Source organism: Algoriphagus marincola DSM 16067, from assembly GCF_000429405.1.
Taxonomy (GTDB): domain Bacteria; phylum Bacteroidota; class Bacteroidia; order Cytophagales; family Cyclobacteriaceae; genus Algoriphagus; species Algoriphagus marincola.
Genome location: NZ_AUBU01000001.1, coordinates 541,348 through 599,018, shown reverse-complemented (window position 1 = coordinate 599,018; position 57,671 = coordinate 541,348). Strand labels below are relative to the sequence as shown.

General features: G+C 42.2%; 47 protein-coding genes (2 of these 47 only partly in view). 34 read left to right on the top strand and 13 right to left on the bottom strand.

Features of this window, described 5'->3' with window-relative positions:
• A protein-coding gene (locus tag G457_RS0102710) for a 3-keto-disaccharide hydrolase (RefSeq protein WP_035482978.1) crosses the window boundary here: on the bottom strand, positions 1-216 show its 5' end (the start). The gene continues 552 nt to the left of window position 1, outside the view; 216 of the gene's 768 nt are visible here — the first part of the coding sequence; its start codon is at positions 214-216; the stop codon falls past the left edge of the window.
• A gap of 131 nt (positions 217-347) precedes the next feature.
• On the opposite strand from G457_RS0102710, the gene G457_RS0102705 reads away from it, so the two are divergent.
• A complete protein-coding gene (locus G457_RS0102705; RefSeq protein WP_026945103.1) occupies positions 348-2,888 on the top strand; it encodes a M14 metallopeptidase family protein in 2,541 nt (846 codons plus the stop codon).
• A gap of 201 nt (positions 2,889-3,089) precedes the next feature.
• Here G457_RS0102705 and sixA read toward each other — a convergent pair whose 3' ends face one another.
• On the bottom strand, positions 3,090-3,557 hold the full coding sequence (gene sixA / locus G457_RS0102700) for a phosphohistidine phosphatase SixA (protein WP_081701369.1): 468 nt from the start codon (positions 3,555-3,557) through the stop codon (positions 3,090-3,092).
• 155 nt (positions 3,558-3,712) lie between these two features.
• Here sixA and topA point away from each other — a divergent pair, with 155 nt between their 5' ends.
• From topA to G457_RS0102655, 9 genes are read left to right on the top strand one after another with little or no spacing between them, the layout of a single operon-like run.
• Positions 3,713-6,034: a type I DNA topoisomerase gene (gene topA / locus G457_RS0102695; protein ID WP_026945101.1), complete on the top strand. Its 2,322-nt coding sequence runs from the start codon at positions 3,713-3,715 to the stop codon at positions 6,032-6,034.
• A 44-nt stretch (positions 6,035-6,078) separates the two neighbouring features.
• Positions 6,079-7,275 carry a carboxypeptidase-like regulatory domain-containing protein gene (locus G457_RS0102690; RefSeq protein WP_026945100.1) on the top strand — a complete coding sequence of 399 codons (1,197 nt, stop codon included), beginning with the start codon at positions 6,079-6,081 and terminating at the stop codon, positions 7,273-7,275.
• A gap of 33 nt (positions 7,276-7,308) precedes the next feature.
• Positions 7,309-8,001, top strand: a complete 693-nt coding sequence (locus G457_RS0102685) for an SIR2 family NAD-dependent protein deacylase (RefSeq protein WP_026945099.1) — start codon at positions 7,309-7,311, stop codon at positions 7,999-8,001.
• 57 nt (positions 8,002-8,058) lie between these two features.
• Positions 8,059-9,003, top strand: a complete 945-nt coding sequence (locus tag G457_RS0102680; protein WP_026945098.1) for a DUF5996 family protein — start codon at positions 8,059-8,061, stop codon at positions 9,001-9,003.
• Positions 9,000-10,346 carry a flavin-containing monooxygenase gene (locus G457_RS0102675; RefSeq protein ID WP_026945097.1) on the top strand — a complete coding sequence of 449 codons (1,347 nt, stop codon included), beginning with the start codon at positions 9,000-9,002 and terminating at the stop codon, positions 10,344-10,346. The genes G457_RS0102680 and G457_RS0102675 overlap by 4 nt, the downstream gene beginning before the upstream one ends.
• Positions 10,346-11,464, top strand: coding sequence for a serine hydrolase domain-containing protein (locus G457_RS0102670; protein WP_026945096.1), 1,119 nt, complete (start codon positions 10,346-10,348; stop codon positions 11,462-11,464). The genes G457_RS0102675 and G457_RS0102670 overlap by 1 nt, the downstream gene beginning before the upstream one ends.
• Positions 11,461-12,798 (top strand): YfcC family protein, encoded by a 1,338-nt coding sequence (locus G457_RS0102665; protein WP_026945095.1) that lies wholly within the window; start codon positions 11,461-11,463, stop codon positions 12,796-12,798. The genes G457_RS0102670 and G457_RS0102665 overlap by 4 nt, the downstream gene beginning before the upstream one ends.
• Before the next feature lie 18 nt (positions 12,799-12,816).
• Positions 12,817-13,839 carry an L-glyceraldehyde 3-phosphate reductase gene (gene mgrA / locus G457_RS0102660; protein ID WP_026945094.1) on the top strand — a complete coding sequence of 341 codons (1,023 nt, stop codon included), beginning with the start codon at positions 12,817-12,819 and terminating at the stop codon, positions 13,837-13,839.
• Positions 13,836-15,032, top strand: a complete 1,197-nt coding sequence (locus tag G457_RS0102655) for an MFS transporter (RefSeq protein WP_026945093.1) — start codon at positions 13,836-13,838, stop codon at positions 15,030-15,032. Before mgrA ends, G457_RS0102655 begins: the two co-directional genes overlap by 4 nt.
• 18 nt (positions 15,033-15,050) lie before the next feature.
• On the opposite strand, the gene G457_RS0102650 is transcribed toward G457_RS0102655, so the two are convergent.
• Entirely contained in the window at positions 15,051-15,842 is a 792-nt protein-coding gene (locus G457_RS0102650; RefSeq protein ID WP_026945092.1) for a hypothetical protein, read from the bottom strand.
• A 197-nt stretch (positions 15,843-16,039) separates the two neighbouring features.
• On the opposite strand from G457_RS0102650, the gene G457_RS0102645 reads away from it, so the two are divergent.
• Both G457_RS0102645 and G457_RS0102640 read left to right on the top strand, forming a co-directional pair.
• Positions 16,040-17,161, top strand: a complete 1,122-nt coding sequence (locus G457_RS0102645; RefSeq protein ID WP_026945091.1) for a pyridoxal phosphate-dependent aminotransferase — start codon at positions 16,040-16,042, stop codon at positions 17,159-17,161.
• Complete coding sequence (locus G457_RS0102640; protein ID WP_026945090.1) at positions 17,158-17,706, top strand: GNAT family N-acetyltransferase; 549 nt, start codon at positions 17,158-17,160, stop codon at positions 17,704-17,706. The genes G457_RS0102645 and G457_RS0102640 overlap by 4 nt, the downstream gene beginning before the upstream one ends.
• A gap of 47 nt (positions 17,707-17,753) precedes the next feature.
• Here G457_RS0102640 and G457_RS0102635 read toward each other — a convergent pair whose 3' ends face one another.
• The 4 genes from G457_RS0102635 to G457_RS0102620 form a co-directional block, all read right to left on the bottom strand.
• Positions 17,754-19,076 carry an ABC1 kinase family protein gene (locus G457_RS0102635; RefSeq protein WP_026945089.1) on the bottom strand — a complete coding sequence of 441 codons (1,323 nt, stop codon included), beginning with the start codon at positions 19,074-19,076 and terminating at the stop codon, positions 17,754-17,756.
• A 2-nt stretch (positions 19,077-19,078) separates the two neighbouring features.
• The gene (locus tag G457_RS0102630; protein ID WP_026945088.1) at positions 19,079-19,744 is read right to left on the bottom strand and encodes a TetR family transcriptional regulator C-terminal domain-containing protein; all 666 of its coding nucleotides are present in this window, start codon (positions 19,742-19,744) and stop codon (positions 19,079-19,081) included.
• Positions 19,745-19,846: 102 nt separating this feature from the next.
• Positions 19,847-20,389 carry an ATP-dependent protease subunit HslV gene (hslV, locus tag G457_RS0102625; protein ID WP_026945087.1) on the bottom strand — a complete coding sequence of 181 codons (543 nt, stop codon included), beginning with the start codon at positions 20,387-20,389 and terminating at the stop codon, positions 19,847-19,849.
• Between the two features lie 118 nt (positions 20,390-20,507).
• A complete protein-coding gene (locus tag G457_RS0102620) occupies positions 20,508-22,145 on the bottom strand; it encodes a pyruvate dehydrogenase complex dihydrolipoamide acetyltransferase (RefSeq protein WP_026945086.1) in 1,638 nt (545 codons plus the stop codon).
• Between the two features lie 118 nt (positions 22,146-22,263).
• Here G457_RS0102620 and G457_RS0102615 point away from each other — a divergent pair, with 118 nt between their 5' ends.
• From G457_RS0102615 to G457_RS0102565, 10 genes are all read left to right on the top strand, one after another.
• Positions 22,264-23,223, top strand: coding sequence for a YheT family hydrolase (locus tag G457_RS0102615; protein ID WP_026945085.1), 960 nt, complete (start codon positions 22,264-22,266; stop codon positions 23,221-23,223).
• A gap of 24 nt (positions 23,224-23,247) precedes the next feature.
• Positions 23,248-23,946, top strand: a complete 699-nt coding sequence (locus G457_RS0102610) for an SOS response-associated peptidase (RefSeq protein WP_026945084.1) — start codon at positions 23,248-23,250, stop codon at positions 23,944-23,946.
• Between the two features lie 88 nt (positions 23,947-24,034).
• Positions 24,035-25,033 carry a 3-oxoacyl-ACP synthase III family protein gene (locus tag G457_RS0102605; protein ID WP_026945083.1) on the top strand — a complete coding sequence of 333 codons (999 nt, stop codon included), beginning with the start codon at positions 24,035-24,037 and terminating at the stop codon, positions 25,031-25,033.
• Positions 24,966-25,580 carry a hypothetical protein gene (locus G457_RS0102600; protein ID WP_155847068.1) on the top strand — a complete coding sequence of 205 codons (615 nt, stop codon included), beginning with the start codon at positions 24,966-24,968 and terminating at the stop codon, positions 25,578-25,580. Before G457_RS0102605 ends, G457_RS0102600 begins: the two co-directional genes overlap by 68 nt.
• A 96-nt stretch (positions 25,581-25,676) precedes the next feature.
• Positions 25,677-27,245 carry a toxin-antitoxin system YwqK family antitoxin gene (locus G457_RS0102595; protein ID WP_026945081.1) on the top strand — a complete coding sequence of 523 codons (1,569 nt, stop codon included), beginning with the start codon at positions 25,677-25,679 and terminating at the stop codon, positions 27,243-27,245.
• Positions 27,246-27,286: 41 nt separating this feature from the next.
• The gene (locus tag G457_RS22720; protein ID WP_035482974.1) at positions 27,287-27,451 is read left to right on the top strand and encodes a Lacal_2735 family protein; all 165 of its coding nucleotides are present in this window, start codon (positions 27,287-27,289) and stop codon (positions 27,449-27,451) included.
• Between the two features lie 370 nt (positions 27,452-27,821).
• Complete coding sequence (locus G457_RS0102580) at positions 27,822-29,069, top strand: ROK family transcriptional regulator (protein WP_026945080.1); 1,248 nt, start codon at positions 27,822-27,824, stop codon at positions 29,067-29,069.
• A gap of 10 nt (positions 29,070-29,079) precedes the next feature.
• Complete coding sequence (locus tag G457_RS0102575; protein ID WP_026945079.1) at positions 29,080-32,373, top strand: VCBS repeat-containing protein; 3,294 nt, start codon at positions 29,080-29,082, stop codon at positions 32,371-32,373.
• The gene (locus G457_RS0102570; protein WP_248602812.1) at positions 32,366-33,706 is read left to right on the top strand and encodes a vanadium-dependent haloperoxidase; all 1,341 of its coding nucleotides are present in this window, start codon (positions 32,366-32,368) and stop codon (positions 33,704-33,706) included. The genes G457_RS0102575 and G457_RS0102570 overlap by 8 nt, the downstream gene beginning before the upstream one ends.
• Before the next feature lie 2 nt (positions 33,707-33,708).
• On the top strand, positions 33,709-35,133 hold the full coding sequence (locus G457_RS0102565; protein ID WP_026945077.1) for a sulfatase family protein: 1,425 nt from the start codon (positions 33,709-33,711) through the stop codon (positions 35,131-35,133).
• A gap of 174 nt (positions 35,134-35,307) precedes the next feature.
• On the opposite strand, the gene G457_RS0102560 is transcribed toward G457_RS0102565, so the two are convergent.
• Positions 35,308-36,141 (bottom strand): 1,4-dihydroxy-2-naphthoyl-CoA synthase, encoded by an 834-nt coding sequence (locus tag G457_RS0102560; RefSeq protein ID WP_026945076.1) that lies wholly within the window; start codon positions 36,139-36,141, stop codon positions 35,308-35,310.
• A gap of 101 nt (positions 36,142-36,242) precedes the next feature.
• Between G457_RS0102560 and G457_RS0102555 the strand changes: the two genes are divergently transcribed.
• The 4 genes from G457_RS0102555 (at position 36,243) to G457_RS22150 (ending at position 39,643) form a co-directional block, all read left to right on the top strand.
• Positions 36,243-37,322 carry an AMP-binding protein gene (locus tag G457_RS0102555; protein ID WP_026945075.1) on the top strand — a complete coding sequence of 360 codons (1,080 nt, stop codon included), beginning with the start codon at positions 36,243-36,245 and terminating at the stop codon, positions 37,320-37,322.
• Positions 37,303-37,731 (top strand): DUF2141 domain-containing protein, encoded by a 429-nt coding sequence (locus G457_RS0102550; RefSeq protein ID WP_026945074.1) that lies wholly within the window; start codon positions 37,303-37,305, stop codon positions 37,729-37,731. Before G457_RS0102555 ends, G457_RS0102550 begins: the two co-directional genes overlap by 20 nt.
• Positions 37,732-37,799: 68 nt before the next feature.
• Positions 37,800-38,561, top strand: a complete 762-nt coding sequence (locus G457_RS0102545; RefSeq protein WP_026945073.1) for a hypothetical protein — start codon at positions 37,800-37,802, stop codon at positions 38,559-38,561.
• 68 nt (positions 38,562-38,629) lie between these two features.
• Complete coding sequence (locus G457_RS22150; protein WP_051260673.1) at positions 38,630-39,643, top strand: toll/interleukin-1 receptor domain-containing protein; 1,014 nt, start codon at positions 38,630-38,632, stop codon at positions 39,641-39,643.
• Here the strand turns inward: G457_RS22150 and G457_RS0102535 are convergent.
• Positions 39,640-40,413 (bottom strand): XRE family transcriptional regulator, encoded by a 774-nt coding sequence (locus tag G457_RS0102535; protein WP_026945072.1) that lies wholly within the window; start codon positions 40,411-40,413, stop codon positions 39,640-39,642. The two genes, G457_RS22150 and G457_RS0102535, sit on opposite strands and share 4 nt — an antisense overlap.
• A complete protein-coding gene (locus tag G457_RS0102530; protein WP_026945071.1) occupies positions 40,410-40,667 on the bottom strand; it encodes a hypothetical protein in 258 nt (85 codons plus the stop codon). The genes G457_RS0102535 and G457_RS0102530 overlap by 4 nt, the downstream gene beginning before the upstream one ends.
• Before the next feature lie 212 nt (positions 40,668-40,879).
• Here G457_RS0102530 and G457_RS0102525 point away from each other — a divergent pair, with 212 nt between their 5' ends.
• Positions 40,880-43,666, top strand: coding sequence for an outer membrane beta-barrel protein (locus G457_RS0102525; RefSeq protein ID WP_026945070.1), 2,787 nt, complete (start codon positions 40,880-40,882; stop codon positions 43,664-43,666).
• 102 nt (positions 43,667-43,768) lie between these two features.
• Here the strand turns inward: G457_RS0102525 and G457_RS0102520 are convergent, their stop codons facing one another.
• A complete protein-coding gene (locus tag G457_RS0102520; RefSeq protein ID WP_035482969.1) occupies positions 43,769-46,012 on the bottom strand; it encodes a Tex family protein in 2,244 nt (747 codons plus the stop codon).
• A 180-nt stretch (positions 46,013-46,192) separates the two neighbouring features.
• On the opposite strand from G457_RS0102520, the gene G457_RS0102515 reads away from it, so the two are divergent.
• From G457_RS0102515 to G457_RS0102490, 6 genes are all read left to right on the top strand, one after another.
• Positions 46,193-46,774, top strand: a complete 582-nt coding sequence (locus G457_RS0102515) for a TlpA family protein disulfide reductase (protein ID WP_026945068.1) — start codon at positions 46,193-46,195, stop codon at positions 46,772-46,774.
• 241 nt (positions 46,775-47,015) lie between these two features.
• Entirely contained in the window at positions 47,016-48,377 is a 1,362-nt protein-coding gene (locus G457_RS0102510) for a flavin monoamine oxidase family protein (RefSeq protein ID WP_026945067.1), read from the top strand.
• Positions 48,378-48,381: 4 nt separating this feature from the next.
• On the top strand, positions 48,382-49,512 hold the full coding sequence (locus tag G457_RS0102505; RefSeq protein ID WP_026945066.1) for a nitrilase-related carbon-nitrogen hydrolase: 1,131 nt from the start codon (positions 48,382-48,384) through the stop codon (positions 49,510-49,512).
• A gap of 4 nt (positions 49,513-49,516) precedes the next feature.
• Complete coding sequence (locus tag G457_RS0102500; protein WP_026945065.1) at positions 49,517-50,758, top strand: peptidase C69 family protein; 1,242 nt, start codon at positions 49,517-49,519, stop codon at positions 50,756-50,758.
• Positions 50,759-50,851: 93 nt separating this feature from the next.
• Positions 50,852-52,414 (top strand): purple acid phosphatase family protein, encoded by a 1,563-nt coding sequence (locus G457_RS0102495; RefSeq protein ID WP_051260672.1) that lies wholly within the window; start codon positions 50,852-50,854, stop codon positions 52,412-52,414.
• A 35-nt stretch (positions 52,415-52,449) separates the two neighbouring features.
• A complete protein-coding gene (locus tag G457_RS0102490; RefSeq protein WP_026945063.1) occupies positions 52,450-53,475 on the top strand; it encodes a LacI family DNA-binding transcriptional regulator in 1,026 nt (341 codons plus the stop codon).
• A gap of 2 nt (positions 53,476-53,477) precedes the next feature.
• Here the strand turns inward: G457_RS0102490 and G457_RS20920 are convergent, their stop codons facing one another.
• Together G457_RS20920 and G457_RS0102480 are read right to left on the bottom strand one after the other, a co-directional pair.
• Positions 53,478-55,385, bottom strand: a complete 1,908-nt coding sequence (locus G457_RS20920; RefSeq protein WP_162142685.1) for an alpha-amylase family glycosyl hydrolase — start codon at positions 55,383-55,385, stop codon at positions 53,478-53,480.
• A 38-nt stretch (positions 55,386-55,423) separates the two neighbouring features.
• The gene (locus G457_RS0102480) at positions 55,424-56,905 is read right to left on the bottom strand and encodes an MFS transporter (RefSeq protein ID WP_026945062.1); all 1,482 of its coding nucleotides are present in this window, start codon (positions 56,903-56,905) and stop codon (positions 55,424-55,426) included.
• Between the two features lie 257 nt (positions 56,906-57,162).
• Between G457_RS0102480 and rlmD the strand changes: the two genes are divergently transcribed.
• Positions 57,163-57,671, top strand: partial view of a 23S rRNA (uracil(1939)-C(5))-methyltransferase RlmD gene (gene rlmD, locus G457_RS0102475; RefSeq protein ID WP_026945061.1) — the 5' end (the start) only. It continues 898 nt past the right edge of the window; 509 of the gene's 1,407 nt are visible here — the first part of the coding sequence; it begins with the start codon at positions 57,163-57,165; its stop codon lies beyond the right edge, outside the window.

The following is a 57,671-nucleotide window of genomic DNA, read 5'->3' as shown; positions in this document are numbered from 1 at the left end:
AACAAAACTATTCAAGCTACTTCCATCGAAAAGTACGATGGCATCTGAGGGAGGAAGGTTGTTTTCAGCTCCAGGAGTAATTTTTGGAGGGACAGGTGTATAGAACTCAGTAGCTTGAGGAGGCATTGGCGGTGGAGTTTTCTCTTGACCATACAAGGACAAACTCAAACCTGCCGAAAGGAAAAGGAATAAAAGTGATTTAAATCGAATGTTCATACCGTAGATTATTTTAAGGTTTATAATTTCACAGGATAAATTAAGTCCAAATGCGCTCAATCAAAAAACCATTGATGGATTTTTGATTGCAAGCGCCATAAGCTTTCCTAATTTTCTGAAAATTTCACCTTATGAAGAAGATCTACCTCTCTATTTTAAGTCTGTTTTTCACAGCTCAATTCGCTTTTAGTCAAACTGAGTATTATTTCCCAGGGGAAAAGTTTGATCCGGAAATTCCATCACCTGAGGAATTCTTGGGCTACCCTGTCGGAGACTGGCATACTCGCTATGACCTCATCGTCAAATACTACGAAAAATTGGATGAGCTCAGTGATCTGGTCAAACTGGAAACGATCGGCTATACACACGAACACAGGCCGAAAGTTATCCTGACCATTGCCAACGAAAGCAACATGGCCAACCTGGAAGCGATCAGACAAACTCAGGTACAATTGGCAGACCCAACTCAACCCAAGCCAAATGTCAGCCAAATGCCATCTATCGTTCATTTGGGGTATGGGGTGCATGGAAATGAACCTTCTTCAGCAGAAGCAGCACTCTTGACCGCTTATTGGATTGTAGCAGGTCAATCTGAACTCGCTCAGAGAGTCAGAGAAGAATCTGTAGTACTCATCGATCCAACCCTCAACCCAGATGGAAGAGACAGACACAGTCTTTGGGCTAATTCTAACAAAGGCTTTCCACCGGTCGCAGATCCTTTGGACAGAGAGCACAATGAAGCTTGGCCTGGAGGCCGAACCAACCATTATTGGTATGATCTTAACAGAGACTGGCTTCCACTTGCCCATCCTGAATCACAGACCAAAGTCCAATGGTATCATCAGTGGTATCCTAATGTGATCACTGACTTTCACGAAATGGGAACGAATAGCACCTATTTCTTCGAACCAACCAAACCCTACGGATCCGAAAACCCTGTAGTTCCAAGAAAAAACTACGATGAAATCAACCCGATTTTTGCCGACTACTTTGCGAAATACATGGATGAAATCGGTAGTCTTTATTGGACAAAAGAGGTTTTTGACAATAGCTATCCTGGCTATGGTTCTACCTATCCAGATATCCATGGAGGTCTAGGTTTGGTATTTGAAACAGCCAGTAGCCGTGGCCATCTTCAAGCTAGTCAGCGAGGCGACATCTCTTTTGCATTCACCATTCGAAATCATGTGGTCAACTCCCTAGCCACCCTAGAAGCTGCTATTGACAATCGAGAATATATGCATGATTATCTGCGGGAATTCTTTGAAACGGCCGTTGCTGAAGGAAGAAAAGACCCGGCTAAAAACTATGTGTTTGGAGATGAGTATGACGAAAGCAGAAATAGACTCTTTGTTCAATTTCTACTTGATCATCAGATTGATGTATATGAAAATAATGCTGATTTGAGGGTTGGAAATAACACCTTCAAAAAAGGAAAATCATGGGTGGTCCCTACCGCACAACCTCAATACCGCATGGTTCGCACCATGTTTGAATACGTAAAAGAATTTGCTGATTCGGTTTTTTACGACGCATCAGCCTGGACCATGGCAGCAGCTTATGGGATGCCTTTCGCCGCTGCACCATCTGCTCAATCAGGTGTTGAAGTCAAAGAGGTAGCGAAACCTGTCTTTGAATTCCCTGAAGGAAAAGCCTATGCCTATCTCATTGACTGGTCAGATTACTTTGCGCCGAAGGCACTTTATGAGCTACAAAAAGCTGGAATTCATGTAGAGGTAGTCAACCGACCATTCCAATCGCAAACTCAAGAAGGTGCGGTAGATTTTGCAGCAGGGACGCTAATGATTCCGATGGGTTTCCAAAAAATCAAGGATACAGAATTGATCGATCAGCTGAAAAACATCGCCAATAAAAATCAGCAGAAAGTATATAAGGTAGAAACGGGGCTAAACCTTTCAGGAATTGATTTAGGATCTAACTCAGTAGGTGCCGTTCAACAACCAAAAGTCATTATGCTGGTAGGACCGGGTGTTTCTAGCTATGAGGCCGGTGAAATTTGGCATTTGCTAGATTCAAAAGTGGGAATGCCTATTACAAAAGTAAATACAGATGATTTTGGAAGGGTAAACCTATTTGATTACAATACGCTGATACTGGCATCCGGTAATTACAACAGCCTTTCTAATTCGGCTGTTGAGCACCTCAAAGATTGGATTCAGCGAGGAGGAACCATTGTTTCACTCAAAAGTGCAAGCCTTTGGCTGAATCGGCAGGGAATCACCAATGAATCTGCAGTAGAACTTGAGGAAAAAGCCGAACCTGAATCTCTTCCCTTTGCGAGTAGCCGCGATTTCGAAGGGGCGAAAGCTGTTGGAGGCAGTATTTATATGGCAGAGCTGGACTTGACTCATCCCATTGCTTATGGATACCAAATGAAAAATATTCCTGTCTACAGAAACAGCAATATTTTCATCCAACCTAGCAAAAACAAATACCTCACACCTATCCGATACACCGAGAATCCACACCTAGGAGGCTATATTTCCGACCAAAACCTTGAGAAACTCAAGCAAAGCGCCAGTGTCCTTATTTCTCCATCGGGACGTGGAAGGGTCGTTCATTTCTTCGACAACCCTAATTTCAGAGGGGCTTGGTTTGGAACCAATAAGCTCTTCTTAAATGCGATTTTCTTTGGAAATCAAATGGATTGAAACTTTTGAAAAATTAAAATACGAATAAATAGAATTCTAGCGGTAGCATAAAATCTTAGCTCATGGGGCTGTAAGTAGAAAGAAAGAAGATCGAAACCCCAATTTTAATCCTCCAAGCTGATTCAAGTATGAATTCTTTTATTCTATTGGAAGTTCGCATCTGAGTGAAAAAATGAGGCTGGATTTCCCAGCCTTATTTTTTTAACTCATCAACTCCAACAATATCCCACTTCCAAAAGTCACAGATTTCCAGGAATCTAGAGGAAATTCGATAGCAATCAGGTCCCCAGGTTGCATATTTCGATATATCCCATCACAGAGACTGGAGGCGAGCATACTGATTACTGGATTATGCCCCACAATTAGAAGTCGGTCAAACTCATCCGAACAATTTTCCACCAAATCCATCAAGTCCCTCATATCCCCATCATAGATAATTCGGGTAAATTCTTGCTTCTTGATCAGTACCGTCTGGGAAAAAATCTTCGCTGTTTCTTGTGTCCTACTGGCACTAGAGCAATACATAATGTCTATTTCAGGGGTGTTTTCATTGAAGCTTTTTGCAATTCGCACTATTTTTTCCCGACCTCTTGAAGTAAGAGTTCTTTCAAAATCTGAATCTGCTGAAAAACTGGCCTCCCCATGCCTCATTAAAAATAAATGCTTCATTTTGGATAAAATTTTTGATTAGCTCCCTACATATATATAAGTGCACAATCACCCTGCCATTCAATCAACTGAATTATTAATAGTTGCAGGTGAAAACAATGCCCTCTATTTTTAGCTTTTCAAAACAAGCCCTCGAGCCTAATTCTAAAATTTTTATGTCCAAAAACGTAGTCATCGTCGAGTCACCTGCTAAAGCCAAAACCATTGAAGGCTATTTGGGGAAGGATTTTAAAGTTGCGTCCAGTTACGGACATATAAGAGATCTGCCCAAAGGAGACAAGGCCATCGATATTAAAAATCGTTTCAAGCCAACCTATGAGGTTTCTCCAGATAAAAAGGAGGTCATCAAAAACCTCAAAAACCTTATCAAGGATGCAGAGACTATCTATCTTGCGAGTGATGACGACCGCGAAGGAGAAGCCATTTCTTGGCATCTCAAAGAAGTACTCAAGCTGAAAGACGAAAACACTAAGCGAATTGTCTTCCGGGAAATTACCAAAAATGCCATACAGCGAGCTATTGAGAGCCCAAGAGGAATCGACTATGATTTGGTCAATGCACAGCAGGCTCGAAGAATTTTGGACCGATTGGTAGGTTTTGAACTTTCACCGGTTTTATGGAAAAAGATCAAAACTGGACTCTCGGCAGGGCGTGTACAGTCTGTAGCTGTGCGACTGATCGTCGAGCGAGAGCGTGAAATCGAAGCGCACAAAGCGAAATCTACTTTCCGAATTACAGCTCAATTTGAAGTGGATGGAAAGTCCTTTCAAGCTGAATTACCCAGAAAATTTGAAACCAAGCAGGAAGCGGAAGACTTCCTAAAAGCCTGTCTGGAGGCAGGTTTTTCCGTAGGAAATCTTGAGAAAAAACCAGCAAAAAAATCTCCTGCTCCACCCTTTACCACTTCTACCCTACAGCAAGAAGCGTCGCGTAAATTGTATTTCTCTGTAGCCCAAACCATGTCGGTGGCACAAAAGCTATATGAAGCAGGTAAAATCACCTACATGCGTACAGATAGTGTTAACCTATCAGATGAGGCGATGAACTCTGCAGAATCTGCTATCAAAGGAGAGTACGGAAACGATTACCACAAGGCACGGAAATTTACTACTAAATCCGAAGGAGCTCAGGAAGCTCACGAGGCTATTAGACCGACAGACTTTTCTAGAGCACAAGTAGACGGGGACAGAAACGAGCAACGACTTTACGAACTTATCTGGAAGCGTGCGATTGCTTCTCAAATGGCTGATGCTCAACTGGAAAAAACCAATGTGTCCATCAATATTTCCAACTCAGATTTAACCCTTTCAGCTCATGGAGAAGTAATTAAGTTTGATGGATTCCTGAAAGTATATTTGGAATCTACGGATGATGATGAGGAAGAAGATACTCAAAACAAATCCCTCCTTCCACCTATGCAAATTGGACAGGCTCTGGACTTGAAAGAAATGAAAGGGAGAGAGTCGTTTACCCGTGCTGCACCGAGATATACGGAAGCAAGTCTAGTGAAGAAGCTGGAAGAATTGGGAATTGGACGTCCATCTACTTATGCGCCTACGATCTCGACTATTCAGAAGAGAGAATATGTCATCAAAGAGAGTCGGGATGGTAATCCACGGGAATATCAGGAGATGATTATTTCAGATGGAAAGTTTCAGGAAAGCACCAAGACAGAAATTACAGGCGCTGAAAAACAGAAATTATTTCCAACCAATATTGCCATGGTCGTGAATGATTTCTTAGTCGAGCACTTTCCAAATGTCATTGACTTCAATTTCACCGCAAAAGTGGAGAAGGAGTTCGACGACATTGCCGCAGGAGGACAAGATTGGCAGGATATGATTGATGCATTCTATGGCAACTTCCACCATAGTGTCGAAGAAACTGAGCAAGTATCTCGTCAAGATGTCAATTCCAGTCGATTCCTTGGCAATCATCCTGAAAATGGAAAGCCGATTACGGCAAGACTAGGGAAATTCGGTCCGCTAGTACAAATCGGTGAAAGTGAAGACGAGGATAAAAAATATGCAAGCCTCAAAAAAGGGCAGTTTATTGAGAATATCAGTCTAGAGGATGCACTGGAACTATTCAAACTGCCTCGTGATGTAGGAATGTTTGAGGACAAAAAAATGGTGGCTGCCATTGGAAGATTCGGACCATACATCCGACATGATGGCAACTTTGTTTCCTTGAAAAAAGAACAAGACCCATTAAGCATCACCGAAGAAGAAGCTATCCAATTGATCAAGGATAAGCGGGAAGCTGATGCCAAAAAACACATCAAATCCTTTGATGAAAATCCCGATATCCAAATCCTCAACGGACGATGGGGGCCTTATATCAAGTTTGGAAAGAATAACTTCAAAATCCCAAAGGATAAGGAAGCAGAGAAGCTAAGCTATGCTGAGACGATAGAAATCATTGAAAATCAGCCAGAGCCCAAAAAACGGGGAGGAAGATTTTCAAAGAAAAAATAAATTCAAAGAGCCGGTAAAATCCGGCTTTTTTTATAGATTTTCCTATGAAATGGATCTATGTACTATTATTCACTCATATCATTTCTTTTGCAGCTAGTTCACAGCAGATCCTGAAAGGCAGAATACTTGAGCCCGTTACAGAAAGCCCTATTCCCTATGCAACTGTTTACTTGGCTAATACCACTTTAGGTACAACGGCAGATGAAAATGGAGCCTTCTCCATGGAGATTCCTTCTGGGAGTTTTGAGGTAATCGTACGAATGCTGGGATATGAAAGTGCTACCTTCTCGATCCAATCAAATAGATTACCAAAACCCGGTTATATCATATTTTTGAAACCAAGCGATACTGAGCTGAATGAAATTGAAGTCGAAGATGAGCGTGATCCTTCTTGGTATAAAAATCTTCAAACTTTTAAACTCTACTTTCTCGGAAATAGTAAAAATGCTTCCAAAGCGAAAATTGAAAATGAGAAAGTCCTTCGAATGGATGATCAGTCCCAAAAAGGAATACTTCGGGTAACTGCAGCCAAAAATTTAAAAATTCACAACCCAAACCTGGGCTATTACTTGGATTTTCAGCTTGAAGAGTTTCAATTCAGATCAAGAGGATCGACCTATCAGTATGCTGGATATCCGCTTTTCAGGGAAGAAGGAGATTTATCTAAGTCGAGATTACGAAAAATCCAAAAGAATCGACTAGAAGCCTATCAAGGTAGTCTCCAACATCTGATTAGAAGTTTGCATCAAGGAATCGCAAGCGAGGAAGGATTTGAGATTCGTAGGTTATACCGTATTCCCAATCCCGATAAACCTGCTGATAGTCTAATCCTTCAGGCCAAAAAGCAATACGATTCAACTTCTTCAGAAACCATAAAGTCCATTCTCAAAAGAGACTTTTTAGATAAAGAAAGCTTACCAGACAGTATTGATCAATTGGAAAAGAGTCCAATTGATCCTAAAATTTTACTATCCAGAGACTCGGAAAACAACACATTTTTAGAAGTTGATTTTGCTTTACATGTCACTTTCAAACTAGAGTCGGAACCAAGAGAATACCTTGGTCAAAATAACCCCAAAAAACCTGGACCTCAGATTTCCACCTTGTATTTTCAAAATAAAAAATTACAGATTTTTGAGAATGGCAGCTATCCAGATCCATTTGCGATATTGATAGATGGATACATGGGTTGGGAAAAAGTAGCAGACCTTATGCCTCTGGATTATCTACCTCCGAACTAATTAAGAAACTTCCTATGTCAACGCTAAGAAATCATGCATAAGAAAAAACTTGTTGTATTGACCGGTGCCGGAATCTCTGCTGAGAGCGGGATAAAAACTTTTAGGGACTCAGGTGGACTATGGGAAGGTCATAATGTCATGGAAGTGGCTTCTCCAGAAGGCTGGCGCAGAAATCAGGATTTAGTCCAAGAGTTTTATAACCGCCGAAGAAAGCAAATGTACGAGTGCCAGCCTAATCTGGCACACCGGATATTAGCGGAATTGGAAGAACATTATGAAGTTCAAATCATCACCCAAAATGTCGATGATCTCCACGAAAGAGCCGGATCATCTCAAGTATTGCACCTCCATGGTGAATTAAGAAAAGCGCAGAGTTCACTCGATCCAAAATTGGTCTATGACTTGGATCATTGGGAAATAAAAAAAGGAGACAAATGTGCGAAAGGGAGTCAGCTTAGACCTCATGTGGTTTGGTTTGGAGAGCCTGTACCCAAAATGCTAGATGCTATCGAACTGGCACAACAAGCTGATATTTTTGTGATTGTAGGTACCTCATTGGAGGTTTATCCAGCAGCAAGCTTGGTTTCTTATGTTCCGGATCAGGCAGAGATCTTTGTTGTTGACCCCAATATCCCATCCTCCAAGCTACATCACCGAGCGAAGCACCTCGTCCTACCTGCCACTCAGGGATTGGAAAATCTTAAAAAAATCCTTTTGAAACCCTAATTATTGTAATGCTTTGAATAAATGATTTAAATTGAAGAAAACTTTTCTGTTGTGAGTATGAAAGCAAAATGGCCCATTTTAGATTATAGTGCCTACAAGGACACCGCTTACCTTTTACATCAATGGTCTCAGATGGTAGGCAAGGTCCGGCTCAGAAAATCACCTTGGCAAAACCACTCTTGGCATGTAGCGCTTTATTTGGATGCTCAAGGCATGACTACCGGACCAATTCCCTATGAAGGAGGTATTTTTGAAATCAAATTTGACTTTACCCAGCACGAGCTGAAAATTCGATCTTCCAATGGTACTCGCGACAGATTTTCGCTAGGCAACCAGACGGTAGCTAGTTTTTTTGAACAACTTCGGGAAAAACTAGACTTTATCGGGATAAAGGTAAAAATCACAAAAACCCCGAATGAAATTCCTGAAGCCATTCCCTTCGACCAAAACACCAAAAGAATCCCCTACCTTCCAAACGAAGCCAAAAATATCTGGAAAGCCTTGATTCAAATCCATAATGTGATGACGGTATTTCGCTCAAGGTTCAGAGGAAAAAACAGTCCCATTCATTTCTTTTGGGGATCATTTGACCTGGCATATACGCGTTTCTCTGGAGCTACTGCCCCAGAATTCGAAGGAGAAGTACCCAATCTAGCCAAAGAAGTCATGCAGGAAGCTTATTCGCATGAGGTATTCAGTGTGGGTTTTTGGCCAGGAGGAGAGCAATTTCCAAAAGCAGTTTTCTATGCCTATTGCTATCCAAACCATCCCGATTTTAAAAACAAAAAAGTCCAACCTGAAGAAGCCTATTGGAGTGATGATTTAGGAGAGTTTATTCTACCCTATGAAGCTGTTCAAAAAGCTGCTGATCCCACCAAAAAATTACTGGACTTCTTGGAATCAACTTATAAAGCAGCCACTGAAGTGGGGAGTTGGGATAGAAATCAATTAGATTGTGACTTCTCATCTTTAGAAAAGAAAAACTCCAATATTACCATATGAAGAAGAAAGTAGCTGTCATCGGAGCTGGGCCATCAGGTATCACGGCCCTCAAAAACCTTCTAGATCAGGGAATCGAGGCGGTTGCCTTTGATAGAAATCACGATGTCGGGGGTAATTGGATCTACTCTGAAGACGAAAGTCATTCCAGTGTATTTGAGACTACGCATATCATTTCTTCTAAAACACTCTCGCAATACGAGGACTTCACCTTTGATGATTTTGATCCGGAGACGGCCGACTATCCTTCACATGATGAGCTAAGACGCTATTTTCAGACCTATGCAGCTCACTTTAATCTCTATCCTCATATTCGTTTTGGCATAATGGTCAAGCATTGTCGGTGGATTGATGAGGAGACATGGGAAATTACCACTGAGAAAGATGGAATAGAGGAAAAAGAGCTTTTCACCAATCTGGCAGTAGCCAATGGTCATCACTGGAAACCTCGGTACCCAAATTACGCAGGTGAATTTTCAGGAGAATTTCTCCATTCCCATCACTATAAAAAAGCAGCCCCATTCAAGGACAAGCGGGTGCTGGTCATTGGAGGAGGAAATTCCGCCTGTGACGTAGCTGTGGAGACGAGTAGGGTATCCAAGAAAACAGCCATTTCATGGAGAAGAGGCTATCGAATTGTTCCTAAATTTATTTTTGGAAAGCCTTCGGATAAAGTTGCAGAACAGTCTAAATGGATTCCACCAAGACTTCGAATGTTTTTGAATTCCATCCTCCTTCGAATCATCATCGGTAAAAATGAAGCTTACGGACTTCGCCCACCCACGGAGCACTTTGGAGCGACGCACCCTACTATCAATGATGAATTGCTACACAAAATCCGACATGGAAAAGTCAAGCCGCGGATGGACATCAAAAAATTTGAAGGTAAAAAGGTGATTTTTGAAGATGGAAAAGAAGAAGATTACGACACCATCATTGCATGTACAGGTTATTGGCTGAGTCATCCTTTCTTTGACAAAGACTTTATTGATTACAGTTCAGGACCGGTCCCTCTTTACCTTAAAATGTTTCATCCTAAAATCACCAATCTTCACTTCATCGGTATATTCCAACCACTCGGCTGTATCTGGCCTGGCGCAGAGCTTCAAAGCAAGCTAATGGCACAAGAGCTAATTGGCAATTGGAAACGCCCGGCAAACTTGGAAGAACTTTGTGAAAAAGAGGTCAAAAACCCTGATTTCAAGCAAATCAATTCACCCCGACACACCATTACTGTTGATTTTCACCGATTTGTGAAAGACTTGAAAAAGCAACTTCCCAAAAACTACGTCTCCAAAACACCCACTTTAAAGGCGCTTTCGGTTGAACAAAACCAAGAGACCTGATGCAGTCATTGAAGTGGATTCTTATTGGGCTTGCCACTATTTTTGCCTTGTTTCTGGCAAAAGAATGGTGGCAAAGCTTTCCAAGAGTCAACTTAGCTCCTCCTATCAGTATCAAGAATCAACAAGATCAGCTTGATTCCATTTTGATTCAAACTGTAAACGAGCATCATCTGGCAGGCTTGGCTGTGGGAGTTATTTCCAACTCACAGGTGCTTTATAAAAATACCCTCGGGTATGAAAGCCTGGAAAAAAAAGACAGCCTCACATCGCAATCAAAAATCCATGTTGCTTCCATTTCTAAGATTTTTTTGGCGCTTTATCTTTCCAGTTACCTTCAGGAAAAAGGGCTTAACATCCTTGATTCAATAAAAAGCCTTTCTCCTGAGTTAAACTCAAAATATCCCGAAATTGGGGAATTAAGCTTTTCCCAAATCTTGCGACATCAATCCGGTCTGCGAGATGCAAGTTTCTTTTCAGGTTTTTTCAGAAAAAAGAACACCCCGAACTTGCAGGATTTTGTCTGGAGTCAGCTTCCAAAACAACTAAACGGAAAGGGAGATCTATCCTACAAATATGCTGATTTCAATTACGAACTTTTGGGATATCTGTTGGAAAAAGACTCCGGCCACTCCTATGAAAATCTGCTCAACCGGTGGCTAAGCGAAGATTTAGATTTGCAAAACAGTTATTTCAAAGGTAATTCGCAAGAGGAGAATCCGGTAGTAATGGGGTACCGAAAGACTTATGTATGGAAGCGTCTCAAACCACATCCATTCACGTATCAGGTAAGCCCCTACCCTTCCTCCGGAATGATCAGCACGCTCGATGATTTGAATAAAGTCACGACTCAACTTATCCGTGCTGACCTAGGTATGTTGAAATCCAACGTTCAGGCTCTTGAGGTAAACGAGAATGAAAGTTGGGCAGGATTTCAGCAGATTGCAGTTGGGCCGGAGAGTAATTGGATGGGACACTTTGGTGGTCAGGCGGGCTATAGCTCTTTGCTAATCTTCGACCCCGAAAAAGAATTTGGAATTATCATCCTATCCAATACTCGAGACAACGGAAATTTCCGAATAGACCTAGCCAGAAAAATCATTAAAATCCTAGAAGTATGAAGAAACTATCCTTTCCTCATCCCATGGTCATTTTATTGGCTTTTGTTGTTTTATCCTGGATAGCATCTTTTCTGATTCCCTCTGGGATCTATTCTAGAGAGCTCGACCCAAAAACGGGAAGAGAAGTGGTACTTCAGGGAAGCTATGAGCAAATTGAAAAGGAGAACATTTCACTGCAAGAGCTGATAGTCTCCATTCCGGAAGGACTCATTTTGGGGAGTGACATCTTGGTCTTGATTTTATTGCTGGGAGGAGCTTTTTATGTGGTGGAAAAAACAGGAGCTCTTCAAGCTGGGGTAGAATCACTTATTTATAAATTCAGAAATCAGAAACAGCTTCTTTTAATTTTTCTCTCATTAGGCTTCGCTTTTGCTGGAGCGACCATTGCCATGCAAGAGGAGATCATTGCCATGGTGCCTGTTTTGGTGGTTTTAGCCCGGAATTTAAAATTCGATATCAAAGCTATCATTGGACTCACGCTAGGCTCCTCACTACTCGGTTCTGGCTTTTCTCCCATCAATCCTTTTAACTCACTTATTGGCCAACAACTTGCCGAGTTAGAACTTTCCGAAGGGCTGCTTTACCGGATGGTTTTCTTTTTCCTTGGATTTGTTTTATGGACTTGGTTGATGATTCGAAGTGGTCGCCCAAAAGTTCAGCAGCAGGAACTAGAAATGATACCAGGTCAAGCAATTGGATGGAGAAAGGGCTTAATTTTGATTCTTTCATTAGGTGGAATAGTGGTCATGGGATATGGGATCACACAATATGATTGGGGATATAATGAAATGTCTTCCTTATTTTTTGTGATCGGAGTTAGCTGTGGACTGATCGGGAAACTAGGAATCAACGGGACGGCAAGAACCTATGCAGCGGGCTTTAGCGAGATGATTTTTGCGGGTGTAATTGTAGGTCTTGCCCGAAGTGTTTACTTGGTATTGGAAAAAGGTCAAATCATCGATACGGTGATATATGGACTATTTTCACCTCTAGAAGCACTTCCAGAGCAATTTGCTGTTGTTGGGCTTTTCGTATCTCAAGCGCTGATTCATATCCCTGTCCCCAGTACATCAGGACAAAATGTATTAACAATTCCGCTAGCAGTGCCTTTGATGGACCTTTTGGGTATTTCGAGGCAATTAGCAGTTTTGGCTACCCAATATGCCTCAGGTTTAATGGATATTTTATCTCCTACTAATGGAGGAATGATGGCAGTAATAGCCGCCGCTGGTGTAAAATACAATGATTGGATTCGGTTTGTGATAAAAAGCTGGCTTTTCGTTGCAGGTGTCTGTTTGTTATCCTTAATTATCGCCTTAATTTGGTTTCAGTAAACCTAAAAACCTATCAATATGCAAATCAACGACCATAACCCACTTCCACCTTATCATCCTGATTCAAGCAGATACTCAGGAATGAAGTATCGAAGAACGGGACGAAGTGGATTACTTTTACCCGAGATAAGCTTAGGGCTTTGGCATAATTTCGGCCACAATGCGGATTTCACCTTGGGACGAAAAATCCTCAGAAGAGCTTTTGATCTGGGAATCACGCACTTTGATTTGGCGAATAATTACGGACCTCCTTTTGGATCGGCAGAGGAGAATTTTGGAAGAATACTTCAAAAGGACTTTAGTGCTTACAGGGATGAATTAATTATCTCCTCCAAAGCAGGTTGGGATATGTGGCCTGGTCCATACGGAAACTGGGGATCTAGAAAATACCTCATCGCAAGCTGCGATCAGAGTTTAAAACGAATGGGCTTGGACTACGTGGATATTTTCTACCATCACAGACCCGATCCGCATACGCCTTTGGAAGAAACCATGGGAGCACTTGACTTACTGGTAAGGCAAGGAAAAGCCCTTTATGTAGGCATTTCCCAATACAGCGCAGAAGAAACTGCCAAAGCCTATCAAATCTTGAAAGATTTGGGAACCCCTTTGCTAATTCATCAACCTAGGTATAGTATGCTTGATCGCTGGGTAGAAGATGGACTTTTGGACGTCTTAGGAGACAAAGGAGTAGGAAGTATCGCTTTTTCTCCCTTAGAGCAGGGCCTTTTGACTGATAAGTATCTGAAAGGAATTCCTGAAGACTCAAGAGCTGCCAAGGATGGAAGGTATCTTAAGCCAGAGCAAATCAGCGATGATAAAATCGAAATGATCAAACAACTCAATGAGATAGCTATTGGCAGAGGACAAACACTTGCTCAAATGGCCATTGCGTGGCTATTGAAAGACTCGAGAATCACCTCCGTGCTTGTTGGAGTCTCTAAACCTGAGCAATTGGATGATAATGTTTCTGCTATAGGAAACAGCGAGTTTAGTGTAGAGGAGATCACAAAAATTAAATCTCTGATCGGAGCTAAATGAAGAAAATGAAGCCCGGAAAAGCACTCACCTTGATTGTGATTGCGCAATTTTTGGGTACTTCCCTTTGGTTTGCTGGAAATGCTGTAATTCCTGAACTTGGGGAGATCCTTGGTAGATCCGAACTGACAGGTGCCGTTACCTCGGCCGTTCAGTTTGGATTTATTTCCGGCACCCTTGTATTTGCTCTTCTGTCGATTCCAGATCGATTTTCACCCAGCAAGGTGTTTCTAGCAAGCGGATTCCTCGCATCCACTTTCAATTTTCTCATCACCATACTTCCCTTACATTTTGAAAGCCTTTTAGTCCTTCGCTTTTTGGTTGGCTTTTTTCTGGCTGGAATTTATCCAGTGGGAATGAAAATCGCCTCAGATTACTACGAGAAGGGACTTGGAAAAGCATTGGGACTTTTGGTGGGGGCGCTAGTATTTGGAACGGCCTCTCCTTATTTAGTGAAGGCCTTGGGGTATCAGCTTTCCTATCAATCGATTTTTTGGACAACATCCGCACTAGCCTTAATGGGAAGTATCTTGGTTGGATTTGGTGTGCCTGACGGCCCCCATCGCAGGAAAAGCCCCAAATTTGACTGGAATCTCCTCCCACGTCTCAGTCAAATCAACTCACTAAAAAGTGCTGCTTCTGGCTATTTTGGACATATGTGGGAACTCTATACCTTTTGGGCGTTTGTACCTGCTTTGATTTTTTGGCAAATGCAACATGCACCCGGGACAGGTCAAAATGCCATCTTCTCATTCTCAATCATCGGTATAGGTGCACTTTCCTGTGCTCTCGGAGGATTCATTGCAGAGAAAGTAGGAAGCCGTTCTGTCGCTTTATTTTCCTTGATAGGATCAGGGATTTGTTGTCTTTACTTATGGATTTTACCTCCAAATGCCGGAGGCCTAGGTTTAGTTTTTCTTTTCATCTGGGGGATCCTTGTCACTGCAGATTCACCACAGTTCTCTACTTTAGTTGCCCAAGCCACTCCGGCAGAGTATCGCGGGACTGCTCTTACCTTAGTCAATTGCCTGGGATTCGGGCTGACTATCCTGTCCATTCAATGGACCGAGTGGTTGATCGCAGTACTAGGCATTCAAACTGCCATGGGGTTATTGAGTATTGGCCCTATGCTAGGGATTTTTCAATTTAAAAAATTCCAAAAAAAAGAGGCCCTGTCTCGAGGCCTCTCCAGGTAGTTTCAAACCGGACTATCACTACCTAACTACATTTTCTAACGTTGCTAAATAAACCCATTTTTGGTCACGAGAGTTCAAACCTTCATTGACCGCTCTTCGCTGAGCGTCAGATTGCTCCATGTCTTCATAGGCTTGAGCATTGAAAAACTGCATATAATCCTTGTAAACATTCATGGTCAAATGAGTGGATTTAGCCTCGGAACCAAGAGGAAGGGCTGTTCTTAGCAAGCTCCAATGTCCCATCAGGCCTTGTTCTATTCGCTTCTGGTGAATAGGCTTGAACACCTCTTCTTCTGCTTTTTCGTATGCAGTAAAATTTCCTTCCCGAGCTTTCATCAGATCAAAAGACGCTAAAACTCCCGGCTTCATTTGGAAATTATCATCGGTACAAACAATCTCTTTCATGTAAAGCCGCATGGGCATTTCTCGCATGGACAGTGAGTTTTCAAAGAGCTTGACCACTTGAGCATCATTCAGATGAGGATATGCGATTTTGGTGTATTCAATCATTTTTTCTTCTTCCAATCCACTCATCATTTTTACAGGATCATCGTAATGCGTCACCATGATATATTGAAAATCAGATTGATCGGTGCCAGATTGTAAAGACCAAAAATCCCAGCCTGCAATTTGATTATCATTGCGCGCCTGCCGATAGACTTTTTCCATCAAATCCTTGAATTCTATATAATCAAAAAGCTGATCGCTTTCCACTTTTACAAATTCAAGTACCATAAAACGTTCCTTTTGCGCCTCAGCATTGAAGGCCAAAATCATACATGTCAAAAGAAGTAAAATAGACTTTTTCATAATTTGGGCTTTTAGGGGTTCATTGCTTTTCCTATAATTTAAAAAAATTATTCTGCCATCTATCAAAATTTTGAAATAAAATTTTAAACAACACTTGATATCCCAATGTATTTCGAAAGATTTTCCACATACAAATGCCCATTTTTTTTAATTTGATATCGGAATTATTGGTAATTTGACAAGAAACTGAGGAAAATATGAACGGAATTTCAAGAAGGAACTGGCTGAAAAAAATCGGTCTTGGAGGTGGTGTAACCTTGATGAGCGGAGGGCTTTTAAGTCCATTAAGTGCGGAAGAGATCAAAAAATATAACCCAAGACCTCTCGAAGGCCCTATCAGATTGGGCTCAAACGAGAATCCTTATGGCCCTTCCGAGAAAATGCGGGAAGCAATGATCAATAATTTTGACTTGGGATGCCGCTATCCATGGAGCTACAATTCGGACTTGGTCAAAATGATTTCCGAAAAAGAAGGTGTACCCGAGGATCATATCGTCTTAGTGGCAGGTTCGACAGAGGGCCTTAAGATCACAGGAATCACTTTTGGTCAAGGCGGAGAAATTATTTCCTGTGTCCCTACTTTTCTTTCGATGATGGATTATGCCGAACTGTGGGGCACCGACATCAACTGGGTTCCTCTCAATAAGGATCTAGATTTTGACCTTGATGAAATTGAAAAGAGAGTTTCTTACCAGACAAGGCTTGTTTTCCTTTGTAATCCAAACAATCCAACTGGAAAACTCCTTCCTGCTGATCGCGTGATGGATTTCTGTGAAACCGTGAGTAAAAAGACTGTGGTTTTCAGTGATGAAGCATATTATGACTACATCACAGAACCCAACTATCCCTCTATGGTTGAATTGGTCAAAAAAGGAATGGATGTGATCGTCTCCAGAACCTTTTCCAAGGTCTATGGTTTGGCTGGAATTCGATTGGGCTACCTAATAGCAAGACCTGCATTAGCTGAAAAGCTTCGTGATAGAGTCGTAGCCAATACCAATATTATGGCCATCGAAGCCGGCAAAGCAGCGCTTCAAGATCCGGATTTTTACAAATTTTCTTTGGAGAAAACAACTGAAGCCAAAAATGCCATCATTCAAACACTTGAGGAATTAAAAAGACCCTATTTAGATAGTCATGCGAATTTTGTCTTTTTCCAATCAGGAAAAGACATCAAAGAACTCAACAAAGCATTTGCTGACAGGGGTATGATTATCGGCAGACCTTTTCCGCCCTTGAATGATTGGTGTAGAATATCTACAGGCACACCCGAAGAAGTCGCACTATTCAATAAACATTTGAAAGAAATATTGACATGATAAAACCGGTTCATTTGGAAAATGACCAAATCCTGCTCAGACCAATTCTTGAGCAGGATTTTTCTTTGCTTCTGGCACAGACCCAGGACAAAGCACTTTGGGAGTATTTCACATACGATCTTTCTACCTTGATTGGAATTAGAGATTGGGCTCAACCCGCCATGAATGGAGAAAGACTGCAGTTTGTGGTAGTTGAAAAAATAAGTGGTGTATTGATGGGTTCGACTGCATTTGGGAATTATTCAGCAAGAGACCAGCGGATAGAAATTGGCTGGACTTGGTTGGGAAAAAACTTTCATGGAAAGGGAATCAACCGCGAAATGAAATATTTGATGCTTTCCCATGCCTTCGAGAATTTGGGAATGCAACGAGTAGAAATCAAAACCGATGTACTGAACATTCCTGCCCGCAGAGCAGTAGAAAAAATGGGTTTTGTAGAAGAAGGTGTACTCCGAAGCCATACACTACTTTCGACAGGCCGAAGGAGAAATACCATTTACTACAGCGTCTTGGCAGAAGAATGGGAATTACTCAAAAAAAAATGACTCCAATTGGAGTCATTTTTAACCTTAACCTTTCACAAAACAAAGCTTTAAGAAGCAAGCCAATCTGGCTTAGTAGTGTCTACTGTCGCACCAAGCTGATTTAACAGATTGTAAAGTCCAAAGTAAGTTCGGTTGATATATAACCCATGTCTAGAGCCACGTGCTTGACGTGATTTTTTAAACATCTTATCATTAGAAATTCGGTCCCCAAGTTCGAAAATCTGCTCAAAGAATCCATCATCAGCGAAGTCAAAGCGATCCACATGGAATGGCTTACCTAAAAGCGAAATCATTTCCTTGAAAACTCCCTTGAAATAGGCCTTTTCCTGATCCGTATCTTTATCCGAAATGAACTCTAGGTTATAGAAGATTTGATTCAATTCTTCTTCCTTGATCAAGAGATCTTTTTTGATCAAAGAGAAATATCCATGATAAAAATCCTCAGGAATTATTTTCACACACCCAAAATCAATGATTCCTAATACATCACCTTCCTGCACGATAAAATTCCCTGGATGAGGATCTGCATGGACTTGCATGAGGTTATGAACCTGATGGTGATAGAAATCCCAAAGCGCCTGTCCAATTTGATTTTTGGCTTCTTGGCTAGGGTTAGTCTCTAGCCATTCTTTGATATGATTTCCCTGAATCCAATCCATCGTGATGATTCGCTCCGAGCTAAATTCATCATAGTAGTTTGGGAAATTCAAATTAGCAATATGTGAACAGGCACCGGAAATCTCTCTAGACCGCTGAATCTCCAATTGATAATCGGTTTCCTCCAAAAGCTTTTCCTCTACTTCTTCCATGTAATGATCCAACTCCTTCTCATTCATATTGAGTAGCCTGAGCGCAAAAGGACGAACCAATTTGAGATCAGAACTTACTGAATCTGCTACTCCTGGATATTGAATCTTTACTGCAAGGACTTTGTCCCCTTTTGTAGCTTGATGTACCTGACCGATCGAAGCGGCATTGACAGCCGATCGGGTGAAAGTATCAAAAAGCTGCTCAGGACCCTTGGAGAAGTATTTTTGGAAGGTTTTCACTACCAAAGGATACGAAAGAGGCGGCGCAGAATACTGTGCCATGGTGAATTTGTCCTGATAGGCTCTAGGTAGGAGATTTTTGTCCATAGACATCATCTGAGCTACTTTCAAGGCAGAACCTTTCAGCTGACTAAGCGATTTATAAATATCTTCCGCATTGCTTTGATGCAAACCCTCCTTATCCAAGGCGGGATTTACCATCTTCTTGGCATAGTGCCTGACATAGTTGCCGCCCACCTTTGCACCGGTAGAGATGAATTTTGCAGCTCGCTGTACTTTAGAAACCGGAATGGATTCCTGTTCTCTTAATTTTTCAGGCATGATTATTTTGTTTGGTAGAGAAACTTAGCGAAATCCAAAAAGCTATCTAAAGCACTTTTTCCCATAAGATCAAAGGCTAAGTTGACAGACTTTTCAATAGCCGCATCGGTCTTTTCGAAACCTGGTGTCTGGTCGGACAACCAATAGTTGAAAACAAAAAGAACTTGAAGCCAAAGCGCCTCATCGTACCTGTCTGAGATTATCGGACGATTTGCTATCTCCTGAGTTTCTTTACCTTCCAAGATGATCTCACTTGCAAAATCTTTAAATCTCTCGCGGAAAATCTTCATTTCTGCAGGTAGTGGAGACATTGCCTTTGGCTTTCCACCATAGAGACTCAATAAGTACGATCTGTTATTTTTTAAAACCTCGATCCAAGTGAACAAGAAGCCTAGAAATTTCTCTCTTACTGAATATTCCTTGTAAACTTCCTGAGATTCGAGCTGGGAGACTGTTTCGTCAAAGAGCTCGACCCAAATGGCTGATTTAATTGAATCGAAAGAGGTGAAATAGGTGTAAAATTCACCCTCAGTCATTTTCAATTCTTTGGAAAACTTGAAAATAGATACTGGTTCATGCCCATGCTCAAGTACATGGTGCATGTAAGATTCGAGGATAATTTTTCTGTAATCCTTTTTAGCGGATTTCTTTTTGGTCGTCGTTTCCATGTATGGTTTACTGATTCATCAAGTAAACACGGGAAAGCTTGGCTAGGTTTGAATTTTAGATAAAAAAAGCCGAATCCTTCGACTCGGCTAGCTAAGCAGGTTTTAACTGCTGACTTTTTCGATTACCAAATTATGATTGGTATATATACAGACGTCTGCTGCGATGTGAAGACTTTCTCTTACCATCTCTTCTGCAGTGAGGTGTGTCGCGTACTTTTTCAAAGCCCTTGCTGCTGATTGGGCATACATACTTCCTGAGCCAATCGTCGCAATTTCCAAATCCGGTTCGATTACATCTCCTGTTCCAGATATAATCAAAATATCATCCTGATCAGCTACAATCATCATCGCTTCAAGCTTACTCAGCATGCGGTCCATTCGCCATTCTTTTGCCAATTCCACAGCTGCACGCTTCATATTATTGCCGAAGGCACCCAATTTCTCCTCAAACTTCTCCAATAAAGTGAAGGCATCAGCAGTCGAACCTGCAAAACCAGTGACAATTTTACCGCCTTGCAAAACACGGATTTTCTTTACACTGCTTTTAGCTACCGTATTTCCTAGGGTCGCTTGACCATCTGCTCCTATCACAGTTTCTCCGTTATGCTTGATTGCAACGACGGTAGTTGATTTTATTCTTTCCATTTCAAAAGTATTATTGAGTAAATATTCTCTAGAACATAAAGATTGCGGATTGTATTACCAATAACTGTTCTAAAGCAAAAAGTCCTGCGAAAACAGGACTTTTTGACAGACTTTATAATTAGATGAGAATTCTGACCGGGTCTTCTAAGAGGCCCTTGAGTGTGAGAAGGAAAGCAGAACCAACTGCTCCATCTACTACTCGGTGATCGCAAGAAAGCGTCACCTTCATCACATTTCCAACCTTCATTTCCCCGTTTTTGACGATGACAGTCTCTTTGATACCGCCTACTGCCAAGATACAAGCATCCGGTGGATTAATGATAGCTGTGAATTCTTCGATACCGAACATTCCCAAATTGGAGATGGTAAAGGTATTTCCTTCCCAATCCTTTGGTTGCAATTCTTTGTTTTTGGCCTTTCCGCCAAGCGTTTTAGCCTCGTTGGAGATTTGAGAAAGAGACTTGCTATCTGCAAAACGGATGACAGGAACTAAAAGTCCTTCCTCCACAGCTACTGCCATACCGATATGGATATGATCGTTGTAGCGAATCTTGTCTCCCAGCCAGCTGGAGTTTACTTTTGGATGCTGTCTCAAAGCGGCTGCAGTAGCTTTGATCACCATATCATTAAAGGATATTTTGACTGGAGCAATTTCGTTCATGCTCTTTCTCGCTTCAATAGCCTTATCCATGTTGATTTCCATGGTAAGGTAGAAATGAGGAGCACCAAACTTACTTTCGGCCAATCGCTTCGCGATGACCTTACGCATTTGAGAGACATTCTCTTCGCGATAGCTCTCCTGCCCTACTGCCGGCATTACTGCAGAAGCCGAACTTGAAGCTGCTGGTGCTGCAGTCGGAACAAAGTTTTCGACATCTCTTTTGATGATTCGGCCTCCATCTCCCGATCCGGCTACCTGTCGGATATCGATTCCTCTTTCCTCTGCTATTTTCTTCGCCAAAGGAGAGGCTTTCACCCGCTCACTATCTGCCAAAACTGGAGCAGGACTTGGTGTAGAGGCTGTTTGAGACTCTTTTTTCTCAGGCTGAGGACTAGATTTAGATTCCTGCTTTGGTGCTTCCTCCTCTTCACTTTCTCCGGCCATTTCTTGCTCATGAGCCTTTAGAAGCGTTTCGTAATCTGCTCCTTTCTCACCGATTACGGCTATCACACCGTCTACTGGGACGCTATTACCTTCTTCAATACCTATATAAAGTAAATTTCCGTCTTCGTAGGATTCTAGCTCCATCGTCGCCTTGTCAGTTTCTACTTCCGCGATGATTTCACCAGACTTAATATCATCTCCTACTTTCTTCAACCAAGCCGAAATAGTCCCTTCCTGCATGGTATCGGACATCTTAGGCATGGTGATGATAGTTGCATTGATAGAAGAAGTATCGATCTTCTCCTTTGATTTTGGCTTTTCAGCCTCCTTCTTAGGCTCTTCTTTTTCTTGAGTTTCTTCTTTTTCTTCAACTGCTGCTCCATTATCAGAAAGCAGATGCTCGAAATCCTCACCCTTCTCTCCAATCACAGCAATGATCCCATTGACAGGGACTGCTTCTTTTTCTTTTACTCCAATATGTAGTAGGACACCTTCATCGTAGGATTCCAGCTCCATGGTTGCTTTGTCAGTCTCGACCTCGGCTAGGATGTCTCCAGGCTTCACGGTATCCCCAACTTTCTTCAACCAAGAAGCGATTACTCCTTCTTCCATGGTGTCACTCATTTTAGGCATTCTGATTACTTCGGCCATAGGTTTTTGCGCGCTTATCGTGAATTAAAGTGTCCAAAAATAGTTTTTAAAAAGTCTTTATTCAAATTTACTCTTGTATTTTCGAGAAAGCGATTTCGAACTCGTCTTTTGAAAAAAAATGCCTTTAATCTCCCATAGTAAATATCAAAGACCTAAGTGGCTGTTTAACCGACACTTGGAAACGGTTTTCCCTGCACTATTCAGAAAGGTCCTGCTTCGAAGCCCGCAGACTGAGCGAATCGATACTCCTGATGGAGACTTTTTGGATTTGGACTGGTACAGAATGAATAATGAAAAGTTGGTCATCATTTCTCATGGATTGGAAGGAAATAGCCGAAGACCGTACATTCTTGGAATGGCTAAAATTTTCCTGCAAAATGGTTTCGATGTGCTCTGTTGGAATTACCGTGGTTGTGGTGAGGAATTAAACAACCAACCCATTTTTTATCATTCTGGTGCTACTTACGACTTGGATACGGTGGTCAGTCATGCTGCGGAAAAATATGGATATATTTCTTTGATTGGGTTCAGTTTGGGAGGGAATCTGACTTTAAAATATCTTGGGGAAGATCTTTCGAATGATAAACCCATCGAAAAAGGGGTGGCAATCTCTGTCCCCTTGCATCTAGCAAGTAGCAGTGAGAAAATATCTTCAGGCTCAAACAAGCTCTATTCAGACAGATTTTTGAAGACCCTGAGGGAAAAAGTACTTCGAAAGGCAAAAAACCATCCCGATCAAATCCCAATTCATTTTCTGGAAAGAATCAATAAACTAAGTGATTTTGATGATTTTTTCACCGGACCACTTCATGGGTTCAGTGATGCAAAAGAATACTATCAGGTGAATTCATCTCTTTTCTTTCTTGAAAAGATAAAAACCCCTACACTGATCCTAAACGCACAAAATGACCCCTTTCTTTCTGATCTTTGTTTCCCTGTGAAACTGGCCAAAGATCTCGATCCCGTCTATTTTGAATTCCCAAAACAAGGAGGTCATGTGGGCTTCACATCCTCAGATTCCAGTAAACCATATTTCTCTGAAAAAAGAGCATTTGAATTTGTTAGCGGGGATTTCTAACTTCCCAGCCTAAACTCCCGATACATGTGTGGACGATATTCCCTGAGCAAGAGTAAGATAGAATTAGAAGAGCGATTCCAGGCTGAAATGCTCTCCGACTTTAAACCACGGTACAACATTGCACCGACGCAACTTGTACCTGTTGTCACTTCCCAAAGCCCAAAAGGTTTTTCCTTTTTCTATTGGGGGATTACTCCAGAATTCGGAAGAAACAAACCCGTCTCTCTAAAGCTAATAAATGCCAAAGCAGAATCTGTTCATCAAAAAATAACCTTTAAAAGCTCTTTCAAGCAAAGAAGGTGTATCGTCCCGGCGGATGGTTTTTATGAATGGAAAAAACTGGGAAAGAAAACCTCCATTCCACATCGATTTACGCTTCGCGAAGGAGGCCTGTTTTCGTTTGCGGGGATTTGGGATGAGTATGAAACTGTAGATGGAGAAAATCAGCACACATTCTTGATTTTGACTACGCAGCCCAATGAATTGGTATCAGAAGTTCATGATCGGATGCCGGTAGTTTTGACGCCGGAGACTGAAAAAAAATGGCTCAACAATTACAGCAGCGAAGAAGAACTTCTGGAAATCCTCACGCCATTTTCAGCTAATGAAATGCTGAGCTACCCGGTAAGCACTCTGGTTAACTCTGTTAAAAATGACAGTCAGGCACTCATCCGGAAAACCGACCCGATGGACCAGCATGGCAATTATACCTTGTTTGGTTAATAGTCGTCCTTCGTTTTGATGTTTTTGATTTCCGAACCTAGGTTCGGATATTTGCGAGTAAACTTTTCCAACTAACCCAAAATAACAAATGAGAAAGTCCAAAATTCTAGGTGTGGGACATTATGTGCCCGAGCGAGTAGTGACCAATGAGGAATTGTCCCAAATGATGGACACAAGCAATGAATGGATTGTAGAGCGAACAGGAATTCAATCACGTCATTGGTTTACTCCTGGCATTGACACATTGACTTCACTTTCTAGAAAAGCGACAGAAATGGCCCTTGAGCGAGCTAATCTGACGGCTATGGACATCGATTTTATTGTTTTTGCTACTATCACACCTGACTATTTTATCCCTGGAAACGGTGTATTGCTTCAGCGAGAATTGGGTTTTGATAATATTGGAGCATTGGATATTCGAAATGCCTGTTCTGGGTTTATTTACGCCCTTTCTGTCGCCGATCAATTCATTAAAACTGGCATGTACGACCGAATTCTGGTAGTAGGCGCCGAAATTCAATCTTCTGCCTTGGACAAAAGTGACGAAGGTCGATCTAGCTCAGTGATTTTTGCTGATGGTGCCGGTGCAGTAGTTTTGGGTCCATCTACATCCGATCAATCCGGAATTCTTTCTACCCACCTTCATTCTCAGGGAGAATACGCGGAAGAGTTGTATTGCAAAGACCCTGGGAGTAGTCGAGAAGTCAGACTTTCTCCGGAAATGCTGGAATCAGGAAGCACTTTTTTGAAAATGAACGGAAATGCTGTTTTTAAGCATGCGGTACTCCGATTTATGGAAGTGATTCAGGAAGCTTTGGATCACAATCAGCTGGAGCAGTCAGCCATTGATTTGCTTATTCCTCATCAGGCCAATCTTCGAATCAGTCAATATATACAGCAAAAGCTTGGGCTTCCTGATGAAAAGGTCTTTAATAACATCATGCATATGGGAAACACCACAGCGGCCACAATTCCCATTGCATTGAGTGAAGCTTGGGAGCAGGGTAAAATCAAAGAGGGTGACCTCATTTGCCTGGCTGCCTTTGGATCAGGATTTACCTGGGCATCGGCACTTTTACATTGGTAGGATGAATACACTCGACCTAGATCTTTGGCAAGATGAGAATCTAATTCGCAGACAAAATCAGCTCAAATATCAATTTTGGGAGCTTTTGGGTGAAATTGGAGATCTATTCCCTCAGGAAGATCTGGTTCAAGTACATTCAAATTCGAAAGGAAAAAAACTTTCGCAAGGACAGGATTTGGGAGGTCTTCCATATCAAGTATTGGACCTAATCCGTGATTTTGATTTTGAAACGGGCCTGAATATTCGTCTGCTTAACTGGTTCGGAAAAGGATTATTTCTATTTGTACTTGCTGGAAAAAGCTCTTATCCAAAGCTCCAGCTTTCTCCTGCAAACTTTCAATTATGTCAATCCGAGAGTGCATGGGATTATCAGGAAATACTTTTGGGAATACCCAATGAGAAACAAGCCGAGAATCGAGATTTCAACCAATGGTTTAAAGAGTTGAAGGTAGAATCTGCGATTGAAAGGAATAAAAACGAATGGCAAAAAGAAATAAGAGCGGTTTTTGAACACCTAAAAGCCCATTCGGCAAAAAGCCAGATTTAAATTATTTTTAACCTGATTTCCCGATTCACCGTAGTAATATTTTAAATTGGTATGACAGTCATCAGACTAAACCAAATAATCTCCCGAAAAACATATATGAGGTATCTTCTGATCATTTTACTCTTCCTTTCCAGTCCACTTTTAGCGCAAGACAATCAACTAGTTAAGCTTTACAACAAAGATTCGACTGTAGTCAGCACCGGAGTTGTAAGCAATCAGCAGCGGCAGGGACTTTGGAAATACTTTGACGCAAAAACAAATAAGCTGATTACCGAGGGGATGTTTGAGGACAACGTTCAGGATGGAAAGTGGACAACATATCATCCGGACGGTAAGAAAAGGATGGAACTGGAGTACAAAAATGGAAAGCTTTTTGGCCCTGCCAAGATTTACGATGCTGATGGATATTTGAAGAGAGACTTAATTTTTCAGGATAGTGTATTGATCGGCAACTTCGTCGAATACTATGGAAAAACTGGCCAACCCTCCTACATAGAACCTAAACGAGTACTCACAGAAGGACAATACGATAAGGGAAAAAAAATTGGCCAATGGATTACCTACCACCCTTTTGGTGAAGTCTATATCCGAGAATTTTATGAAAACGGTCTTCGGCAGGGCCCATATCTAGAGTATGACCAAGAAGGCAACTTAATGACCGAAGGGGTTTACAAAGAAGGAAAGCTCGAAGGCACTTTCAAGCGATACTCCTATGCAGGTCAGGTGATGGAGGAAGGGGAGTACAAAAACGGAAATAAAGTCGGAAAATGGACTTATTACTTTCCTGATACCAAGCAAATAGAGGCAGAAGAGACCTATGATGACCGAGGGAACCGAATAGGGACTTGGAAATACTATTATGATAATCGCCGCTTAGCCAGAGTTGAAAAATACGAGAGTGGAATCGCGGTTGGCACCTGGGAGGAATACTATCCAAACAAGAAATTGGCAAAGCGCAAAACTTATGAGCTTGGTGTCCCAGTAGGCAAATACGAGGAGTACTTTGAGAGTGGTGAAGTATCTGTAGAAGGCCAATATGAGAATGGAATGAAAACTGGAATCTGGAAAAGCTACTTTCCAGACGGAGTACTCTATAGTATCGGAGAATATCGAAATGACACCAAGACAGGGCTCTGGAAGTACTTCAACAAAATCGGCATATTGATCGCAGAAGGAGAATATGAGCTTGGAATGGAAAATGGTCAATGGGTCTATTATTATGACGGAGGACAGCTCAAATCTATCGGTACCTACAAACTTGGATTCGAAGATGGTATTTGGGGACTTTTCTACGACAACAAGCAATTGACTCAAGAGGAGACCTGGGACAATGGAAGACTAATGAACGTATCCGAATATCGGAGCTACGATGGAACTAGCACTAATGATAAAGGAACCTTGAAGGATGGCAATGGAACCCGAATCACCTACTATGTGAATGGTAAGAAAGAATCAGAAGGAAATTTTGTGTCCGGAAAAGCAGAGGGTATATGGACTTTTTATCATGAAAATGGCAGAAAAGCTTCCGAAGGAACCATGAAGGACGGTAAAAAAGAAGGGCCTTGGAGGTATTACAGTGCTTCAGGACGATTAATCGACTTGATCAACTATCAGGATGATGAGATAGTAGCAGACAGGGAAAATCCTCTTCGAATAAATCAATAAACTTCCTGGTTAGATTTCTGTTGTTAAATAAAAAACAAACCATGTTCGGACTATTCAAGAAGAAATCAGAAAAGGAAAAATTGCAGGAGCTCTACAAAAAGACTCTTGAAAAAGCACACAAACTTTCTCACAGCGACCGTACTGCTGCAGATAAGCTTATGGCAGAGGCTGAAGAGATCGCCAAGAAAATGGACAACATACAATAAAAAGTATTTTGAAAATAAATTATGTGTTTTTACACCCATAATTTTGAATTTCAAATTATTCACCGTATATTCATTCAAGTTTTTGATCTAGTCCGCTAGTGAATTGTTTAATCTTGATTGAGTAAATTTTAAGGGTGATTGAGCTACGGACAACTAATTGAAAAACTTTTTGCCGGCCTTCATTGGCCGGTTTTTTTTGCTTCTGCCCTCCTTTTTTTCATCAAAAAGCGAAATCTTTTCCTAGCCTTAGCTGCTTATGAAAAATAAATTCAATTAATTTGAAATAAAACCGCCTTGTTTTTTGATTTTTTTAAGAAAGTGTTTTTTCAGAATATAAAAAATTACTTAATTCAGGCATACCTTTCAGACCATGAACCTAATTAATCCTCAAGCGGTCATCGATCAGATGGACGGGGTAGTAGAAATAAAGAGCTACCTGAATAAAATCAAGATTATCAAAAACCTTTATCTCAAAGGTGCCAATACAGCCAGTGAAATATGCACGGAAGTAGGAATATCGCTGCCTACGGTAAACTCCCTCCTCAGCGATCTGATGAGTTCTGGAGAAGTTATCAAGCAAGGAAGAGCTGAATCCCAAGGAGGTCGCAAACCGGATTTGTATCGACTGGCAGAAGATGCATTCTATGTGCTATCTGTCGACCTTTCCAAGTTCACCATCAACCTCTGCCTCTACAGCTGTCATAATCAGCCTATCACAGAAAAAGAATGCCATAAATTAGTCCTGAACAACGAAAGAGAGACTTTTGACCGGATTGCTGATTTAATCGAGGCTTATCTTCAAAAATCAGGAATACCTTCAGAAAAAATCATTGCCATCGGTATTTCTATGCCTGGATTGGTGGATGCTGTGGGGGGTGTGAATTACACTTATTTGCGTTTTGGAAGAAAGACTCTATTAGATTCATTCGAGGAGCGATTTCAAAAAAAAGTATTCCTCGAGAATGATGCTAGAGCAATGACACTGGCTGAATTTAAATTTGGTCCCGATCACACCCATAAAAACGTGTTGGGAGTCTTTGTTGGATGGGGAATAGGTCTAGGAATCATCATAGATGGAAAGATCTATCGAGGTGCTTCGGGCTTTGCGGGTGAATTCTCTCATTCTCCGATCTTTGAAAATAGAAATGTGACCTGCTCCTGTGGTAAAAAAGGATGCCTTGAAGCAGTAGCTTCGGGAACGGCAATAGTCCGAATGGCCGAGGAAGCCATCAAAATTGACTCGGATAGTATTCTTGCCCGGATAGTCCGGGACCATCAAGGTGAACTCGAGCCTGGTTTGGTGGTAGAAGCTGCATTGGCAGGAGATCAGCGAGCTATCACGATTCTCTCGGAAGCCGGATTGGACCTGGGAAGAGGAATTTCAATTTTGATTCAGCTTCTCAATCCAGATTTAATCATCATCGGTGGCTCTGTAGCTGAAGCAAATCAATACCTAATCACACCCATTCAGCAGGCCTTGAATATTTACAGTATGGCCAAATCTAGAGAAAAATCTGAATTGGCACTTTATCAGCTAGGAAAGGATGTCGGACTCATGGGTGGAGTTGCCGTCGTAAACGAACAGCTGTTTGAAGACGTACTTAAAAAGCTGAGTTAAAATTAAAATCATGTTTTCGCATTTTAGGATTCGAATCCACAATCTATCTCTTTTGATTGTGATGCTTCTGAGCATCCCGAAATCACTTTTTGCTCAGGAAAATTTCGAATCAAATTTCGTTCGGTTGAAGTCAAAAAAAATCGGCATTTCTTTTAAGAATCAGTTAACAGAAGACCGAGAGAATAATATTCTTCGGTATGAATATTTCTACAATGGCGGAGGAGTTGCCGTAGGAGACCTGGACAATGACGGCTGGGATGATATTTTTTTCACAGGAAATATGGTTCCAAACACCCTTTATAAAAATCTGGGAGACTGGAAATTTGAAGATCTGACCAAAGAAGCTGGCATTTCCAAAAACCCAAATTGGTCCACCGGGGTGAGTATGGCGGATGTAAATGGAGATGGTCTTTTGGATATTTATGTTTGCTATTCGGGTAAGGGGTCACCTGAAAGCAGGAAGAATGAACTATGGGTCAATCAGGGTGATTTCACTTTTGAAAATCAAGCTGAAGAATATGGAATAGCTGACCCCTCCAATAGCACCCAGGCTTTGTTTTTTGACTTTGATCGGGATGGGGACTTGGATCTTTACTTACTCAATCATCACATTCAAGTCATCAACGAATTGGAGTTTGATGAGGTAAAAAATATCCGTCACCCCTACTCTGGAGATAAACTTTATCGAAATGATGGAAATGTATTTACAGACATCAGCGAAAGTGCTGGAATCAAGGGATCTCCATTAGGCTTTGGTCTGGGAGTAGTAGCTTCTGATATCAATGAAGATGGCTGGCCTGATATCCTTGTCACCAATGACTACATTGAACCAGACTATCTGTACATCAATCAAAAAGACGGAACCTTCAGGGATGTAATGACGGATTATTTCCAGCATATTTCCCATTTTTCCATGGGCGCTGATATCGCAGACATCAATAATGATGGGCTTCTTGACATCTTCACTTTGGACATGCTTCCAGAGGACAATAAGCGGCAAAAATTGCTTTACGGGCCAGAAAATTACGAGCAATATGCCCTAATGATCCGCAAAGGCTTCTATCACCAAAACATGCGAAATATGCTTCAGGTGAATTTAGGGGAAGGAAAATTTTCTGAAATGGGCCAACTTGCAGGTATTTCCAATACAGACTGGTCTTGGGCAGCACTATTCTTTGATGCTACAAATTCCGGTCAGAAAGACCTTTTTGTCAGCAATGGCTATTACCGGGATTACACCAACCGGGATTTTCTGAAATACAAAGGCGACTATTATTTCAAACAGGCAGTCGCTAACCAGCAGGCGGACACGCTCCACCTCGTTACCAGCATGAGTTCCACGCCAGTTCATAATTATTTCTTTGAAAATCAGGGAGACTTGCAATTCGCAAACCGTTCTTTAGACTGGGGTTTTGAAGAAGAAGGGTTTTCAAGTGGATCAGCCTTTGCAGACTTGGATAATGATGGTGATTTGGACCTGATCGTCAACAATCTGAATGAATTTGCGGGAATATTTGAAAATCAGAGTAAATCAGGTAATCATCTCCAAATCAAGCTCAAAGGACCTGAGGGAAATAATTTTGGCATTGGCACCAAGGTCAAACTTACGGTAGGTAATGAAACACAGGTTCAAGAGCATCAGGTGGTCCGAGGATTTCAATCATCCTCTACCTTCCGCATGCACTTTGGATTGGGAAATTCGGAGCAAGTTGACCAAATTGAAATTACCTGGCCCGATGGCAAAAAACAGGTATTGACCGATCAACCAAGCAATCAGATTCTAGAATTGGATTACTCAAATGCCACCCAGAAAAATGAATTAGTTGCTGCTGATAGTCCCATTTTCCAAAAAACTGAAAACAAACCAGATTTTATTTCAGCAGAGAGTGGCTTCAATGATTTTAAAAGGCAACCCTTGATGCTCACCATGCCGAGTGCCATTTCTCCTAGTTTAGCTAGCAGCGATTTAAATAAAGATGGCAAGCCCGAGGTTTTTGTAGGAGGGACCAAAGGTCAAGCTGCTCAAATATTTAGCTGGGACGGCGAAAATTGGAATATCTATACTGGCTTCCAATCTCCCTCCTATTACACGGATGCCGTGGCACTTTTTGAAGATTTCAATGGCGATGGATGGATAGACCTTTTTCTTGGAAGTGGTGGATATCACGACTATATCCGATCCGATGAAAGCCTACAAGACCGGCTTTACTTGAATAATGGTCAAGGAAAACTGGAAATACAAAGCAACTTTCCGAACTATTTAACCAGTACCGGACCGGCTGTCTCTCTTGATGTGAATGGAGATGGCCATTTGGACCTTTTTGTGGGAGGGAAAATCATACCCGGTAGATACCCTTTGAGTCCAGAAAGCAAAATCTTGATTAATGATGGCAATGGCAATTTCACCGATCAATCAGATTCCTATTTACCTGAAAATGGAAAATTAGGAATGGTGAGTAGTGCTTTGGTACAAGACTTAAATCAAGATGGATGGGAGGATTTGATTCTGGCAGGGGAATTCACCAATTTGATTTTCTTGGTAAACCAGGCAGGTGAATCTTTTTATAATCAAAGTGATAAATTTCTTTCTTCTCCGATGCTCGGATGGTGGTCATCCCTTGCACAAGCTGATATGGATGGAGATGGAGACTTAGATCTAATTGCAGGTAATTTTGGTGAAAACTCCCAATTTGAAGTTTCTGATAAAAAATTGATCCGCTTGATTGCAGCTGATTTTGACCAAAATGGCTCTATCGATCCGATCTTGGAATGCTACATCGGAGAGGAAGCCTACCCCTTCCCTAGCCGAGATGAACTTCTGAGTCAGATGGTAGAGATGCGAAGTAAATTCACCACCTACGAATCCTATGCAGTGGCCAAAATGGATGATCTTTTCGATCAAGACAAGTTGGAAAATGCCCTTACGCTAACCGCAAATACTTTAAAATCTTACTACCTGGAAAATACGCCAAATGGCTTTATTCCTCACGAATTACCTAGAATGGCTCAATCTTTCCCGATCTACGCTATTCAAACAGGAGATTTTGACGGCGATGGAAATATGGACATTCTTTTGGGAGGAAATCAAAGACAAAGCCGAATCCGCATTGGAAATTTGGATGCCGGGCTGGGGTTGTTTTTGAATGGGGATGGAAATGGAAACTTTAAAGCTAGCTATCCTTCCCAATCTGGACTTACCATCAAAGGTGATATCAAATCCTTTCTTCCTTTAGAATGGAAAGAGAAAAAGTACATGCTGGTAGGTATTCATGGGGAAGCCTTAGAACTTTATGAATATGAATAGTAAGTCTCTCCTACTTCTTTGTGCGCTAGTTGCGGGTACGGCTTCCTTTGCTGCTGAAAAACAAGAGCCTTGGAGTAGTATCTATAAATCTCAACTTTTTCACATTACAGAGGTCATGGTTACGGACGTTGCCAGTCCACCTGTCGCAGCTAGAATCTATGCATATTCCTGTCTTGCCAGCTATTTGGTTATGAAGCAGCATGGGGCTGAATTTAGAGAAAAGGACTTTACGCGAGCTTCCATTCTGGACTTTTCTGATCTTGATTCTGATCAAGAGTTGGGCTCCCCCGAATTTGCTGCAATCTATGCCATGCTTCGTGTTGGGGAAAATGTGATGCCTTCTGGCTATCTTTTAAAAGAAAAGCAGCAAAACTGGATAGATCAAGCCATCAAATCAAAACTCATCAAAAAGTCTAAAGTTGATCTGCACATCCAGGAAGCAGAAAAAGTCGTGAGTCAAGTCATGAATTTAGCAAGTACAGATGGCTACCGCGAATTGCCAGCCTTGACTCGCTACAGCCCCACAGAAGCAGAAGGTCGCTGGTATCCTACACCTCCAGCCTACATCGAGGCTATCGAACCTGAATGGCGTACCATTCAACCCTTTTTTCTAGCCTCACTCAATGAATATGATCCCAGTCCTATGGCACCTTTCAGTCTGGAACCTGAAAGTTCATTTCATCAGCAAATGATGGAAGTTTATGAGACCACCAAGTCCCTGGATCAAGAGCAAAAATTGATTGCCAATTTCTGGGATTGCAATCCTTTTATGGTGGAATTTTCGGGGCACATGGCTATTGGAGTGAAAAAAATATCACCCGGAGGACATTGGATGGGGATTACCGGAATTGCTGCTGAAAAAGCAGATCTGAATTTGGCAGAAACTGCTTATATCCATGCCCTAGTTGGGATGACGCTACACGATGCATTTATTTCTTGCTGGAAAACCAAATATGAAACCGACCGGATTCGTCCTGAGACTATCATCAACAAAACCATTGACCAACGCTGGCGACCACTGCTTCAGACTCCCCCCTTCCCTGAGTACACTTCAGGCCATTCGGTGATTTCAAGGGCAGCGGCCATTATCCTGACAGGTTACTTTGGAGATAATTTCTCCTACATCGATGACTCGGAAACTTATTTTGGCCTTCCTGAGCGTGCATTTGATTCATTTTTACAAGCTTCAGAAGAGGCTGCCATTTCCAGACTTTACGGGGGTATCCACTTCAGAGACGCTATTGAAGAGGGAGTTCGCCAGGGAGAAAAAATCGGAAAAATGATCTGGCAAGAAATCACAGATAAAGAGCTGCTGACCAGCCAAAATCAATAATCATGAAGAAAATCACTCTCGCCCTTGGCTTACTAGCCCTTTTTTCAGCCTGTCAGGAGAAAACACAAAAATCTGAAATTCCCAGCCCAAAAAAGCCAAATATCATTCTCATTTTTGCTGATGATCTAGGCTACGGTGATCTAGAAAGCTACGGAGCTACCCAGTGGACCACCCCCCATTTGAATCAACTCGCACAGGAAGGCACACAAATGAACCGTTTCTATGTGCCTCATGCAGTATGTTCGGCTTCTCGGGCAGCCCTCCTTACCGGAGCATATGCCAATAGACTAGGAATCTATGGAGCATATGACCATACTGCTAAACAAGGACTTCATCCAGCTGAAGAAACCATTGCAGAAATCCTTAAAGCCCAAGGTTATGCGACTGGAATGGTAGGAAAGTGGCATTTGGGACACCTGCCAGAGTTTTTACCTACTCGACAGGGATTTGACAGCTACTATGGACTTCCCTATTCCAATGACATGTGGCCGCATCACCCGGAAGTCAAGGATTACTACCCTCCTTTGCCTTTGCTTCAAAATGAAGAGATTATCGATACGCTAGATGAGCAATCCCAATTGACCACACTTTACACTGAAAAAGCACTGGAATTCATTGATCAGAATTCTGATCAGCCCTTTTTCTTGTATCTAGCCCATAGCATGCCTCATGTTCCACTTTATGTGAGCGAAAAGTTTGCAGGACAATCCGAACAAGGCCTGTATGGCGATGTGATTATGGAAATAGACTGGTCAGTCGGTCAGGTTCACCAAAAAATCAAGGATCTCGGACTGGAAGAAAATACCATGATTATTTTCACCTCAGACAATGGCCCATGGCTTTCTTATGGTGGACATGCAGGGCTCACGGGTGGTTTGAGAGAGGGAAAGGGTACCTCATGGGATGGGGGAATACGCGTTCCGGCTATTTTCAAGTGGACAGGTAAAATTCCTGAGGGAAAAACGATAGAAAATCCTGCCATGTCCATCGATGTACTTCCTACTATTGCGGAAATTACTGAAAGTCTCCTACCAGAAAAGCCCATTGATGGGGAGAGTATTTGGCCACTATTGACGCAGGGAAAAGCAAAAGCAAGACCATACTTTGCTTATTATAATCGAAATGAATTACAGGCAGTTTTTTATGAAAACTGGAAACTCGTTTTTCCACATCGATACCGAACCCTCCCAAAGGAAGCCGAACTTAGAAATGATGGAATTCCGGTTAAATATGATCATATCAATTTGGAAAAAATGGAGCTTTACGATCTATCAAGCGATCCATACGAACAAGTAGACCAAGCTTCAAAATATCCAGAAATCGTCCAAAAACTAAATGAAATGGCCGATCAGGCGCGGAAAGACATGGGAGATGCGCTTACCGACAGCCAAGGAACCGGGCAGCGGGAAGTAGGAAGGGTTCAATAAAAGTTAATCTTCAATCAAAGGACATCAATTTTGAAAAGTTCTCGAATCTGCTCGAACTGACACATCTTCATTGAAAGGAAATCGAAGGTATTTTTGAAATGGCCTTCGACTCCTTTTTCTCTAAAAGAGCGTATTCAAGATTATTCTAAATCAGCTTACAACTTTTCGAATTCCTTATGGAATCCATTTGATTTTGCTGAAATCGGGCTTTCGCTTTTCCAGAAAAGCATTCCTTCCTTCTTGTGCCTCCTCCGTCATGTAGGCAAGTCGTGTAGCTTCTCCCGCAAAAACCTGCTGACCAACCATTCCGTCATCGGTCAAATTCATCGCAAACTTCAGCATCTTGATTGAGGTCGGGGACTTCGCTAGAATTTCCTGAGCCCATTGGAAAGCCGTATCCTCCAATTCATCATGTGGGATCACTGCGTTGACCATACCCATTTCATAAGCTTCCTGCGCAGAGTAATTTCTGCCCAAAAAGAAAATCTCACGGGCTTTCTTCTGACCTACCATTTTAGCTAAATAGGCCGATCCGTATCCTCCGTCAAAACTGGTCACGTCGGCATCAGTTTGTTTGAAAATCGCATGCTCCTTGCTGGCCAGGGTCATATCACAGACCACATGAAGACTGTGTCCACCACCTACAGCCCATCCTGGCACGACTGCTATCACCACCTTCGGCATAAAACGAATGAGACGCTGCACCTCCAAAATATTCAAGCGATGATAGCCATCATCCCCCACATATCCTTGATGACCGCGCGCACGCTGATCCCCGCCAGAGCAAAAGGCCCATTTCCCATCTTTTGGAGAGGGTCCCTCGCCGCTTAGTAGCACCACGCCAATGGAGGTATCTTCCTGAGCATCATAGAAAGCATCGTATAATTCAGCTGTCGTCTTGGGCCTAAAAGCATTCCGGACTTCCGGTCTGTTAAATGCAATTCTGGCTACACCCTGACACTTTTTGTAAGTGATATCTTCGTATTCTTTGGCAGTAATCCACTCCATGAGTTTGTATTTTGTCTGAAATTCGATTTTTCTGCAAGATAACCACCTTCGTGAAAATATGTTGAACAGAAAGTCATGGGTAGTTCTTAGATTTGAAATCTATGTTTAGGCTTTTATTTGAAAATCAGGTTTTTCAGAAAATCGAGGACTTCCAACCCAAGGGAGAAAATGAAATTTTGGATTCTGCGCTCGCGTTTTGTGGGGATTGGCTGTCTGGAAAAACTGTTTTTTCTCAGAAAACCTCAGGGTCCACTGGTATTCCCAAAGAAATTACTTTGACTCAAGATCGGCTGAAAGCAAGTGCAGAGGCAACGGGGAAATTTTTTGGAATAAACTCCGAACTCAAACTTCTCTGCTGTCTTCATCCTGGATACATCGCCGGAAAAATGATGCTTCTTCGTGCCATGGTTTGGCAATGTGAGATTCGACTGGTGATGCCGAGTTCAGAGCCTCTTTCAAGCATTCCTGACGCCTATCAACCTGACTTTGTGGCCATGGTCCCTCTTCAAGTGGAAAAAACACTGGAAAATGATTCAGGGAAAAGAAAGTTGAAAAAACTCAAAACGCTTTTGATTGGAGGAGCACCCCTTTCAGAATCTTTGCAAAGGAGAATAGCTTCAGAATTGGATAATGCATGGCAAAGCTTTGGAATGACTGAAACCGTCTCGCACATCGCTTTGTCTAAAATCACCGAACAGACACTCAACTACCAAGCGCTTCCGGGGGTAAAACTCGGGGCTGATGAGCGTGGTGCCCTCTGGGTCGAAAGCCCAATGAGCGGCCCCGAAACTATCCAAACAAATGATCTCGTCCATTTCCAATCAAACGGGAGTTTTCAGTGGCTGGGACGGTTAGATTTCGTCATTAACTCAGGAGGAATCAAACTTCACCCTGAATTATTAGAGCGAAAAGTTGAAAGGAGCATTCAAATATTTTTTCCTGATTCCTGCTTCATTTTCGGTGGGATTCCCGATGAGCATTTAGGACAGAAACTGGTCTTATTGATTGAGTCTAAGGCAAAAGACCCAGAAAAGGCAGGGAATTTGCGAGAAGAACTTTCGAAATATTTGGATCGGTTCTCCCAACCCAAAGAGATCATAATCTTGGATAAATTCTCTGAGACTGGAAGCGGAAAAATCGACCGACTGAAAACCCTTGCGAATGCTCAATCTGATTCTTAGTCTTTTTTTAAGTACCATTTTGGCGATGAACTCCCATCAAAACACCCAATTAGAGCTCATTATCAACAACGGTAAATCGGATAATGGTTTGGTTCGGGTTTTAATTTTCAATGGTTCGGAAGGATTTCCGGGTGACTACACAAAAGCATTCAAAGCTCTCAGTACCAATTTGGAGAATAAACGGGCCATTTTCAATATTTCAAACCTACCAGCGGGAAAATATGCAATCACTGCTTATCACGATGAAGATGGAGATGGCAAAATGTCTAAAAACCCTTTCGGCTACCCGACCGACCGATTTGGCTTTTCCAATAACCCCAAAATCCTTTTCTCAGCCCCTAACTTCGAAAAATGTCTTTTTGAAATCAAAGAGGGACAAAGCCACATTCAGGTGATCGATTTGCGCTAAAGATTCGCGTTGACTTCGGATTTCCTAGCGATTATTTAAAAAAGCCTACTTTTGCAAAAAACTTTTCCATGAGTAAGAAAAATCAAGCCATTTCAGGAATCATCTTAGAATATCATTCTGGAATTGTACCTCCCCCATTCAGTCACGTTTTTCGCTTAGAATTGAATTGGTCGGATGGGACACTTCGTGCCAAGCTTGATTTGCATTATACCGACCGAGAAGAACTTTCGGAGGAAGAAATTTTGGATGAAGGATTTACGCTTTCAGATGATTATCAATATGATGGCAGCCTCAATCCAGTTTGGGTAAAGTCGATTGAAGAACTGCTTCAAGAAACCCGCTATGCCTCTCAGGTACATGGAGAAGGGGAAATCACCGTAGCAACTAAGGAGCATACCAAAACTAGTCCTGCCAAAAGTCCTACCAATCAAGAGGCTTGGCAGCTGCTCGCACAGGACTTGATTCAGGCTATTTATGAGACTGCCAAAAAAGAACTTCCTCTTCAAATCAACTTCCAAGTAGTAGAAAAAGAAAAAACTGACAGAGGATCCGTGACCTTACATTTTTCTGATCGAAATGTCCAGCTTGAGTTGAATGGAAAAACCAGCCAACTCAATTGGGAATATGCATTTCAATTGATGAAATTGATTTTCACCCCAGATTATGACTACGATATTGCCAAGGAAAAACCAGGCACAAAAAGAGGAATTTATCTTGATTGCGGAGATGGTCTTTGGCACGAACTCGGAAAGGGTGTTTTAAATATCGATCCGGAATTTGATGCCGTTGCGCAAATCGAGGAGCACATGCGCAAATTGACCTCCAACTGATTTATCATTTTTGCTATTGCATTTAAAGCTTTGATTTTCTTACATTTAAGTAAGAAAAATGAAGCGCTATGTCAAACAATAAGATTTTTGTCAGCTACCGCCGACAGGATGCTTCAGGAGAAGCAGGACGATTGGTGGATCATTTGCAGGAAGTTTTTGGTGAAAACTCAGTTTTTTTAGATGTAGAGACGATTGAAGCGGGGCTTGATTTTGTAGAAGCCATCGATCGTGCTTTAAACTCTTGCAAAGTTCTGATTGCCATGATTGGCCCCCATTGGGTCAATATTAAAGATTCGGAGGGAAACCCTCGACTTTTTAAGGAAGATGACTTTATCCGATTAGAAATAGCTGCAGCTCTCAAGCGGGACATTCGCGTGATTCCGGTCTTGGTCAATGGTGCAGTGATGCCTTCTGCGGATCAGCTTCCTGAAGACTTGAAGCCCTTGACACGTCGACATGCCCATGAGATCAGTAGCAGTCGTTGGAAGTACGATTGCGAGCAACTGACAGAGGTTTTGGAGAAAATTGTTGGAAAAGCTCCCAAACCAGCGCCTGAACCCAAACCATTTCCCTCGCCACCTCCAAAACCAAAACCAGTTTTCCGCAAAAAATCTTGGATCGAACGTAACTATCTGTGGCTTTTGGGTGGCTTTGTCCTAATCTCTGTGATTGGATTATTGATAGATGCCGCAGAACTTGAGGAGTCCATAGATTATTATGATCCTATAGAAGAAGTGGTAGATCAACCAATCTATGGTAACACCCCACCACAAGAACCTTCAAGCAACATCCCAAGCATGGCGGGAACTTGGATTGTAATAGGTCAGGATGGAAGGCAAGCTTGGTGGGTTTTTACACAGCAAGGAGCCATGATTAATTTTATCGAATATGATGTTGCAAGTAATCAAGTTGCTAGTGGAAGAGGTATGCTGGAAGATGGAGAATACCATGGAGACTATTTCAATAAAATGAATGGAGCCACTGGCAAATTCAATTTAACTAAAGATGGAAATTCATGGTTGGGAGACATTTATTTTCCCAGTACTCAAACGACCTTCTATATCTCCTTAAGTCGAAATTAATCCCTTAACTTTCTCAAGTCTTCCTGAATATCCTTTAGCATATCACCTAGATCAGCTAGGCTGAGCGATTTCTTTTTATCTCCTGGATTGGGAAAATCAGTACTGATAAAAGCTTTGGCCTCCCAGACCTCCAACACGTCCTCTCCCCGAACCTCGTAAGGTTTGTAATGCTCATTGTCAGATACTAGGAAAAGCTTTCCATTCTCTGCCAAATAATTGAAAACTCGCTTGTACACGACTCCCTCTGAGGCAGTCACCAATACATAAGTTCGTCCGCTTTTTATTTGCGAAAGCTGATCTACATAAGCACCGATGATAATTGTGCCCGATATCAGAGGAAGCATGGAATCCCCTGCCAACTCAAAGGCCCGATAAGTAGCCTGTCTGGGAAGATTTGGTAAGTGAAACTGGGGCAACTGCTCCATATACTCCGGGTCTGCAAATCCATTGAGATAGCCGGCAGATGCTTTTTGGGGAACCAAAGTGATATTTTCCCGGTCTGATTCATCAGCAGCAATGGTGAGAATATTGATCTTTCGCTTTTGAAGGGCCTTTCTTCCCTCCTTTTCAATATCATGCTCCAAAAGCTCCTCCACTCCTGACTCCAAGATCTCTGCAATTTGAAGAAGCGTTGCAAGTTTTGGTTCAGACCTCCCATCCTCGTAGGCCGATATCATGGTACGTTGAATATTAAGCTGATCGGCCATGTCCTGCTGCGTGAGTCCTTTCTGCTTACGCAAAAAGCGAATATTTCCTGCTAAGTAGCTCATGCTGAAAATAAATAAAAGTCTAAATCATCTGTCTGAGGTGCAATGGGAAAAAGCGGGTCTATTCGTTGCTCAGCAGCTCTCCGACGTGCCAACCTATTCTGAATCTCAGCAATAATCTCCCCAACAGGCTTGGGTTCATTAACTAATAAATAGCCATATTCCTGCTTGGGGCTCCCCTCCACAAAAAACTTTACCTGCAAATTCCCTGAAGAAAGAGCCTTGGTGCTGATGTTGATTTTATCGACTTGTTCCATGATCAATGCGTTTTACATCAGCAAGATACAAATGTCATTTTTATAAACATCTACTTGTGCAAAAAATTAACATCATTCTATGACATATTTTGTCACAAATTATTTACACGGTCGGCGGCAATTCATTTAAGGTTTTGACCGCTCAGCCAATTATTCAAACCCTCCTCAGAATTCGAAGTTACTTTTGTACATATTGATTACCAACCAACTACATGAATCCCAAATTATTAACAATCTTATTTTTAGTCATTTCCTCATTCGGCATGGCGCAGAATTATACCCTCAAGGGAAAAATCCGCGATGCTAAAAACCAAGAAACCATTCCCAATGCGACTGTACTCTTGCTGAACGTAACGGATTCTGCTCAGGTAGATGGAATTATCTCAGACCTGGATGGAAATTTCGAAATAGAGTCCATCAAGGAAGGCGACTACTTGTTGAAAATTCAGTACCTCGGATATGAAAATTATTTCCGTACCATCCAACTGCTCGGAGACTTGGATTTGGGAACCATTTCGATAAGCCAAGAGGCTACTGACCTCCAAGAAGTAACCATTGAGGCTCGCAGAGCTACCAGCCAAAACAAGTCTGACACAACCATGTTCAATGCCGATGCATTCAAGACAATGCGGGATGCAAGTGCGCAGACTTTGATCGAAAAACTACCCGGAGTAACTTCTGAGGACGGTTCGCTGCAAGCCCAAGGTGAAGCAATCGCACAAATACTCGTGGATGGGGAGCCATTCTTCGGAACAGATGTACGAACAGCACTACAAAACCTACCGGCAGAGGTTATTCAAAGTATTGAAATCTATGATCAGTTGAGTGAAAAAGCCCGGTTAAGTGGATTTGACGATGGAGAGCGATTGAAAACCATCAATATTATCACCAAGCCCAATCGACGAAAAGGGCAATTTGGCCGAACAAGCGCTGGATACGGAACTGATGATCGGTATTTGGTCGGAGCTAGTATCAATGACTTTGACAATGATCGAAGAATCACCTTCACCGGTCTTTCCAACAATATCAATGTCACCGATTTTTCATCAGACCCCAATGCTCAGAATAATGCACGTCCGCAAAGCGGGATTATTCAAACGCACATTCTCGGATTGAACTACTCCGATAAATGGGGAGAAAAAATCAAGGTATCGGGAAGCTATGTCTTCAGTAGTAGGGAAAATTTTGAACGATCTACCCGCTTTCGGGAATTTATCACCTCTGGTGAAAGTGATCAGCTTTACGATGAAGTCAGCACTGAAACGCGCGTAAACAACCGGCATCAGTTCGACATGCGTTTTGAATATGACATCGATGAAAAAAACCGAATCGTATTCATTCCACGTTTTTCAGCCCGTTTTGAAACGGAGACCTCTGGTTTTAATGGAGAAACTTCCAACGGATTTGATCCGATCAACACCGTGGAAAATATCAGAAATGCAGAAAATGAAGATTATGACATTTTCAATCGGATTTTCTACAGCCATAAATTTGACAAGCCGGGCCGTACGCTGACTTTCCGGGGAAGAATGAGTGAAAACTGGAACAAGGATCGCGCTAATCGAATCGCCAGAAATGAGTTTTTTATCCCTAATCCACGAACAGAGATTATCAATCAGCAAATCAATCGAGATCGAAGCGGTAGCTCTTGGGAGACTGGAATTTCATTTACAGAGGCTCTCAGCGAGCGAAGCCAACTTGAGCTTGAATACGAAATTGGTAACCGCCTGAACGACTCGGACCAATTGATCTTCGATGTGATTGATGAAGCGATTGATCAGCCTATTTTGGAATTGGATACTGCACTTAGCAATACTTTCGAAAGCAAATTCCTAACTCAGGAAACTGAGCTAGGCTATCAGTACAAAACAGAAAAAATCAGAATCCAGACTGAACTTCAATACCAAAATGCCCGGTTGGACAATACGCAAGGTTTCCCACAGGCTTTTGAGCTGCAGCGAACCTTCCAGAGCTTGCAGCCAACCGTCCGATTCAATTATCAAATCACGGATAATACCAATCTCCAATTTGATTACGATACTCAGGTTCAAGAGCCTGATCTACGACAGCTTCAGCCAGTAGTCGATAATACAAACCCGCTTCAACTCTATGTAGGAAATCCAGATTTGGACCAGTCCTACTCCAATCGACTTCGTATGCGATTCCGAAGCAACAATCCGGAAACTGATCAAAGCTGGTTTCTCTTTGCTCAGACCTCCTTTGTCAATAATATCATTGCCAACAGTTCCTTTATCGCGGAGGAAGCTACAGAAATCCAACCTGGAATTGTCCTTGAGCCCGGCTCGCAGCTATTCAGCCCTGTCAATCTAAATGGCTATTGGGATCTTCGCTCTTGGGCCAGCTATGGAATGCCGGTGGATTTTCTGAAGTCTAATCTAAATATTAATGCCGGAGCAGGTATCACCAACCGTCCAACCTTTGTCAATGGAGAGAATGGAACAAACTTTTCCCGAAGACTCAGTACCGGGCTTTCACTCAGTAGTAATATTTCCGATCAGATTGACTTCAATATTTGGACTCGATTGTCATTCAGCCGAGTGGAAAACTCTCTAAACCCAAATCTGAATGATAATTTCTTCAATCAGCGGGCAAGAATCAACTTCAACTGGATCTTCTGGGAAGGTTTTGTATTCCGAACAGACATCAACTATCAAGCAAACCGAGGCCTTTCCGAAGGATTTGACCAGAATTTCACCTTGGTGAATATGAGTTTGGGTAAAAAGATTTTTGGCAATCAGCGCGGAGAGATCAGCCTAAGCGTCTATGACCTCTTCCGTCAGAACAATAATATCCGACGAAACATCACCGATACCTTTATCGAAGATGTGCAAACCAATGTACTGCAGCGCTATTTTATGCTGACCTTCAGCTATAATATCCGTCGCTTTGCAAAAGGTACCAGCATGGAAGACTATCAGGATCTGATGGAAGATGGCGGTGATCGAGGTGGCGACCGCAGAAGAGGAAATTGGAATTGATAGATAAACCACTAACCAGAACAAATCAGCCCAAGTTTTTAAAGCTTGGGCTGTTTTATTTAACTGTAATTTGACTTTAGGTGTCTCAATTCCATTTACCAATCACCTAAACTTCCCCTTTAGCATGGCCAACTTCTCTGCCATACTGCCTTGGGGCTCTACTTTTTGCTTTGGTTTTGGGGAAGGCTTTCGGTCTGATTTCCCTCTTTCTGCAAAAGGATCAGACTTCATACTCAAACCTATCCGCTTTCTTGCCACATCCACATCAAGCACCGTCACCTGTACCTTTTGGTTGACTGTCACGATCTCATTGGGATCTTTCACAAATCGATCTGCCAAATGGCTTAAATGTACCAATCCATCCTGATGCACCCCTACATCTACGAATGCACCAAAGGCTGTAATGTTGGTGACGACTCCAGGAAGCTTCATGCCCGTTTTTAGATCGGAAATGGCATTGACACCTTTTTCAAATTCAAACACCTCAAACTGTTCTCGAGGATCTCGACCTGGTTTCGCCAACTCATCCAGAATATCCTGAAGTGTCGGCATTCCCACCGTATCAGACAGGTAATTCTTCAAGTTGATTCGTTGTCGGAGCTCTTCTGAAAGCATCAACTCACGAACTGCCACTCCCAAGTCTTTGGCCATTTTTTCCACCAATTCGTAGCACTCAGGGTGGACTGCTGATCGATCAAGCGGATTAGTTGCCTGACGAATTCGTAGGAAACCAGCTGCCTGTTCATAGGCTTTGTCACCCAAGCGAGGTACTTTCAGTAGGTGGGCACGACTCGTAAAGGGTCCGTTTTCATTCCGAAAGTTGACAATATTTTGTGCTAAGACAGGTCCAAGCCCCGATACATAGGCTAGCAATTGCTTCGAGGCAGTATTTACCTCTACCCCCACGGCGTTCACAGCAGAGACCACCGTGTCGTCCAGCGAATTCTTCAAAGCCGACTGATCTACATCATGCTGATACTGCCCCACACCAATTGACTTCGGGTCAATTTTTACTAATTCTGCCAATGGATCCATCAATCTTCTTCCAATGGAAACTGCCCCTCGAACGGTCAGATCCAAATCGGGGAATTCTTCCCGAGCTACTTCTGAGGCAGAATAAATAGAAGCTCCGGCTTCATTGACGAGGGTGATGATGACAGATTTGGGTAATCCTAGAGAGCGGACAAACTCTTCTGTCTCCCTACCCGCTGTACCGTTTCCGATGGCGATCGCTTGAATATCGAATTTCTCAACCAACCCTCTCACTGATAGACCTGCCTCAGCCGTTCTTCGCTGTGGTTCATGAGGAAAAATAGCCTCATAGTGAAGTAATTGTCCCTGCGGCCCAAGACAAACCAATTTACAGCCTGTTCGGAATCCCGGATCAATAGCCATGACGGTTTTTTCGCCCAAGGGAGCTCCTAACAACAACTGTCGTACATTCTCTGCAAAAACCTTGATCGCTTCTTCATCCGCTTTTCTTTTAGTAAGCAGCCGAATCTCCGTTTCCATACTTGGCTTCAGCAATCGCTTGTAAGCATCTTTGATGGCGAGTCGCACCTGCTCAACCGAAGTATTTTCAGCATCGGAGATGACCTCTCTTTCCATTAGATTCAAGGCGTCTGACTCTTCGGGTGTAGCATCCAGCATCAAAAACAATTCTTTTTCCCCTCTCCTCATCGCTAAAACCCGATGCGATGGCGCCGTAGCAATGGGCTCCGACCATTCAAAATAGTCCTTATACTTGATAGCTTCTTGCTCTTTGCCTGGAATGACTCGGGATCGAAATACACCTTCTTTCAGAAAAAGGTTACGCATTTTTTCCCGTAGTGAGGCATTCTCATTGATCCACTCAGCTATGATATCACGTGCTCCCTGCAAGGCATCTTCCACCGTGCTGACTTCTTTTTCCACATCGATATACTTAGAGGCCTCTTCTTCGAGCTCTATGCTTTCTTGGGAAAAAATCAATTCTGCGAGTGGTTCTAAGCCCTTTTCCCTAGCGATAGTCGCCTTGGTCCGTCGTTTGGGTTTGTATGGTAGGTAGATATCTTCCAGACGAGCCATTGTTTCGGCTTGCTCAATGGACTTCTTGAGGGAATCGGTCAATTTCCCCTGCTCCTCGATAGACTTCAAGACTGCTTCTTTTCGCTTATCCAAGTCTCGTAATTGCTGTAAACGATCCCGAACTGCCGCTACCTGAACTTCATCTAGGCTTCCCGTTGCTTCCTTTCGGTATCTGGAGATAAAAGGGACTGTCGCACCTCCATCCAAGAGCTCAATGGTAGCTTGAACTTGTGTGGCTTTGACATTTAATTCTTCGGCGATTTTGAACTGATAACTCATATTTTTAATTAAAAACTGCAGAAATTTCCCGCAAGATAGGAGTCCTTTTCAAGACAAAAAGTATGAATTGTAGCTATTGTCACTAATGCCCTGAGGATAAGAAAGTAATTTTATGTGATTTTAAAATTGGAAGAACTTGTCCACCTTGCCGGATTACAGGAATAAAAAAAATTTAAAGAAGTGAAAAAAGAAACCATACTAAAAGAAGTAAAATCCTGGGGCTTGATTTTGGCCTTTTTCGCATTTCTGTACTTCACGGGTCTTTTGCCTGTAGTACAAGGAGCCATCCAATCTGTTTTGCTTTCCACAGGGCTCATCAAACCAAACCTAGAGCGGGTAGATCGGACTGATGAGAGTTTTGACTACTCGGGAAGCTTCCAGGATTTTGAAGGGAATACCATTCAGCTTTCCGATTACCGAGGCAAAACTCTCTTCATCAATCTTTGGGCTTCTTGGTGTGGACCATGCCGGGCAGAGATGCCCCATATCTCCGAACTTTATAAATCCATCCAGGATCAGGAGAGCATAGAATTCTTGATGATCGGTCTGGACAATGAATTTGAAAAAAGTAAGAATCTCATCGAAAGTAAGAGTTGGGCTTTCCCAGCAATGCATGCAAGCTATGGACTGAATCGAAGTTTACAAAGTCAATCTATCCCCACCACCTTGGTCGTAAACCCCAAAGGAAAAGTGGTCTTTTACCAAGAAGGAATGAGCAATTTTAATACAGATGAGTTCCGGAATTTTCTGGTGAGCCAGTAGCCGGGTTTTTACTAAACCAAATTTAATTTGGAGCTACAATATTCAAAACTATCCTAAAGTAAAACTTTTCAACAAAACTCATATTATATTATTAATCAATTTTTTATAGATATTTATTGAAGTAAAAATCTTAATGAAAATAGTGACTCTTCCACTTTTTTCAACTGAAATCTTTTAAAGCAAATCTCTACAAGAAAGAGCTTTCGAAAGTGCAAAATCAAAAATCTGCCTATATTCCAGCATGAAAATCCAGCAGACGGAAGTAGTCATCATTGGCGCCGGTTTCTCAGGAATAGCTGCAGCAAAAAAACTTCATGAAGCCAAGATTCCTTTTTTGATTTTAGAAGCAAGAGAGCGAATCGGCGGTCGGGTTTTCACCAAGCATTTATCAGAAAATCTCTATGTAGATCTAGGTGGACAATGGGTCGGACCTACTCAAGATCGAATGTATGCACTATGTCAAGAGCTCAACATCCCCTACTTTGAGACCTACGATCAGGGTAAAAATATCTTGAACCTCCGTGGGAAAATCCGGACCTATCAAGGCATCATTCCCAAGATGGATCCCCTATCGCTGATCAACTTGGACATAGTGATGCGAAGGCTGGAGCGAATGGCAAAACAGATTGAAATCCAATCTCCTTGGACTCACCCAAAAGCTGGAAAATGGGATGGAATGACTTTGGAGGACTTTTTAAAAAAATACTCGAAAACCAAATCCTGCTATGAAGTCATCAAGATTGGATGTGAGACCATCTTCGCATGCGAACTTTCCGAGATATCCCTGCTACATGCTCTCTTTTACATTCGCTCAGGAACTTCATTAGACTGTCTAATCAATATCAAGAATGGAGCTCAACAGCATCGAATTGAGGGTGGTATGCAACGAATCATAGAAGAAATGGCCAAACCCTTTTATGATAAAATCATTTTCGAATCACCTGTAGAAAGAGTAATTCAAGGCGCAGATTCGATTTCGGTGGACTTTGGTGATCGGTCAATAGAAGCCCAAGAAGCAATTATTGCTATTCCTCCACCGCTTTTGAACCAGATTCAATTCGAACCGGAGCTTTCTAAGGAAAAACAGGAGCTCCTTCAAAACTACCCCATGGGACGCGTAGGGAAGTGTTTTATGATCTATGAGAAGCCTTTCTGGAGAACATTAAAATACAGCGGGCAGGTGGTGAGTGATGACCCTCTGACCCATCAGACTGTTTTTGATTGCTCACCTGCCGATGGAAGATTCGGGATATTAATGGGATTTGTAATCGGAAACCGAGCTGAGGAATATTTTTGCCTGTCTGAGGAAGAACGAAAAAACCGGATGATGCGATCTTTGAAGCAGTATTTTGGTGAAAAAGCAGAAACTGCCATTCAGTACCTAGATTTTACTATGAGCGATGAAGCCTGGTCTAAAGGCTGCTATGCAGGTCTTATGCCTGTCAATTCATGGTCCAAATTCCAGGACAATTATAGAAAATCAGAGGATCGATTGCATTTTGCAGGAACGGAGGCTGCTATGCGCTGGCATGGATACATTGAAGGTGCCGTATTGGCAGGAGAAGCAGCCGCCTCCAAAATCATAAAAAATCAACCCAATTAACTTCATGAGGAGAATCCTGATATCTTCAGCTCTATTAATCATCTTTATTTGGCTTATTTGGTCATTTTCTGGCAGAAGCTATCCGCTAAAGGAGCCTGAATTATATTTGGATCTGGTAGAAGAAATAAACCCCTCAGACACTTTAAACAGAAATATTGTAGGGATTCAGCCTTACATGGAGGCGAGCGACTACCTGGATCAGGAAACCTTCTATCGGAAGTTGGAGCTTTATCTGCATGAATCGAGAAAGTCAGGCCTTATTCGACCCAATACCATCGTTCTACTTCCTGAATACTTGGGGACATGGCTGGTGCTATCGGGCGAGAAGCATAATTTGGCTGAAAAAGAGACGGTTGAAGAAGCAATGACTTCTTTGATTCTATCAAACATTATAGATTTTTCCATTAACCTCATCCGATCAAACGAAGAGGATAAAGTAACAGCAGCCATTTTCCGAATGAAATCGCTTGAGATGGCTGAGGATTATTTTGATACATTCAGCAAGCTTTCCAAGGACTTCAATTGCTTTATTGCCGCAGGAAGTATTGTCCTTCCAAAGCCTCAAGTGGTAGACGGGGAGCTAATTATTGATTCCAGTGAGCCGCTTTATAACAGTTCTTTCATCTTTGGACCGGATGGAAAAATCATCGGAAAACCGATTTTAAAAGCCTTCCCAATCGATGCTGAGCTTCCTTTTGTCCAAAGTCAAACTGTGGAAGAATTACCTGTCTTCGAATTGCCCATGGGAAAAGCGGCGCTACTGATCTGTGCTGATAGCTGGTATCCTGAGCCTTACGCAAAAGCTGAAAAAGAAAAAGCTGAGATTATCCTTGTACCCTCCTATCTCACAGGAGAAAACACCATGAAAAATCCTTGGCAGGGCTATAATGGTTCGGAGGCTCCTGCCTCAACTGACCTAAGTGATATCCAAAAAATAACTGAATGGGAAGCCTGGTATAAATATGCCCTTCCCGGAAAAATCACAAAAACCTCCGCTGAGGTAGGCATGAATGTGTTTCTCAGAGGAAAACTTTGGGAAATGGGCGCAGATGGTCAGCCATTAGCCATACTGAATGGTCAAGCGCTAAAGGCTACAGCTGCAGCACGAGCTGGAATTTGGTCACTGAACTACTAGAATCATGTGCGACACCCTACTGGCCAGAGGAATTATTTCGGAGAAAGAAAATTTAATTTTTGCAAAAAACTCTGACCGAGAGCCTTTAGAAGCTCAGGAACAGGTGCATATCCCCCGGATATCGCATTCGGAAAAAACACTAAACTGCACCTATATCCAAATCCCACAGGTTAGTTCTACCTGGGAAGTATGGCTATCTAAACCCTTTCAGATGTGGGGTGCAGAAATGGGAGTCAATGAATGGGGATTAGCTATAGGAAATGAAGCGGTTTTTACCCAAGTGAAATTTGATAAATCCCAACCGGGATTAACAGGAATGGATTTGCTGAGACTAGCCTTGGAGCGCTCCAAGACTGCTATGGCTGCAAAAGATTTGATTATAGAACTTTTAGAAAAATTTGGTCAGAATGCCTGTGGCGGCTATGAAAACAAAAACTTCTACTATCACAACAGCTTCCTAATCGCCGATCCAAAAGATGCTTTAATATTGGAAACTGCTGGGAAATCCTGGGCATGGAAAAGAGTAAAAAACCATGCAAGCATATCCAATTGCCTGAGTTTGGAAGATGACTTTGAAGAATGGGGAATCAAGGAAGAAGACATGTATTTGAGCTCCATTTTTAATTCCAAAAAAGGATTTAAAAGTCGGTATTCAGATTTTCTGTATACCTATTTCTCCAAAGCCAAAGATCGAAAGTCTTTTACAGAGAAATCCCTCATCAGTCAAAGAGGCCAAACTGGCCCCAAACAAATGATGGAAATTTTAAAGTCTCACCATCCCATAGGCGAAGGCTTTCATCCCAAAAAGGCGAGTGCAGCTTCAGTTTGCATGCATGCAACCGGTCTGACCAACCCCTCTGAAACCACCGGAAGTATGGTTGCAGAAATTAGAAACGATCAACCACACACTATTTGGCTCTGCCCCAGCCCTCACCCCTGCCAAAGTTTGTACATCCCCTTTTATTTTGGGAATGAAACAAGTTTTTTGACCTATCCTTCCCATCTCGAAGATGATTCTCTCTGGTGGCAGGCAAAGAAGCTACATACGATCATAGAACGAAACTGGAAAGAGCTCTTTCCTAAGCTGAAAGCTGAATTGAACCAGATTCAAGAAAATTGGATCAAGAGGGATAATTCCCTGATAGAAGAAGCGGCTAGCCCTGAGGAGTTGAGTAAATTCAGCCTTGACTGCTATTTATTTTACCAAAAATGGATCAAGGAAAAGCTTAAGGAAGTCTCAAAATAAATAAGTTGTTAATTGCCTGTTATTAATTAGTCAAATGGCCATCACACCAAAATTTAGAAACTAAAAAGTGGTATTTTGTCAAAAAGCATCGAAATGAAAAAATCTATTTTACTTCTCGCTCTTTTTCTTTTTTTCTCCAACCTGAGTTTGGCGCAGGAAATCCGAGTTTACAAGGAGCCTAAATTCGGTTTTGATTGGAGTCAACCTTCCGTATATCCTGATCGCATCGTCATATCATTTGGAGAAGACCCAAGTCAGGAAATACGAATCAATTGGCGAACTAATACCGAAATTACAGAGGCTTATGCAGAACTAGCCCCGGCCACTGCAGCTCCTAAGTTTTGGAGAAATGCAACCACTCAGAAGGCTGAAACGGAAGTTTTGGACTCCAGAAACGTTGCCCAAGCAGAAACGGTCGCCCATTATCATCAGACTAGCTTTTCCGGCCTTGAACCCAACACAGTCTATGCCTACCGGGTAGGTGATGGTGAACGCTGGTCTGAATGGTTCCAATTCAAAACAGCAAGCGCGAAAGCAGAGGATAGATTTTCTTTCCTGTATGTAGGTGACGCTCAAAACTACGTACTTGAACTTTGGTCAAGATTAATTCGGGAAGGCTTTAAAAAGGCTCCTGAAGCAGAATTCATCATTCATGCGGGAGACTTGATCAATTATGCGCATAGGGAACAGGAATGGCATGAATGGTTTACTGCAGGGGGATTCATTCATAGCATGCTCCCTACGATGGCTGTACCGGGAAATCATGAATACAATTTTTTGAATCAGGCAGACCGCGAAAAACGACAGCGCAGCCTATCCGTCCAATGGAGACCACAGTTCAATTTACCCCTAAACGGTCTTAAAGGACTGGAAGAAACGGTCTACTACATGGACTATCCAAATGCCAAGTTCATCTTTTTGGACAGTAATAGAGACCAGGAAATCCAAGCTCAATGGCTGGAGGAGGTTTTGGAGAAAAACACCAAAAAATGGGTGATCGTTACCTATCACCATCCGCTGTTTTCTGCATCTGCTGGAAGAGACAATGAAGCCCTTAGAAAGCTTTGGAAGCCAATTTTCGATAAGTTTCAGGTCGATCTAGCACTTCAGGGACATGATCATAGCTATGGCAGAGGCCGTGTAGCTCCCGGGGAAAATGTAATGGATGGACTGAATATGCAAGATGCAACGGGAACAGTCTATGTAGTATCGGTCAGTGGTGGCAAAATGTATAATATCAAACCCGATGGATGGGATGAGTGGGGAGCGGTAAGAGATCGTGCTGCCGAAAACACCCAGCTTTTTCAAGTGGTCAGCATTGAAGACAACAAACTGGAATTTGAATCCTATACGGCCATAGGAGAGCTTTATGACAAATTTGACTTGGTGAAGAATGAGGATGGAATCAATCAATTTATTGAATACAAGCAAAATCTTGATCCTGAATTCCGTTTTGACAACACCATCCCTTATGTGGATCAGCTTCCGGGATTGATGGAAGAAAACCTTCTCAAAAAATACCCTGGATATAGTGTAGAGCAAGTGCGATTTTATGAAGAGGAAGGAAACCCTCGCATCCGAGTCACTTTGAAATCTTCTGATCAAGTGAAGAATCTTATCCTAGATCAAGAAGGTAGAGTCCTTTCGGAGGATTAAGACATTATTCATCTTTTGAAATCAGTCAAATAATTATGACCGAGAAAAAACGTGTTACACTGAAGGACATTGCTCGAGAGCTAGGTATCTCTGTGTCTACCGCCTCAAGAGCGCTTAATTCCTATCAGGGAATTTCCGAAGAAACCATCAAGCTGGTCAAGGATTATGCAGAAAAGCATCATTATATCCCAAATTCAATAGCGGTCAATTTTCGAAAAAACAGGACTATGACGATTGGGATGATCGTGCCTGAAGTGGTGCATTATTATTTTTCGTCCATTATCAGCGGGGCACTTCATGCTGCTAAAAAACAGGGATACCGAGTCTTGATCAGTCAGACAGATGAAAAACTTGAAAATGAAATCCATGCCTGTCATAATATGCTTGCTGGAAATGTAGACGGAATTTTGATCTCTATTTCCAATGAAACAGAAGAAGTGGATCACATTCAGGATTTTTTGGATGAAGGTAAAGCAGTGGTTCAGTTTGACAAGTATTCTGAGAAGCTAAAAAGTCCTATTGTGACGAGTGATGACTTGGAAAGCGCCTACCGGGCAGTTACCCATTTGATAGAAAAAGGATATCGCAAAATTGCCCATATAAACGGTCTGGCAAATGTTCGAAACTCTAAGGACCGCCTCGCAGGCTATCATAAAGCCTTAAAGGAGCATGAATTGGATTTTGACCCCAACTGGATTCCGCATTGTAAGGATATCACGGAAGAAGAGGGCTTTGCCTTTGCCAAGCAGCTGATGGAAAGTAGCAATCCTCCTGATGCTATCTTTTGCATTACAGACTCGGTTGCATTAGGCGCAATGAACTACCTGAAGAAAGCTAGAATAAAGGTTCCTGAGGAGGTTGGCGTAATGGGCTTTAGCAATTGGAAAATCTCAGAAGTCATGACACCTTCCCTTAGTACGGTAGAACAGCATGGGTTTGAGGTAGGTAAGATGGCTGCTGAAATCCTACTCAAGGCTACCCAAAACCCAAATGAAGAATCTACAAATCAATTCACTGAAATCAAGAGTGATCTGATCATTCGGGAGTCCACTCAGAAATAGTGTCAGGAAAGCACTTCCAAGATCCTAAATCCATAAGGCTCGAGGATCAAATATTGATCATCGCTAGCGACAGAAAGTTCTTCCTTCGAGACATGATCACAAAGCTTTTTGGGACTGAAGCCAAACTCTTTGAATGCATACCAAGTCAAAAAAGAAGCCTTATCTGAGAAATTTCCGACTACAAAAATTCGCTGATCTTCTTTTTCCCGAAGGAATCCAGCTACATGGATATTATGTGGATTCATCCATCGAATGTTGCTATTATCTGAAATAGCAGGAAGACTTTTCCGGATCTGTATCAACTGTTTTAAGCCAGAAAATACCCTTTCCTCCACAGTTCCTTCTGTATGACGCTCAGCTGCCTTTTCCCAATCAATTAAAGGTCTATGCATCCATCGATTATCGTAGCTTTTCGCTGGATCAAGCTGAAATGTATAATCATTCAGATAGCCCAATTCATCTCCATAATAAAGCATGGGTAAGCCTCCCTGGAAAATAGAAAAAGCCTGCATCAAGAGTATTTTTTGGATAGAAAGCGCTACTTGATACCCATCCTTAGCATACAATGCTGCTTCCAAACCGCATAAGGAGGCCAGTGATCCAGAAATCCGAGCGTCTCCAGTCTTGGGATTACTAGAAAACAAAGCCCCGCGAGATGGACTTCCCGAGAATGAACCGGAAAAGTAATTTTTCAAAAAGCTTCGATGCATAAAAGGATCCTTTCCTGCCTTCGCAATCATCCAATCATCATACCCAAGTCCTATATCATCATGACAGCGGGTATAAGATATCCAACTTGTTCCCTGTGGCTTTTGCTGTAAAATAGGCTGTGCTTCCAGCATGACTCTAGTGTCGCCTGAGGCGAGCATATCCCACTGCAGAGCCATTTGTGTGGCATTGTAGGCAAAATCGCACTCCTTCCCTGCTCGATCACCTTTTCCGAAGTACTCCATGATAAAATTGGGGGCAACAATGGCCTCTCCCAAAATTGCCATACCTGGGCTGGCAATCTGTACAGCTTGCTTGATCAGTTGAAGAAGTAAATGAGCCTGAGGCAGGTTCTGACAGCTTGTTCCTGTTTCTTTCCAGATAAATGCAGGAGCGTCGATTCGAATCAAATCCACTCCCAAATTGGCATAGAAAAGAATATTATCCAGCATCTCCCGAAGAACTTCCGGATTCCGGTAATTCAAGTCCCATTGGTAATTGTGAAAGACTGTCATCACCCATTTTTGACATTCCTCGGACCAGGTAAAATTACCCGGTGAGCTTTCAGGAAAGATTTCGGGCATGGCCGCCTCAAACTGATTGGGAATCCAGCGGTTATCATACATATAGAAATAATCCTGATACTTCTTTTCACCGGATTTGGCCTTTTCGGCCCATTCATGTCGATGCGAAGTGTGATTGAGTACGATATCCAGCATCAAATACATCCCCTCATCATGCATTTTTTTACGGAGAGAGGAAAGTTCTTCCAGCGTCCCAAAGCGCTGATCGACTTTGCGGAAATCAGACACTGCATAACCGCCATCACTTTCCCCCTGAGGACTTTCGAATAGTGGCATCAAATGAAGGAAATTAACTCCAAGCTCGTCCAGATAAGCCAGTTTGCCTTCCATTTGAGCAATAGAACCTGCAAAACGGTCCACATACAAGCTCATGCCTACTAAGTCATTGGAAAGAAACCAGTCAGGCTTTTTGGATAAATCCCGCTTCTTAAGATCGGCTGACCTACTCAGATATGCCGAAATTATTGATCGAAGAAGGTCTTGGAATTTGACTTCTGCATCTTCAAGATGTCCATAGATGGAAAAATAAAGCTGTCGGAGATTCTCATATCCCAATTCCAACCTTTTCCAAAATTCAGCATGCTCTTCAGAACTACTGATCCCAAACTCACCTGCCATTGATTTGTAATCCTTATTTTCCACTTCAATAATCATCCTTAATGTCCACTCCCTCCGATGGGCTGATCTGTTACGATATTCTTATTTTCTTTAATTAGCAATACTGCAGCTGCAGCCACTATCAATAATACTCCACCAAAAACAATGGCCAATCCTGGATCATTTCCCAAAAAGTTTTTGGAGATAAAGCCGAAAGTTACTGTCTGCAAAATCATAGGAATCACAATCATCATGTTGATAATCCCCATATACACCCCATAGCGTTCCTTTGGAATTTCATTGACAACGAGTAGATAAGGCACACCCATCATACTAGCCCAAGCGATCCCAAATCCTGCCATCGGGATAAAGAGCGCATATTTATTTGTCAATTGGGGAAAAACCATCAATCCTAAACCAGCAATAATTAGACAGATGAAGTGAACCTTCTTAGGGCCAAACTTGGTAGCCATTCGGGCAAGGTAAAAGGCTGAAAGAAAGGTCACCACATTGTACCAACCATTAACCAGGCCGGTCCATCCCACTGCCTCTTCATAAAGCTTGGGGTCGCCACTTGGGCTGGTATTCCAAACCGATTGGGCGACACTCTTGGCGGCATTTTGCCAATAACAAAAGAGCGCATACCATTGAAAAAGATAGACCAAGGCCAATTGCCACATGACTTTTGGCATGACCATGATTGATTCAATGATTTCGATATTTTGGGCAAAAAGAATCCGAGTTTTCGAATTGGATTTGGTTTTTTGCAAAACTCTATGCAGAAGTCCTCTCGAGAAAATCGCGGGTACTAGCAAAACCAAAAAGACCAGGTAAGCAATCAAAGTGGTTAAAATCGAAAGGAAAAACTGAATGGCTGGGTGAGGCATGCCCTCCGTTCGCTTTTTCAAAGCTTTCAACTCTTCCTCACTGGGCGGAATTTCGGGCGTCTTGGAAATACTCCACATCACCGACCCGATGGAACAAACAGTACCTAGGAAAAAAGACGCATAAACCCAATAAGGCAAGGAACCCCAAGATCCGGGAATATATTTTTGAAATACAAAAAGAGAAACATTAGCCAAGGTAATCCCCAAACCCGTGAAGAAACTTTGCGTCAAAAACCCGGTACTATACTGCTCGTCGGGAAGCTTGTCTGCGATAAGGGCTCGGTAAGGTTCCATTGCTGTATTATTCGCAGCATCTAGCACCCAAAGTAAACCTGCAGCCATCCAAAGCGAGCTACTGAAGGGATACAAAAAGAGCGTAATGCTACAGAATAAAGCCCCGATAAAGAAGAAAGGCTTTCTCCTGCCATACTTAGGGCTCCAAGTATTGTCGCTAAGTGCCCCAATGATGGGTTGAATCAAAAGCCCGGTCATAGGACCAGCCAAGTTAAGAATGGGGATTTCGTCAGGAGCTGCACCCAACATGTCGTAGATGGGATTGACTGCACTCTGCTGTAGACCAAAACTGTACTGAATGCCAAAAAACCCAACATTCATGTTGATGATCTGCGAAAAGGACAAGGTGGGTTTTCTCATTAAAAACCGATTTATTTTGGGTTTGTAGAAGACTTGATTCTTTTCATAGAAAAAAACCTGTTCAACATACCAAATTTTCTTTGTCAAAAAGAAGCATTAAGAGAGAAATAAAAGAAAAATTTAATGCAAACGGTTGATAATTTTGACAAGACTAAATTTCACTTATAAATCTGGCTGTCCTAGCTTTTTGCTCTTGAGACCGATCAAAGAGTTTTCACAAAATCTCTTTCTCCTTCATTTTCCCTAATTTTGCAGCCATGTCGAGAAAAATGAAAAACAAGATCATCACCGAGGTGGCCATTGAGCGCATTGCCTCCGAAGGGAAATGCATCGGGCATCATGATGGGAAGGTGGTTTTTGTGGGGAATGTTGCCCCGGGAGACATTGTAGACGTGCGGATCACCAAGGGAAAAAGCTCCTTTATGGAGGGGGAAGCCGTACATTTCCACCAATACTCCAAAGATAGAGTTGAGCCATTTTGTGCGCATTTCGGAACCTGTGGTGGCTGCAAATGGCAGCACATCAATTATGATCTGCAAAAGACCTACAAAAGGCAGCAGGTAGTCGATCAATTTGAGCGAATTGCCAAAGTTCCTATCCCCGAGGTCTTACCGATTTTAGGATCTGCAAATACCCGCTACTACCGGAATAAACTGGATTTCACTTTCTCGAATAAAAAATGGCTGACCATCGAGCAGATCCGATCCGGCGAAGAGTTTGAGCGCAATGCCTTAGGCTTTCATATCCCAAAGATGTTTGATAAGAT

Bases quoted from the DNA above. Each gene is read 5' to 3' on its own strand.
- G457_RS0102705 (WP_026945103.1), top strand. From the start codon at position 348: ATGAAGAAGATCTACCTCTCTATTTTAAGTCTGTTTTTCACAGCTCAA.
- sixA (WP_081701369.1), bottom strand. From the start codon at position 3,557: ATGAAGCATTTATTTTTAATGAGGCATGGGGAGGCCAGTTTTTCAGCA.
- topA (WP_026945101.1), top strand. From the start codon at position 3,713: ATGTCCAAAAACGTAGTCATCGTCGAGTCACCTGCTAAAGCCAAAACC.
- G457_RS0102690 (WP_026945100.1), top strand. From the start codon at position 6,079: ATGAAATGGATCTATGTACTATTATTCACTCATATCATTTCTTTTGCA.
- G457_RS0102685 (WP_026945099.1), top strand. From the start codon at position 7,309: ATGCATAAGAAAAAACTTGTTGTATTGACCGGTGCCGGAATCTCTGCT.
- G457_RS0102680 (WP_026945098.1), top strand. From the start codon at position 8,059: ATGAAAGCAAAATGGCCCATTTTAGATTATAGTGCCTACAAGGACACC.
- G457_RS0102675 (WP_026945097.1), top strand. From the start codon at position 9,000: ATGAAGAAGAAAGTAGCTGTCATCGGAGCTGGGCCATCAGGTATCACG.
- G457_RS0102670 (WP_026945096.1), top strand. From the start codon at position 10,346: ATGCAGTCATTGAAGTGGATTCTTATTGGGCTTGCCACTATTTTTGCC.
- G457_RS0102665 (WP_026945095.1), top strand. From the start codon at position 11,461: ATGAAGAAACTATCCTTTCCTCATCCCATGGTCATTTTATTGGCTTTT.
- mgrA (WP_026945094.1), top strand. From the start codon at position 12,817: ATGCAAATCAACGACCATAACCCACTTCCACCTTATCATCCTGATTCA.
- G457_RS0102655 (WP_026945093.1), top strand. From the start codon at position 13,836: ATGAAGAAAATGAAGCCCGGAAAAGCACTCACCTTGATTGTGATTGCG.
- G457_RS0102650 (WP_026945092.1), bottom strand. From the start codon at position 15,842: ATGAAAAAGTCTATTTTACTTCTTTTGACATGTATGATTTTGGCCTTC.
- G457_RS0102645 (WP_026945091.1), top strand. From the start codon at position 16,040: ATGAACGGAATTTCAAGAAGGAACTGGCTGAAAAAAATCGGTCTTGGA.
- G457_RS0102640 (WP_026945090.1), top strand. From the start codon at position 17,158: ATGATAAAACCGGTTCATTTGGAAAATGACCAAATCCTGCTCAGACCA.
- G457_RS0102635 (WP_026945089.1), bottom strand. From the start codon at position 19,076: ATGCCTGAAAAATTAAGAGAACAGGAATCCATTCCGGTTTCTAAAGTA.
- G457_RS0102630 (WP_026945088.1), bottom strand. From the start codon at position 19,744: ATGGAAACGACGACCAAAAAGAAATCCGCTAAAAAGGATTACAGAAAA.
- hslV (WP_026945087.1), bottom strand. From the start codon at position 20,389: ATGGAAAGAATAAAATCAACTACCGTCGTTGCAATCAAGCATAACGGA.
- G457_RS0102620 (WP_026945086.1), bottom strand. From the start codon at position 22,145: ATGGCCGAAGTAATCAGAATGCCTAAAATGAGTGACACCATGGAAGAA.
- G457_RS0102615 (WP_026945085.1), top strand. From the start codon at position 22,264: ATGCCTTTAATCTCCCATAGTAAATATCAAAGACCTAAGTGGCTGTTT.
- G457_RS0102610 (WP_026945084.1), top strand. From the start codon at position 23,248: ATGTGTGGACGATATTCCCTGAGCAAGAGTAAGATAGAATTAGAAGAG.
- G457_RS0102605 (WP_026945083.1), top strand. From the start codon at position 24,035: ATGAGAAAGTCCAAAATTCTAGGTGTGGGACATTATGTGCCCGAGCGA.
- G457_RS0102595 (WP_026945081.1), top strand. From the start codon at position 25,677: ATGAGGTATCTTCTGATCATTTTACTCTTCCTTTCCAGTCCACTTTTA.
- G457_RS22720 (WP_035482974.1), top strand. From the start codon at position 27,287: ATGTTCGGACTATTCAAGAAGAAATCAGAAAAGGAAAAATTGCAGGAG.
- G457_RS0102580 (WP_026945080.1), top strand. From the start codon at position 27,822: ATGAACCTAATTAATCCTCAAGCGGTCATCGATCAGATGGACGGGGTA.
- G457_RS0102575 (WP_026945079.1), top strand. From the start codon at position 29,080: ATGTTTTCGCATTTTAGGATTCGAATCCACAATCTATCTCTTTTGATT.
- G457_RS0102570 (WP_248602812.1), top strand. From the start codon at position 32,366: ATGAATAGTAAGTCTCTCCTACTTCTTTGTGCGCTAGTTGCGGGTACG.
- G457_RS0102565 (WP_026945077.1), top strand. From the start codon at position 33,709: ATGAAGAAAATCACTCTCGCCCTTGGCTTACTAGCCCTTTTTTCAGCC.
- G457_RS0102560 (WP_026945076.1), bottom strand. From the start codon at position 36,141: ATGGAGTGGATTACTGCCAAAGAATACGAAGATATCACTTACAAAAAG.
- G457_RS0102555 (WP_026945075.1), top strand. From the start codon at position 36,243: ATGTTTAGGCTTTTATTTGAAAATCAGGTTTTTCAGAAAATCGAGGAC.
- G457_RS0102550 (WP_026945074.1), top strand. From the start codon at position 37,303: ATGCTCAATCTGATTCTTAGTCTTTTTTTAAGTACCATTTTGGCGATG.
- G457_RS0102545 (WP_026945073.1), top strand. From the start codon at position 37,800: ATGAGTAAGAAAAATCAAGCCATTTCAGGAATCATCTTAGAATATCAT.
- G457_RS22150 (WP_051260673.1), top strand. From the start codon at position 38,630: ATGTCAAACAATAAGATTTTTGTCAGCTACCGCCGACAGGATGCTTCA.
- G457_RS0102535 (WP_026945072.1), bottom strand. From the start codon at position 40,413: ATGAGCTACTTAGCAGGAAATATTCGCTTTTTGCGTAAGCAGAAAGGA.
- G457_RS0102530 (WP_026945071.1), bottom strand. From the start codon at position 40,667: ATGGAACAAGTCGATAAAATCAACATCAGCACCAAGGCTCTTTCTTCA.
- G457_RS0102525 (WP_026945070.1), top strand. From the start codon at position 40,880: ATGAATCCCAAATTATTAACAATCTTATTTTTAGTCATTTCCTCATTC.
- G457_RS0102520 (WP_035482969.1), bottom strand. From the start codon at position 46,012: ATGAGTTATCAGTTCAAAATCGCCGAAGAATTAAATGTCAAAGCCACA.
- G457_RS0102510 (WP_026945067.1), top strand. From the start codon at position 47,016: ATGAAAATCCAGCAGACGGAAGTAGTCATCATTGGCGCCGGTTTCTCA.
- G457_RS0102505 (WP_026945066.1), top strand. From the start codon at position 48,382: ATGAGGAGAATCCTGATATCTTCAGCTCTATTAATCATCTTTATTTGG.
- G457_RS0102500 (WP_026945065.1), top strand. From the start codon at position 49,517: ATGTGCGACACCCTACTGGCCAGAGGAATTATTTCGGAGAAAGAAAAT.
- G457_RS0102495 (WP_051260672.1), top strand. From the start codon at position 50,852: ATGAAAAAATCTATTTTACTTCTCGCTCTTTTTCTTTTTTTCTCCAAC.
- G457_RS0102490 (WP_026945063.1), top strand. From the start codon at position 52,450: ATGACCGAGAAAAAACGTGTTACACTGAAGGACATTGCTCGAGAGCTA.
- G457_RS20920 (WP_162142685.1), bottom strand. From the start codon at position 55,385: ATGGCAGGTGAGTTTGGGATCAGTAGTTCTGAAGAGCATGCTGAATTT.
- G457_RS0102480 (WP_026945062.1), bottom strand. From the start codon at position 56,905: ATGAGAAAACCCACCTTGTCCTTTTCGCAGATCATCAACATGAATGTT.